Consider the following 57,671-nt stretch of genomic DNA (forward strand, 5'->3'; position numbering starts at 1 on the left):
GGAGGTGTGGTGGCAAAGCTGCCAGCAAATTCAGGATACTGAGAGATCGGTTTCCAACCGGTTTCCCCCTCCGCCTGCGCCAGGGTTTGAGCGTTGACGCGCCCCTCAGTGATCCACTGGCGAAGTTGATCGACTGAGATCGGTCCGTATTCCGTCTGATTTGCTCCAATGATTTTATACATGATAGGTTTCCTTTTGATTTGCCCGTGAATTGAATACTGACAGTTTCTCTACTCAAAAGCAAATCACATCGCCAGTCCGAATTTGCTTAATGCATTGAATCGCGGAGGGCGCCCACCAAACCAAAAATCACGATGATGATGACCGAAATTATCAAGCCAAGGATCGAGAGAACGATCCCGGTGATGGCCATGCCCTTGCCGGTTTGAGTGCCCGAGCTTTTGTTGGTTTGGGAAATTCCAATGATGCCAAAAATAATGCCGAGCAGGGAGAGCAGGGGACCGCAGCAGGCCCAACCAATCAGGAGCGAGAGGATGCCAAAGATCAAACTTGTGATTGCCATGCCGTTGGTTTTGGCTGGCAGGCTGCCCGGAGCGGGAGGAGGGCTCGAGGCGTAACCGGCAGGAGCGGGGTTGAGCGCGGCGGCAAATTCGGGAAAGGTGCCCAGGGGTTTCCAGTTTTCAGTGCCTTCGAATTTCGCCTGAGTGTTGGCATCGGCCCGGCCTTCGAGGATGTATTGACGCAGTTGTTCCGCGGTCAGGGGGCCGTATTCCACATGATTTGCGCCGATGATTCTATACATAGATGCCTAAGTCCTTCCGTTCCACCGAGGGTTGTAGGGGAATGTGACAGGTGATGCAAGCGTGCGGAGTTGGTGCGCAAGTTGCAAGTCGTACGGTCTGTCAGTTATCGAGTGGTTCATACGTGGGCGTGAAACATTTGAAATGACGAACTCACAATGCCGGCCAGCAGGGAAAAAACGAGGCCGATCAAGCCTAGGATGGAGAGGACCAAGCCGGCAATCGCGATGCTTCGGCCACGCTGCAGTGGATCATGGTTTATTTGGTTGAGAGCGATCCATGAGAAAACCAATCCCAGGATTGAGAATAGCGGACCGAAACAGCAGCACAGTAAACCGAGGATTCCACAGACCAGACCTGCGGTGGCCATGCTGTTGGTGCCACCTCCGGAGTAGCTGTAAGGAGTGGTAAAGGTCGGCGGTGGGAAAAAGGAGGTGGAGAATTCCCGGAGCGTGCCAAGTTGTATCCAGCCTGAACTGCCGGCCGGCTGGACCATGGTGCGGGCATTGACGCGGCCCTCCGAGATCCAGCGGCGTAATTCCTCTGCGCTGATCGGTCCATACTCCTTTTGATCTATCCCGATGATTTTATACATGGCTCCCTTGCTTCCCGATAATTACACCATTTTAGCTGGAAAAGCCAGTCAGGGATTCCAGCGGAGGGTGCCGAGTTCAGAGGACTGGACCCACCGGACAGAACCATCGACAGTCGAAACAACTGTGCCGTGATGGCGGTTTGTAACCATTTGGGCTGAACCGCCTGAGAAGTTCCAACCGCCGTCGCTTTCAAAGAGCATGACGGTTTGAGCATCCACTTCGTTCCTGACTTTTCCGCTTAGATTTGAATTATAAGCATAGCCACAGCGAAGCTTCGATTTGGCCGGGCACATGAAGAAGTTGTTGCTTCCGACGTAAGGCTCCATGACATCGCACCAATTCGTGGCTTGAGGAAATCTGCCTTCATGATTGGCGGCATATCCTTCTATCGAACGGCGTAAATAACTCAGATTGTTTACGCAATTAATTTGGTCAGCCAGTTCTTTTGCTTTTATAACCGCAGGCAGAACCAGCAGCATAAATCCTAGAGCCAGGCACGAAGCAATGATGCCACTCGTAGCTAGTCCTGAGCCTTTCATTCTGCCTTCACTCTGACTGATCTTGCGGTGAGCAAGGACTCCAAGTATCAGACCGAAAGGAGCGCTAACGCCGGTGCAAAAGCCAAGAAGACCGAGAGCAAAGGAACTAACTGCCAGCTTGCTTGTCGGGGCAGGAGGCGTTGATGGTGATGAGGGTAAATCCACAAATGAGCAAATATTTCAAGGATCCCAGCGCAGAGTATCGAGCTTAGAGGCGGGCAAGCGTTGGACTGAGCCGTCGGCGAAGCAAACGATTATGCGGGAGTCGTGGCGCGTGAGCGAGAGGTCGTCGGGGCCGCCGGATGAATTCCATCCTGCATCGCTCTCAAAAAATAATACGGTCTCCGGTGCTACCTCGTTTTGCTTTTTTCCGCCAACCTTTGCATTGAAGGCATAACTGGAGCGGTGGGTTGGATGCAGGGGGCATACGAAGGCTTTGGGGTTTCCAACGGATGGGGCAAGCAGGTCGGACCAGTTTTTCGATGTGGGAAATTTGTCGTGGTTGCTTCCTGCATAAAGATGAGCAGCGATGCCAAGTTGATGCATGTTGCCAATGCAACTGATTGCCTGCGCCTTTTGTTTGGCCATGGCGAGTGCGGGCAACAAGAATGCCAGAATAACGATCGCAAAAGTAACACAGGAAAGAATGATGCCTGTGGTGGCCAACCCTGAGCCCTTGATTTGTCCGTCGCTTTTTTTGATCTGATTCCGAGCGCTGATGCCAAGGATTAGGCCGATGGGGGAAGTGATGCAGGTAACTAGACCCAAGGCACCGCAGATCACCGAGGCGATTGCCAAGCCACTGGTTTTGGCGGGTCCCGAGAGCTGAGGTTGTGGGTCAGAAGGAGGCGGTGCAGACACAAATGCGGTTGAAAACTCCGGAATTTCAGAAAGCGATTTCCATTCTGTTGAGCCTTCGGGTTGTAACTTGGTATTGGCGACCGCCCGACCCTGAGCAATCCATTGGCGCAATTGTTCGGCACTGACGGGACCGTATTCCTTGCCATCGTTTCCGAGCACTTTATACATGATGATTTTTTTAGGTTTATGGATCCCAGCGCAGAGTATTGAGCCTGGAGGCGGACATGCGTTGGACCGAGCCGTCGGCGAAGCAAATGACCAGGTAGGAGCCATGTCGGGAGTGGGTCAGATTTTCAGGACCGCCGGAAGCGTTCCAGTCGTCATCGCTCTCGAAGAACAAAACCGTCTGCGGGTTTACCTCCTTCTGGTTTTTCTCGCTTAATTTTGCGTTGAAGGCGTAGCTGGAGCGGTGGTTCTTGTTGACCGGGCAGACGAACGCTTTGGCATCTGCCATAGGGCTGAGGAGATCGCTCCAGTTATTTGAGAGGGGAAATTTGTCGTGGTTATCGCCAGCGTACATCCGGGCCGCGAGGCCAAGCTGTTTCATGTTGTTAACGCAGTTGATCATCTGTGCCTTTTCTTTGGCTTTGGCAAGTGCTGGCAGCAGCAAGCCAGCCATGACAGCAAGTCCAAAAAAGGCGAAAGTAACGCAGGAAAGAACAATGCCAGTGGTCGCCAGTCCGGAGCCTGTGACTCGCCCCTCGCTTTTTTTGATCTGATTCTGCGCCATGATGCCGAGGATCAGTCCTATCGGCGAGGTGATGCAGGTAACCAAACCCAGGGCACCGCAAATCACGGAAGCGACGGCCAAGCCACTTCGTTCGGTTGGACCCGTGGCGATAAATCGTGGCGTGGCAGGTTGTGCCGATGGAGGAGGAGGAGCAGAGAATGCACCCGAAAACTCTGGAAGTTCAGAAAGCAACTTCCATTCGGTTGAGCCTTCCGGTTGTACCTTGGTATTGGCAACTGCCCGACCCTGAGCAATCCATTGGCGCAATTGTTCGGCACTAACCGGGCCGTATTCCTTGCCATCGTTTCCGAGCACTTTATACATGATGATTTGTTCCTTAGTTTAGGTTTATGGATCCCAGCGGAGAGACTTGAGGCCGGACTCGGGCATGGAGGCGAACTCGCCGTTCACAAAGACCACATGGAAGATGCGGTCCCCATGTTGCGCACGACTATCCTCAGAGGGGACATGATCGCGCCCGACAATCTGGTCGGGGCCGCCGGAGCCGTTCCAGCCGGCATCGCTTTCAAATAGCATTACTGTCATGGGATTGACTTCATTTATTTTTTTGCCGGCGAGTTTACGGTTGAAAGCGTAACCACAGGAATTTCCCAGGGCGAGCGGGCAGGCAAAGGTCGAGACAGAAGCGACCTTGCCCTTGATGTTATCCGACCAGGTGGCAGCGGAAGGAAATTGTTCGTTATTCGCATGGGCGTAGACCTGCATGGCGTTGGCCAATTCCTGAATGTTATTTTTGCAGACATTGGTCTGAGCCTGTTTTCTAGCCCGCACAAAATTCGGAATGGCAATCGCAGCCAGCAGCCCGATGAAAAAGAGGCCGCCGACACAAACGAGGGCGATGACGGCAACGATGGGAAGACCTTTACTCTGCTTTTTGGGAGCGGCGGGCGGCAGTCGATGTTGAATGAGAGTTGAAGCAAATTCCGGAAACTGAGACAGTTGTTTCCATTCGTTACTTCCCTCGAGTTTGGCGAGGGTAAGGGCGGAGGGACGGGCGGCAATCCATTCCCGCACCTGGCCCGCTGTGACCGGACCGTACTCCTTACCATCTGTTCCGAGGATTTTATACATGGCTCATTGACCCTTGTTTGGAAGGAGACTAGCGACTTTGACCTGGGACTCCAGCTCAATCTGGCCCGCAGGTGGTCAATTGCCAGTGGCAGCCAGTGCTTGTAATTTGGCAAACGCCTGGCCGCTGGTGATCAAATTATCGGCCAATTCCCAACCTTCGAGGAGAGATTTGGTTCTATTGGCGACGAACAGGGAAGCGCCAGCGTTGAGGAGGATGGCGTCGCGTTTGGGGCCGCGGTCTTCGTTGCGGAGCAGGCGCCGGACAATTTCCGCATTGGCCTGACGATCACTGCCGGCCAGATCGGCGAGCGTGGCGGGTTGCAAGGGGAAATGGTTTGGGGAGATGGAGGAGGTGGTAAAGCCACGGTCCTGGTAAAACTCGGCAATGATGTTTTCTCCCAGGGTGGAGAGTTCATCGAGCCACGCAGTCCCGACCTGGCCACTGACAACCATGCCGCGACGGACGCCGAGAGATTGCAAAACGTGGGCGAGAGTTTCACAGAGCTCCGGCCGTGATACGCCGATGAGCTGAGCCGAAGGACGTGCTGGATTCAGGAGCGGGCCAACGAAGTTGAATATGGTGCGCTGACCGCGTTGGGCGCAAAGTTTGCGCGCGGCACTGATGTGTTTGAAAGCCGGATGATAGTTCGGAGCAAAGAAAAAGGCGAAATTGTGTTCGCGCAAGGATTGGGCGGCTTCGGCAGGAGTCAGTTCGACGCGGATGCCGAGGGCTTCCAGGACATCGGCGCTGCCGGATTGGGAGGTGATGGCGCGGTTACCGTGCTTGGCGACGGCGACTCCGGCGGCGGCACAAATGATGGCAACGGTCGTGGAGATGTTGAAGGTATTGAGTCTGTCCCCGCCAGTGCCGCAAACATCCAGGATTTCGCGGGAGCGGGTTTCGGCATCGATGGGAGGCTGAATGGATTTGGCTCGCAATTCGCGGGCAAAGGCGGCGATTTCCTCGGGAGTTTCGATTTTAGCGGCGAGATGGCAGAGGAAATCGGCTTTCAAATCGGCCGGGATGGATTCATCGAGAAGCTGGCCAACGGCAATACGGACCTGTTCATCGGTAAGATGAACGGCCTGCGCGAGTTGCTGGTTCAAAGATTTCAGCACGGGACCATTGTAACCAAAAAAGGTGCAAAGGCCAGAGAGTAAAGTCGGTCGAGCTTGCAACTGCCAGAGCAAGCCCGCTTTCGATGAAGGTAAAACCTGCCTATAGATGGTCCACTCGTTTGAAGTCCCAATACTGAGGGTAGGCGCGGATGAGATTCTCAACGTCCTTCGGATGGATGGGCTTGCTGAGGAAGGAATCGGCACCCATGCCATAGGCGGCGCGAACTTCCTTCAGTTCATGATAACCACTGAGAACGATTACCAGGGTTTCATTGAACTGCGGGAAAATGTTCAGCCAGCCAAGGAGATGCAAACCATCTCTACCGTTCAATTTTAGATCAACACAAATAACCGTAGGAAGAGGGTGCGCGGTGCGGTCAGCGTACGGGCCATCTCCCAGCAGATAGGAAATGGCTTCCTCGGTGGTGGCGACCGTGATAATGGAATTAACTACACCGGCCTGATTCAAAGCCAGCTTGAAGAGGATCGCATCATCTTCAAAGTCTTCAACGAGCAAGATGGTCTTGGGCATGTTATTAATATAAATAAATAAACGACTTAACTCGGGCTGCCTCTGAGAACCATGCTGTTTGCTCCTAATTGTCCCTCAAACAAGCGGCTTAAGTTATAGATTAGCGGAAGCAATCCATATGGGGTAAAGACCCTATACGCGAATAGCGAAACCGCCTATCAAGATGGAAAAGTTTTTAGAAGTGGTATGTATTGTAAGTAATTTAATAACAGTAGCTTGTATGGTTATGCAGTTGTGGTAAATATTACGTGTGCGTAACCTTTTTAGTTGGCAGAGGTCATTATTGCTTAGTTGAATAGAACATATGTTGAAAAGAGATTCGGTTTTTAGTCTGGTCACCCTATTGGTGGTGATTGTGCTGTTGGCAGTGGCGGCGGGCACAGGTATTTGGATTTGGAAGAATCAGGGAGAGAAAGAGCCGGAATTTCGGACGGCGCAAGTTACCAAAGGCGATTTGATCCAGGCGGTGACCGCGACGGGACAGCTGAATCCAGTGACAAATGTGCAGGTGGGCAGCCAGATTTCAGGTATCATCGATAAATTATATGCGGATTTTAATACCACGGTAACGAACGGGCAATTGATCGCGCAAATTGATCCAGCAACCTACAAAGCTGCCTTGATGCAATCTCAAGGGGATTTGGCGAATGCGAAGGCGACTTTGGAGCTCGCCCAGGTGGAAGCCAAGCGCGCCGAGGAACTTTCCAAGAACAGGCTGATATCCCAGTCGGATTACGACAAGGCGGTTGCCACGTTGCATCAATCCGAAGCCAACGTGCAGATCAAAGATGCGGCGGTGGTAAGATCGAAGGTGGACCTGGATCGCACGACGATTTTTTCACCAATTGATGGGATTGTCATTTCCCGGAATGTGGACATCGGGCAGACCGTCGCCGCGAGCTTGAGTGCGCCAACCCTTTATGTCATCGCCAATGATTTGAGCAAGATGCAGATTGATGCTGTGGTGTCAGAGGCGGATATTGGCGGGATTGAGACCAATCAAACGGTGAACTTTACGGTGGATGCCTTTCCGACGCGAAATTTTCATGGAACAGTCTGGCAGGTGAGAAATTCTCCGATCACCAACCAAAACGTCATCAGTTATGATACCGTGATTGGAGTGGACAACAAGGATCAAAAGCTTAAGCCGGGCATGACGGCCAACGTATCCATTGTGGCCGCCCAACGGAACGAGACGCTGAAAATACCGAATGGCGCCTTGCGCTTCCGACCACAGGAGACTGGCGAGACGAAGAAGCCGGCGGTTTCGCCAGTGCTAAGCAATGCCGTGGCGCAAGCGAGCGGCGGTGTGACGGCGCCCGAAGGTGGCACCCCCGGGCAGGCCCGTCCGGATGGGGCTAATGGTGGTAACGGACGGCCCGGCGGCGGTGGAAGACGAAGTGCCGGCCAGACAGGGCACGCCAAAGGGGAACATGGTTCGCCGATTCGCACGGTTTATGTGCTCGCCCAAAATGAGAATGGCAAAGGACAGGCACCGAAACCAATCCAGATCAAAATTGGCATCAGCGATGGTGTCAATACAGAGGTGCTGGAAGGTTTGAAAGAGGGTGATCAGGTGATTGTCGGCCAGCTTGTAGTGGGGGCGGCGCCAGCAGCGGCGGCCCCATCCAATCCATTCGGCGGCGGTGGCATGCGTCGTTTTTAATGAACAAATGGCTGACATTTCGAACAAGCCCATGAGTTCCATCATCCAGCTTGAGCATATCGACAAGGTTTACCACACCGGTGAGGTGAATGTGCACGCGGTGAAAGATGTGTCGTTGCAAATTGGGAAGGGCGAGTTTGTGGCGATAATGGGCGCGAGTGGATCCGGGAAATCGACCATGATGAACATGCTGGGCTGCCTGGATCGGCCGACGCGGGGACGTTACATGCTCGATGGAGTGGATGCTTCAGTGTTGGATCGGGATCAACTGGCAACGATCCGAAACGAGAAAATTGGATTTGTATTCCAGGGATTTAATTTGTTATCGCGCACCTCGGCCTTGGAAAACGTGGAATTGCCGATGATGTACACGCGCAAGCCAGGCTTCGCGCATGAGCAGCGGCGGCGCGCGTTGGAAGCACTGGAGATTGTGGGTTTGGGAGCGCGAGCGGATCATCATCCGAACCAACTATCCGGCGGGCAACAACAGCGCGTGGCAATAGCGCGGGCCTTGGTGAACCAACCCGCCATGATACTGGCGGATGAACCAACGGGGAATCTGGATACGCAGACGAGCATGGAGATCATGGGGGTGTTCCAGAATCTCAATGACAAGGGCATTACCATCATCATGGTGACGCATGAACTGGATATTGCGAGTTACACCAAACGGAACGTGATTATGCGGGATGGCAGAATTGTGAGTGATGCGCCGGTGGCGAACCGGTTGATCGCCACCGAGGAGTTGCGCAAATTAACGGAAGCCCAACAGGCAGTTCAATTGGCACCATGAAAATTTTAGCCACGTTAAAAATTGCGGCCCGAGCTTTGAAGCGAAACAAGCTGCGCACCATCCTGACCATGTTGGGAATGATCATCGGTGTGGGCGCGGTGATTGCGACGGTGAGCTTGGGGAATGGAGCGAAAGCGCAGGTGGAGGGCCAGATCGCAAGCCTGGGGCAGAATGTGGTGTTGATTTTTTCCGGCAGTTTTACCCGTGGCGGTGTGCACTCGGGATGGGGAGGTGCAGGAACCCTTTCGGTCGAGGATGCCCTGTCAATTGAACGCGAGGTGCCCGGCGTTACGCTGGTCAGTCCGGAACTGCGTTCGGGTTCGCAGGTAGCTGCGGGAAATCAAAATTGGGGCACAAACATTCAGGGAGAGGGGCAGGATTATTTGGACATCCGGCAATGGCCACTGGCGGAAGGTAGCATGTTCTCGGAACAGGATGTGCGGGGGGCGGGCAAGGTGGCTGTCATTGGCCAGACCGTGGCCAAGCAATTGTTTCCGGATGGAAATGTGATCGGCCAAATTATTCGCATCAAGAATGTGCCGTTCATAGTGGTGGGAGCACTGGTGCCCAAAGGGCTTTCCGTAATGGGACAGGACCAGGACGATGTGGTCATTGTTCCTTATACGAGCGCAATGAGGCGATTATTTGGCGCGACCATGCTGCGAGGCATCACAGTTCAGGCATCGAGTCCGAAGATGTTGAGTTCCGTGCAACAGGAAATCACCTTCTTATTGCGGCAGAGACATCGTATTCAAGCCGGGCGAGACGACGATTTCACGGTGAGGACGCAGCAGGAGATCGCGGAAATGGCGGCCAATGCGTCGCAGACCATGAGATGGTTATTGGCAGCGGTGGCATTGGTTTCCCTTTTGGTGGGCGGGATTGGAATCATGAACATCATGCTGGTGAGTGTTACCGAGCGCACACGGGAGATTGGCATCCGGATGGCTGTAGGAGCGCACGGACGGGATATTCTTCTGCAATTTTTGGTCGAGGCGATCACTTTGAGCCTGCTGGGCGGGGTATTGGGAATCTTATGCGGGACGGGCGGTTCCAAGTTGGTGGCGGCCAAGCTGGGCTGGGCGGCGCTGACCCCGATGAATTGGGTGGGAATTGCTTTTTTTATCAGTGCGTTGATTGGGATTTTCTTCGGATTTTATCCCGCCTGGAAAGCATCCAAGCTCGATCCCATTGATGCCCTGAGGTACGAATAAGGCGTTAGTCAACGGATCGCCAGCCGTAAAAAATTCCCGTAACTTATTGCCGTGCGGCGGGTCATTACATATAGATGAAGTGGATGAGCCAATGGCGCACGATCCGATATGCCTGAGACCGGGTTTGACATGCCTGCCTGCCTGGAGCGAGTCCGCCGGCGGGATGAAGAGGCTGCACGCATGCTCTTCCAGGAACTTTATCCGCTGGTCATCAAGCTGGTTCGATCGCATTTGCCGCGACGGACAGGCGAAGAAGACCTGGTGCAAATGGTGTTTATGAAGATTTTTACGCACCTCGATCAGTATGCAGGCAAGGTGCCATTCCAACACTGGGTGTCCCGAATCGCGGTGAACACGTGCATCAAGGTTTTGCGGGCGGAGAAGGTGCGGCCTGAGGTTCGATGGGCCGATTTGGGCGAAGATGAGGGGCATGTGCTGGATTTGCTGGCGTCCACGCAGGAAGAGTTGAATCCGGATCAGAGCCTGGCCTCCCGGGAATTGGCGGAAAAATTGATGGCCTTGTTGAATCCCGAAGACCGGTTGGTCATGAATTTGCTCACGATGGAAGGGCGTTCGATCGAAGAAGTGAAGCAGATTACGGGCTGGAATGAATCGGTGATAAAAGTTCGCGCTTTTCGCGCGCGCAATAAATTGAGAAAACATTTTAAACAACTCATGAGAGAGGAAAGGCGATGAAGCAAAACGACAACCAACTGGACCGATTATTCAGAGCCGCAGCCCGTTCGCCGCGGATGGAGGTCGGAGCGCCATCCTTTAAACTGGAAGCCCAGGTATTGGCGGGTTGGCGCTCGCTGCAGCCAGGTGAGGACATGACCATGCTCATTGTGTGGTTTCGCCGGGCGGTGGCCTGTGCCTGCTTATTGATGCTGCTGAGCCTGGCTTGGAATTACAGCGATCGCAGCGGCAGCAACGATCGAGCCGGGGAAACAGCGGATGCATTTTCCATTGCTGATTCCGCGGTGACCCTCGCATTGAACCAATGACCATACCCTCCAAAGGCAAGCTCATAGTTTATTTGGTAATGCTCTTCGTATTGGGAGCGGTTACCGGATCGGGGATTACGTACAAGCTGGTAAAAGGACATCCGCCGGGCAGAGGGCCTGGACATCCGCCCGGTGATTTTACCGAACGCATGCGGTCAGATCTTAAAACCAGGCTCAACTTAACCGCCGATCAAGTGGATAAGATAAATCCGATGATCGATGTTGCCGGGGCGGAATTGCGGTCGATCCAGACAAATACCATGCAGCGAGTCTCGCAGGTTTTTGACAATTTGCATGCCCAGATGCGTCCGCTGCTCACGGATGAACAAAAGACCAAGCTGGAGGAGATGGAAAAGGAATTTCGCGAGCGACGCCACCGATCCAGAAGTGGACATCCTGAAACTCCGCCAGGGTCGGCCGGTCAGACCAATGCTCCAGTGAAGTAACGGCGACATGATAAAGATGGAATACGGTCAGGCTCTCGCGGTGACTTGCATCCAGTCGGAAACGCCCCCCATAACTGCATCCCTTTTGGAGAGCAAAAGATTGCAGTGCGACCGAAATTCTCGCAATCTCAAGGACGGTTTGAAGAATCCAGAAGCGAGCGCAGAGATTTTGCCCACGCATACCGCTGCTTTGTTCCAGAAGGCAGTGAAGCGGGCGGCGGAGCTTTTGCGGGCCGGCGAGTTGGTGGCGCTGCCTACAGAAACGGTTTACGGACTTGCGGCCAATGCACTCGACGCGGCAGCCGTGGGGCGGATTTTTGAAGCCAAGGGACGGCCAGCGCACAATCCAATTATTGTTCATGTGGCCGATATCGAAATGGCAAGAGCCTGTGTTTCCGAATGGCCGGTGCAGGCTGAGAAACTGGCCCGTGCGTTTTGGCCGGGACCACTCACTCTCGTTCTTCCCCGGGCTGAAAGTATTCCGGATATCGTGACCGCCGGAGGCTCCACGGTTGGTCTGCGCTGGCCCAGTCATCCTTTTATCCAGGCGGTGATTCGCGAGTGTGGTTTTCCTTTGGCAGCCCCCAGCGCCAATCCTTCCAACCAAATTTCGCCCACCAATGCAGAACATGTGAGCAAAGGGCTTGGAACCAGGATCAAGTTGATTGTGGATGGGGGACAATCCCAGGTGGGCATTGAATCCACTGTGTTGGATATATCCGTCAGCCCGGCGAGGGTGTTGCGCCCCGGAATGATTCGTGAGGAAGCATTGCAGGCAGCTTTGCCGGCTGAAACCGTGCTATCACAAACCAGTAAAAAAGGGACAAAGGCTGAAATCATTAAGAGTCCCGGCCAGTTAAAAAAGCATTATTCGCCCAAGGCCAGGCTGGAAATTTTATCCTGGGAGAATGAGCCGGATTTTCTCTCACAAATTGCGCGGCGCAAAATCGCGGCCGAGAAAATTCAGGTGATTGCCCACACAGTAATTCCTTCTGCCGGAAGGTTTGGCGGCGTGAGTGTCATTCCGCACGATGCGGAGGCATTTGCGCGCGCGATTTATGCCGAGTTGCACCGATGCGATGAAGCGGGTGCCGAGTTAATTATTGTGGAAGCTTTGCCGGAATCCAGTGAATGGCAGGCTATTGCGGACCGTCTGAAGAGAGCAGCAACCTAAATAACGAGAAAGATAAGTAACCAGCATGCGAGTATTTGACGAAGTTTCCCAAATCAAGCACTCTTCGCTCTTCATGAAGTCGAGCAAAATTTGTGTGGTGGCGCTGGCGTGTGTGGCAGTGGCAGTGAATGCGCGGCAGGAGCCCCAGCCACCAGTGAAGGTGCCATTAGTGAAAGGTGCGCGGCAGACACGGGTGTTGACATTGGAAGAGTGCATCCGGATGGCACTTCTGCACAATCTGGACATTCAGATTACGCAGTATACCCCGCTGTTTGACCAATATACCATCAGTGTGGCTTACGCGGCGTACGAGCCAACCGCGAGCTTCAGGGCCACACACAGGATGAACTCATCTCCCGGTGGCATTGACACGACGACTGGTCTCGCCCTGCCATCGCGGGTAACTCATTCGGATATCTTTACTCCTGATATTAGTGGATCTCTACCGACGGGAACAACCTACGATTTAACAGGCGGCTCACTAATAGATCAGTCCGGTACGGGAATCAGGCCTGATTTGCAGTGGAGTGCCAACCCTGGCCCTGGAATCACACTGACCCAGCCGTTGTTGAAGGGTTTCTGGATTGATCAGACCCGCTTTACCATTCAGTTGGACAAAAATGCACTTAAGTTTGACGAGCAGGCGTTGCGGCAGCAGATCATGAAAACCGTAACGGATGTGCAAACCGCCTATTACGAACTGATCTTCGCCCGGGAGAACGTCAGAGTGAATCAAGAAGCCCTCAAACTGGCCCAGCAACTCGTGTCTGAAAATCTCAAGCGTGTGGAAGTGGGCGCGCTGGCTCCGCTCGATGAGAAACAGTCGGAGTCGCAAGCTGCGAGCTCGGAAGCTGATTTGTTAACGGCGCTGCAGACTCAGGGGACGGATGAGAACAATCTCAAGAGTTTGATTACTGATAATTATGGAGAATGGGTGAACGTGACGCCGGTGCCAGCGGAGTCATTGACCGCCACGCCCCAACAGTTTGATCTTCAAGAGAGCTGGCGGTCGGCGCTGGAAAACAGGCCCGACATCCTGCAGCAAAGGTTGACTCTTGATAAGAATAACATCACGGTAAAATACGACTTCAATCAGTTGTTTCCTACCTTAAACCTGCAGGGCAGCTATGGGCGGAATGCCCTGGCCGGCAGTTTCACGGGAATATTAGGTGATGTGCGGGAAGAGAAAAATCCTTTCTACACCTACGGTGTGGTGGTGAGCATGCCGCTGGGTAATGGCGCGGCGCGAAATAACTACCGGATTGCCAAAGCCACCGTTCAGCAACAGCTCCTCGCGCTGAAGAGAACCGAGCAGTTGGCGATTGTGACGGTCGAAAATGATGTGGGACAGTTGCGCGCCGACCTGCAAACCATCAAGGCAAGACATGCGGCGACAGTGTATGCGAAGGATGCGCTCGAGGCTGAACAAAAGAAGTTGGAGAACGGGAAAAGCACCAGTTTTCAAGTGCTGCAATTGCAAAAGGATTATACCAATGCCCAAACGCTGGAAATCCGGGCCATTGCCAGTTACAACCAGCATATCGCGCAATTGGCCTTGGATGAGGGAACCACTTTGACGAAGAACCGGATTGATTTGACGAAAAAGTGAGGGGTACCTTGCCTTGCCTCCTCGAAGAATAGTCCCGGGCAATGACCGGGAAGTTGTTTGGGTGTTTATTTTAGAAGATCACTGGCGTCGCCGATGAAGTCATCGAGCATGCCAGCGGCGTCGGTGCCACTGATGGGAAGGTATTTGCCGGAGGCGGTGGCGATGAGTTCACCAGAGTTGGTTTTCAATTCGGCTTTGGCTTCGAAAATTTTATTTCGGCGATTGGAGGTTAGTTCGGCGGTCGCGATCAGTTCGTCTCCTGGTTTTGCGGGGGATTTGTAGCGGACGTTTAATTCGGCGCAATAGGCGAAACGACGGGTTTGGACGGCGCAGGCCCAGACCATAATTTCATCCAGGAGAGTGGCGGTAATGCCGCCATGGACTGTCTGTTTAAAGCCAATGTGTTCAGGACGGGGTGAGAAGCGGGTTTGAACCACTGTGCCATCCGTTTCAAATCGGAGCTTGAGGCCCAAAGGGTTGGATTCGCCACAAACGAAACAGGAATGAGTATGAGGCAGCTTACGCATGGAGGTTATTTGGTGGTAGTTTGAACCGGGTGCGCAAGCGAAAATGTGCATACGTAATGCTTTGTTTTGTCGCGGCTTGCGTCCGATGGTTTGTTTTGCTATTTGATGGCATTGATGATTAAGCCAGACTACGCCGTCCAAAGTTAAATGACTCGTTCATCCTCAGATCGCGTGACTGTGGATGGTAAATTTTTTAGTCTGGGTGACAAAAAGTTTTACCTGAAAGGGGTTTCCTATGGGCCCTTTGCACCGGAAACAGGTGAAGGGCATTTTGCCACCCGGGAACAGACGGCCATGGATTTTGCGCAGATTCGCGAATTGGATGCGAACCTGGTGCGAGTTTATCACGTTCCTCCTCGATGGGTTCTCGATCTGGCCGCGGAATATGGCCTCAAATTGATGGTTGATATACCGTGGAACAAGCATCTGTGTTTTTTGGATTCCGCGGAATTGAAGGAGCAGGCACGTGAAGCGGTGCGTCAGGCGGTGCGATCCTGTGCGGCGCATCCGGCGGTGTTTGCGTATAGCGTGGTGAATGAAATACCACCGGATATTGTGCGCTGGAGCGGGGCAAAAGCAGTGTCGAATTTCATCGATGAACTGGTGGCGGAAGCAAAGAAGATCGATCCGGATTGCCTCTGTACGTTTACGAACTTTCCTTCGACCGAATTTCTGCGGCCGCAAAGTTTGGATTTTCTTTCCTTCAATGTTTATCTGCACCAGCAGCAGCCGTTTAAGAATTACCTATCTCGTTTGCAGATGATCGCTGATGCCAAGCCATTGATTCTTGGTGAATTTGGAATTGATTCGCTGCGGGAAGGCGAACCGCAAAAATGTGAGATTTTATCCTGGCAGATTGAAACAGCTTTCCGTGGTGGGTTGGCCGGCACCATCGTTTTCAGTTATACCGATGATTGGTGGCGCGGCGGTCAACAGATTGAAGATTGGAAGATGGGCCTTACCACGCGCGACAGGCAGCGCAAGGATTCCTACCGGGCGGTTCAAAAGATGTACCGGTTGGCGCCTTATTTTCCGTTGAACCGTTATCCGAAGGTATCCATCGTGGTGGCCAGCTATAATGGCGGGCGAACGACCAAGGCGTGCCTGGATTCCCTGGAGCGTCTGAATTATCCCGACTACGAGGTGGTTTTTGTGGATGACGGGTCCACCGATGATACGGCGAATATCGTTCGATCTTATTCCAAAGTTCATTACTTCAAGCACGAAAAGAACCTTGGGCTTTCGGTGGCTCGCAATTCTGGAATTTCCGCGGCCACGGGAGAAATTGTGGCTTTTACCGATTCCGACTGTCGCGCGGATGAAGACTGGTTGTATTACCTGGTGGGAGATTTATTGGATGGAGATTTTGCCGGCATGGGCGGGCATAATTTTTTGCCGCATGACGATTCCCTGGTTGCGGCGGCGGTGATGGTTTCTCCCGGTGGCCCGGCGCATGTCATGCTGACTGATCGTCAGGCCGAACATATACCGGGTTGCAACATGGCCTTTTACAAGTGGGCTTTGGAGGAAATTGGTGGTTTCGATCCCATTTTCTGGAAGGCCGGGGACGATGTGGATGTTTGCTGGCGGGTGCAGCAGGCCGGAGGCAGGATAGGATTTAGCCCGGCAGGCTTCGTCTGGCATTACCGAAGGTCGACAGTGAACGCCTACTTGAAGCAGCAGCGGGGTTATGGCGAGGCCGAGGCTTTACTGGTGCGGAAACATCCGGAATATTTTAATGCGATGGGCGGAGGCATCTGGCAGGGCAGAATCTATTCGCCAGCAAAGTTTGGAATCGTTATGCGCCCCCCCATTATTTATCACGGGGCATTTGCCAGTGGATTCTTTCAAACGCTTTATACCTCCCAGGCAGTGGGTGTGCTTTCGCTGTTCAGCAGTTTGGAATATCACATATTGGTTACGCTACCGCTGTTGGTGCTTTCATCGACGTTTCTGTATCTGCTGCCCGTGGCCGTGACCAGTCTGGTGCTCTCGCTGGGAGTGTGCGGGGTGGCTGCAGCCCAGGCAAGTTTGCCCAAAAAGAAGATTCGCTGGTGGTCGCGTCCAGTGGTGGCCTTGCTATTTCTGCTGCAACCGATTGTCCGGGGATTGGCCAGATACCAGGGACGTTTAAGCCTGCAATCCGCCACCTCGGCAGCCAGAGAAACCTTGGATTCGATTGCGCTACGCAACAGCCCATATTCCTTGAGTGAGGTTTCATATTGGTCAGAAGGTTATGTGGATCGCATTGAATTTGTGGCGAGTATTCTGGAGCGATTGGATCGCAAAGGCTGGCCAAACAAGTCAGACATCGGTTGGAACGAATATGACGTGGAAATTTTCGGCAATCGTTGGAGTCACCTGCAATTGACCACCGTGGCGGAGGATTATCCTGATGGAAAGAGGCTTCTTCGATGCCGCTTAAAAAGCTATTGGTCATTATGGGCCAAGATGACATTCTGGGCGGCGGTGGCTTTTGAGTTGCCCATAATCGCCATCGTCGGCAGGTGGTTTCCCTGGGTGGGACTCCTGGCATTGACCGTGCCATTGTTTGCGTGGTTTTTACGGCGCGAGAAGCGGGGTTTGCAAAGCCTGACGATTGTATTTCTCGATGAAACAGCAAAAAAATGGAATCTGAAAAAGATTTCGACGGCACAACCCGAAAGGAAGCAAACTGAACCGGTCAAAGTTCAGCATGCAATTTAATCTATGATTCAGTATCACCAGCTCTTAAAGCTCGTTCTGGAGCAGGGAAAATTTAAGCCCGACCGGACTGGGACAGGAACCTACGCAGTTTTTGGCGCCCAGGCGCGGTTTCCATTGGCAGACGGATTTCCGGTGGTGACCACCAAAAAGCTCCATCTGAAATCGATTATTTACGAACTGCTCTGGTTTTTGCGCGGTGATACAAATGTAAAGTATCTGAACGAAAATGGGGTCACGATTTGGGATGAGTGGGCGGACACGGAGGGAAATTTAGGGCGTGTGTATGGGGCGCAGTGGTGTGATTGGCGCACGGCGGATGGCCGCTCGATCAACCAGATTGACGAGGTCATAGCGCAGATTAAGAAAACTCCGGACAGCCGCCGTCACATTGTAAGCGCGTGGAATGTGGGGGAGATAGAGCGCATGGCGCTGCCGCCGTGTCACGCGCTGTTCCAGTTCTTCGTGCAGGATGGCGAATTAAGCTGCCAATTGTATCAACGCAGTGCCGATCTTTTTTTAGGTGTTCCGTTCAACATTGCTTCGTACGCGCTGCTGACGATGATGGTGGCGCAGGTTTGTGATTTGAAGCCGGGGACGTTTGTGCACACGTTCGGGGATCTGCACTTGTATAGCAACCACCTTGAGCAAGCCAAGCTACAGCTTTCCCGGGAGCCGAAACAGCTGCCGCAGATGAAATTGAATCCGGCGATCAAAAATATTCACGAGTTTAAATTCGAGGATTTTCAATTGGCAGGGTATGATCCGCATCCGGGGATCAAGGCACCGATTGCGGTGTGATACGTGTGAGCAGGCATTCCAGTAAATATCCAACTGCGCAAATCCGATGAAGCATTTCAAAGCAATTGCGGCGATGTCCCAGAACCGGGTGATTGGGCAGGGGAACAAAATTCCGTGGCATTTGCCGGAGGATTTCAAATGGTTCAAGAAGATGACGACGGGGCAGGTGGTGGTGATGGGGCGGAAGACGTTCGAGTCGATTGGCCGGCCATTGCCGAACCGGGAGACGATCGTTTTGAGCCGGGGTCCGTTTCAGCATCCGGGCGTGCGGACGATTTTCGATTTGAGCGAGATTAGTTTGGCTGATGAGAGTCGGGAGATTTTTATTTGTGGAGGCGCTCAGATTTATGAGCAGACGTTGCCGATGTGTTCGGATCTTTATTTGACGGTACTGAAGCGGACGGTTGAAGGGGATGCGTTCTTTCCCACATTTGAGAACGCTTTTGTGAAAGCGGAGGAGATTTTGGATTGTCCTGAGTTCACCATTCTCCATTTTCGGAATCGGTTTTTATCATAAAATGCGGTGCCGAATGTTTGGATTGTTACAGCACCGAGGAGTGTTTTCTGGAATCATGCAGGTTCAAAGTGATTTGTCACTTTTTTAACTGCACGAATCGGGGGGGTGGAAACCATGCATTCCACAACCGGATGCAGGCGCTTTTCATGCATATTTCGGACTAAGCAGCGGTTTTCAAATCACTTGAGAAAGGCAGGTGAACGCCCAATTGCGGCTATAGCAAGGGTTTAGGTATGTTATGAAGTGGCGGTATTCAGGCAGGCATTAAAATTGCTATTTTGTTTTTGTGGATGCGTAGTGACGGGACTTTGAGCGAAGTTTCCTATCAATCAGCGAAAGTACATGTCACAACTCTCTGTAAAATGCTTCGGAGTTGGGGACGGTTGGCCATGTGCTGACCGAAACCATTCTTCTTTTTTGTACCGGTTTGGTAAGACTTCCTTTTTAATCGATTGCGGAGAGCCGCTCGACCGCAGCTACAAGGCTTCAGGACTTTCATACGATGCCTTCGACCGTATTTTTTTATCGCATTTGCATGCAGATCACATTGGTGGGTTTTTCATGCTCATGCAGGGTTTGTGGTTGGAGTCCCGAAAAAAAGAATTGCTTGTTCATATGCCGCGGGAAGGCCTCAAACCTTTGCGGCAAATGTTGAATGCAGCTTGCATCTTTGATGAATTGCTTGAGTTTCGGCTTCGATTCGAAGCCTTGCGTGCCGGAACCGCGGTTCTTTCCAAGGATGTTCGCGTGACCCCTTTCCGTTCGACCCACCTGGATCGCCTGCGCAAGACTTTTCAAAAAAAGTATCCCCAAAAATTTGAAGCATTCTGTTTTCTCATTGAGGCTGGCAAAATGAGAATCGGACATAGCGCGGATATCGGCAGTCCTGAAGATCTGGCCCCGCTGCTAAGCAAACCGCTGGATTTGTTGGTTTGTGAGCTGGCTCATTTCAGGCCCGAGGAACTTTTTGATTATTTGCAGCAGCACGAGATCAAACGGATAGCCTTTATCCATTTGGGCCGATCGCACTGGGAACATCTTAAAAAAATACGTCGTCTGTCGATCAAGATGCTTCCAGACGTAGAAATCCACTTTCCCAAGGACCAGGAAGAGATCCGTTTTTAAAAGTTTCCGGTTGAAAGTTTTTTGTTTCAACCTTGATCGTTGAACTTCCCGCCTTAAACTCCGCTCGCGATGTCGCAAATGTTGAAATCTTCCGGGGCCATGGCCGCCGCGACCATGACCAGCCGTCTACTGGGAATGGTGCGCGAGATGGTTTATGCCCGGTTCATGGCGGACGGTTGGGAAGCAGGGGCATTCCAGCTGGCATTCATGGTGCCGAATCTGTTCCGCCGGTTGCTGGGCGAGGGGGCGCTGACGGCGTCGTTTATTCCAATTTTTAAAGAGAAGGAAAAAACCACCAGCGAGGCGGAAATGTGGCGCGCCGCCAACGCGGTTATTTCCGCCCTGATCATCGCCTCCTCTGTCATTATTGGTCTGGGTATTCTGGTTGTATCCCTGATGCTGAAACGGGGACATCTGTCTCCGCAGACCGATCTGATGTTGCACCTGCTCCGGTGGATGTTTCCCTATGTTTTGCTCGTCTGTCTGACGGCAATCTTCATGGGAATACTCAACGCCCGGGGGCATTTCTTCATCCCGGCCATTGGGGCAGCGGTGTTAAATGTGGTCATGATTGCTTCGGTGTTTTTTTTGGCCCCACACATGGGTGAAAAACTGCACCAACAAATTTATGCTCTTGCCATCGGAGTTTTGGCTGCTGGCATCGCCCAGGCTGCGTTTCAGCTCCCGTCATTACACGCCGAGGGATTTCGTTATATCTGGGTCTCGCCATGGCGGGATGAGACAGTTCGGCGAGTCATCCGGCAAATGGTGCCGGCCACCATCGGTGTGGCGGCTTTCCAGATCAATGTGCTTATGACCCAAGGCATGGCTTTCTGGGTGGACCCATCGATTGTTGCGTCGTTTCAATACGCCGTTCGACTGATGGAATTGCCGCAGGGAGTTTTTGGAGTCTCATTGGCCACTTATCTTCTGCCCACGCTGTCCGGCCTGGCGGCGGAGAAGAAATATCCGGAGTTTAAGTCCACTCTCAATCAGGGGCTGGATCATCTGATCTTCATCAATTTGCTGGCGGGGATTTTTCTGTTTTTTCTAGCTGAGCCGATGATTCGTCTGCTGTTTGAGCATGGGAAATTCGGTCCCGAATCGACCGGTCGAGTGAGTCTCGCGCTGGTTTGCCTGGCACCCGGTCTGGTGGCGTTTTCGATGAACAACATCATGGCGCGGGCTTTTTACGCTTTGGGCGATATCAGATCACCGATGAAAATCAGCATATTCTGTCTGGCACTCAATCTCATCTTTGCCGTGGTTTTGATTAAATCGTTCAAACAAGCCGGTTTGGGCCTCGCCAACACCCTCAGTGCGGGATGTAACGTGTTCCTGCTCTTTTACGCTTTGCGTCGCAAGCTGGGGGCATTGGAACTGAATAGCTTACGTCAAATTTTAGGAGCGACTTTGGGGGCGGCTGCGGTGGCAGCTCTGGCGACGTGGGGCCTGAGCCGGATCTGGGAGGAGCACATTGGGCATGTTGGGGTGTTGCGGAGAATCGGGGCCGTTTTCGTTCCCATGACGGTGGCATCGATTCTTTATTGGGGAGTGGCGTTGTGGTTTAAGGTTCCCCCCGCGATGGAAATGGGCGGGATGATTTTTAAAAAGCTGCTGCGGAGGAAATAGATCTTCACACAGCTGGGGCCATTTGCTTCTGAGTGGTAACCATGCGATTCATGGTCAATTCGGCTTGGACACCTACATTCGCAACGTAACCCGATAGCCGCCATTGGCCAGCGCGGGAACACGGTTTTACTGCGTATTTTAAAGGGATAATTGGTGGCCTACATCTGGTTCATAGGACGGCCGACCTGTTTTTGAAAACGGCTTAGCGCACTTCAAATTCCGAGCAAAAGCACGGCTTTCACCATTCCGGATCGCCTAATTTGGACAGCAGTGGAAGCGCGGAGAATGCAGAGTTGAAGCAACGGCTTGAAAAACTCGAACAATTGATGAACGCGAAAACCCGCGAATCAGCAGGAAATCGATGAGCACATTCCCTTGAGTGCCAATGGGCGACCCCTGCTATGGGGTAAGAATGTCAAGCGCGGATAGCAAGACTCTCGTTTCGCAACACCATCCTTCCGTCCATGTCATCCAATCGTATGACTATTTTCTCTGGTGAGTTGTGTTTAGATTCCGGCCAAATCAATCTCCAGCGTAGGAGCTGTGACATTTTAAAGTAACTCATCAAAACCGAACTGCAGACCTTGAGTCGTGCTGTTTTGCGTCCGTGTGGAATATGTAATTCCGGCTTACTTCCCGCGGCATCGCTTAACGAGTCGTCGACATTCCGCGCTCGCGTTGGCGTGAGTAGCTTTCCTTCAAAATCAGTAACCTACCTAAAAACAAGACCCATAAAAACTAAAAAAATGAAACCCTCACCTGTTAAAAGGATGGCCTCGCGCCCTGCCGCGCGGCCCGGCTTCCGTGTTATCGCCCCCGTTGCGCTGATCACCTCCGCGCTGACACTCGCCTTGAGTCCCGTCCACGCACGTCCGCTCGGCGTGGACGTCTCCAGTTATCAAGGCTCAGTCAACTGGTCGAGCGCCAAGAGCGCCGGGATTTCCTACGCCTGGGCCAAGGCCACCGAAGGAAACTATCTCAAGGACACAACTTTTGTCGGCAATGAAAACAACGGGAAATCCGCTGGCGTCTACATGGGCGCTTATCATTTCTCCCGGCCGGACCTGAACAGCCCCGGCACCGAAGCCAGCTATTTCTGGGGCACTGCGGGCGGTTATGTGAAATCCGACGGCAAGACACTCATGCCGATGCTTGACGTGGAAACGTTCAACGGGCACGTCGGCGCCTCCAGTTACTCGGACTGGGTCAACAAATGGTGCGATGCCATCACAAGCGATGCTTCCGGCGCCGGAGTCTCGGTCCAGCCGGTTGTTTACTTCAGCGCCTGTGCCTGCCAGTTGGACAGCAGCGTGTCGCAGTGGCTCTCCTGGATCGCGAATTACAATGGCGAGAACGCGCAGACCGGCACCCCGTGGAATGTTTGCAGCAGTTGCAATCCATGGGGCGGGAGCACCTGGAACCTATGGCAATACACCAGCTCCGGCTCAGTTTCCGGCATCTCGGGCAGCGTGGACCTCGACGTGTTCAACGGTAGTTCGGCCGGGTTGGTTTCAGCGCTCGTCCCCACGCCAACTGTGGCATGGTCTGGCTGGGCTTCTCTGGGAGGCACTTGCACCTCGCATCCCAGCGCCGCTTCATTCCAACCAAACGAGATCGACCTTTATGTCCGTGGATCCAATAACCAAATTTTCTCGAGGAACTGGAATGGCTCCTCATGGACTGCCTGGGTTCAACACGGAGTTTTGCCAAACGGCCTCACCGTTGCGGGCGCGCCTGCGGCATCCGCCAACAACGGCGTTTCCGGGCGCGAGGATCTTTATTGCATCGGAAGCGATGGAAATTGCTACCACGATTGGTGGGGGACGGGTACTGGTTGGGCCGGTTGGCAAAATCTTGGCGCTCCATCCGGCGTGACATTTGTTGGAGCACCGGCCGCCACAAGCTGGGCCGCCGGCAGATACGATGTCATCGCGGTGGGCAACAACAAGGTCACTTACCACAATTATTGGACCAGTTCCACCGGCTGGGCGGGCTGGCAAAGCTTGGGTGGATCCACGCCATACGACCCAACCGCTGTCTCTGCGGCTTCCAACTGGTTGGATGTTTTTGTCGCGGGAACTTCGGCCGGCACTGTTTTCCATCAATATTGGCATGATGGAAGCGGTTGGACCGGCTACCTGCAGGATCTTCCGCAAATCTCGACCAGCTACGGATTGGGCGCCTCTTCCTGGGGCTCGCAACGCATGGACCTCTTCGCCAACTCTGGCGGAACGATCCACCACATCTGGTATAATGGCAGCTCCTGGGCGCCGAATTGGAACGAGTCGCATCCGGGCGTGACCGCGACATCAGCTCCGTGCGCCACTTCCTGGGGCAACAACCGCATTGATGTGTTTGTCATCGGTTCCGACAACGCCTGCTGGCATATGGTCTGGGGCCAACAGTAAGCCGTCACTCAACGGCCTTTAAACAGCGGGCGGGAGTCCAAAGCTCCCGCCCTTTTTGTTTAACATTCCGAGCGGGGATCTACTTTTTGGCCAGGAAAGCCGGAAGCATCAAGGATATGGCTGCAATCCATGAGCCGATAACACGCCGTACCATATATCACTGCTGTCCAAAATAGGCGATCCGGAATGGTGAAAGCTGTGCTTTGGCTGAGGATTTGGTGCGCGATGAGCCGCTTCCAAAAACAGGTTGCCCCTCCTGTGAAAACCAGATGCAGGCCAATCAATATCCCTTTTAAATACGTATTAAAATGGGCTTTGCCCAATAATTTCCAAATTCTATTTTGGACAGTAGGGGGCATGTGGGGACGTTGCGGAGAAGCGGGGCCGTTTTCGTTCCCATGACAGTGGCATCGATTCTTTACTGGGGAGTGGCGTTGTGGTTTAGGGTTCCCCCCGCGATGGAAATGGGCGGGATGATTTTTACAAAGCTGCTGCGGAGGAAATAAATCTCTACACGGCTTCGGCCAATTGCTTCTGAGTCGTAACGCGTACCAACATTACGAATCGAACAATCTCGTCATAGGAGTTACAGCCCTCTCATATCGGCCGTGGATGCGTTGCAAATAATCTTGCTTGGAGGACAAACTCATGGTCTTCGGTTCGGTAACGATAAATGTGAGGCAACGAACGGTTCAGCCTACCAGCTCAACTCCTCCCCCGGTATCTTTTTCTTGAGGCAACTCGAAAATCTCTTTAAGAGCAAATTCTTCTTGCATGGCCAAAATTTCCTGTCATCCTCCTGCCGACAGTTGTAGGAAAGTAACAAAGGAGGCATGAATCCGGGATTTTACCAGGGGCATGACTCCCAAATCAGGAGACATTTATGGCGTTTTTACGAACACTAAAACAGGGCTTCAACAGCTCCCTCGCCTTGGCATCACTGCTCACGGCATTCATTTCGAACAATTCCCCCGCGCAAAATTGCATGCCACCACCCAGTGGTCTGGTTGCCTGGTGGCCTGGTGAAGGCAACGCCGTCGACAACGTTGCCGGGCACAACGGCTCAGTCTCAAATGGCGTGACCTTCGTCCCAGGCATGGTTGGCCAGGCATTTAGTTTTGACGGGGTTCATGCCATTCAAGTGCCGAATGATCCTGCTTTCAATTTTGGTCCCACTTCCCCCATGGCGGTTGAACTCTGGGCTTATCTCACTGGCAGCCAGCCAACCGCGCACTTCATCGGCAAACGTGTAGGTTGCGACGGGGACAATTTTAACTATCAAATGGCTTATGATGCCGAAAATGGTTTGCAGTTCAGCTGCAGTAGTCTAAACGGCGTTTACACTGGCATCCCAATGCCCACAAATGTCTGGACGCACCTGGCAGGCACCTTCGACGGAACCACCTTTCGATTTTATATTAACGGGTCTCTGGTCGCTTCAAATAACGGAGTATTGGGGCCGGTCAACTCAGAACCACTCATTATTGGTGGTTCGGGCACATGTGGAATTTTTGAAGGACTCATCGACGAACCTTCGATTTACAACCGCGCGCTCTCAGACGCGGAAATCAAATCCATTTATGATTCCGGCTCTGCGGGGAAGTGCCCCGTCGTATTTAGCAATCAGCCTCCTGGGATTGTGGCTCAACCCGCCAGTCAAACCATCGGCGTAGGAAGTAACGTCACCTTTTTTCGTCACAGCGATCGGCGCTGCACCGCTTCAATACCAATGGCTTTTCAACAGTACCAATATCCCAGGTGCGCTTGGCAGCAGTTACACGCTCTCCAACGTTCAACTCTCCGATGCTGGAAATTACTCGGTGGTCATCACCAACATCGCGGGCAGCACCATCAGTTCGAATGCTCTTTTGACGGTCATTGGGAATACGAATGTCGCTCCCACCATCATCTCGCAACCAACCAACCAGATTGTTGTTAATGTCGGCTCGAACGCCATATTCCGCGTCACCGCGACAGGAACTGCACCACTCCGCTATCAATGGCGCTTCAACAACACGAACATCGCAGGAGCCACCTCCAGCATTTACACTCGTGTGAATGCGCAACTGACCAATGCTGGTAATTACTCAGTTGTAATAACCAACCTGGCCGGCAGTGTCATCAGTTCGAATGCCCTTTTAACGGTCATCGGGTTCGCTCCGACCATCACCTCGCAACCAGCCAGCCAGACCGTCAATGCCGGAACAAACGTCACCTTCTCCGTCGTTGCCACCGGAACCGCCCCGTTGCGCTACCAATGGCGGTTCAACAATACAAACATTGCGGGAGCCACCGCCAGCATTCTGACTCGCTTGAATGTGCAAACTGCCAATTCAGGCAATTACTCCGTGGTCATCACCAACGTCGTCGGCACTGTCCTCAGTTCGGATGCGCTTTTGACGGTCATCTCCAATACAAACATCGCTCCAACCGTTGTGTTCTTTTCCCCCACGAACAACATGGATTTTGGCAGCACCAGCGATATCGGCGTCTATGCCCAGGTATCAGATGTAGATGGCATTGTAACCAACCTCGACTTCTTCTCCGGAACCAATCTCTTGCAGACCATTTCTGGCAATTTGACCAATAATGGCGGCCTCTACGGTTTTACTTGGACAAATGTGCCCCCGGGTGTTTATTCCATCACGGCCGCTGCAACCGACGACTCCGGTGCAGTTTCAACCACCGCTCCTCTCACATTCACGGTCGGCGGTACTCTCCCGACCATCACCTCGCAACCAGCCAGCCAGACCGTCAATGCCGGAACAAACGTCACCTTCTCCGTCGTTGCCACCGGAACCGCCCCGCTGAGCTACCAATGGCGCTTCAACAACACGAACATCGCAGGAGCCACCTCCAGCATTTTCAGCCTCTCGAATGTCCAAACTGCCAATGCAGGCAATTACTCCGTGGTCATCACCAACATCGCGGGCATCACCACCAGTTCGAGTGCGCTCTTGACGGTCATTGGGAATCCAAACTTCCCTCCAACAGTTGTGTTCTTTTCTCCTACGAACAACATGAATTTTGGCAGCACTAGCGACATCGGCGTCTATGCCCAGATGTCAGACGTTGATGGCATTGTAACCAACCTCGATTTCTTCTCTGGAACCAATCTCTTGCAGAGCTTTTCTGGCAGTTTGACCAACAATGGCGGCCTCTACGGTTTTACTTGGACAAATGTGCCCCCGGGTGTTTATTCCATCACGGCCGCTGCAACCGACGACTCCGGCGCAGTTTCAACCACCGCCCCCCTCACATTCACGGTCGGTAGTACTCCCCCAACCATCACCTCGCAACCAGTCAGCCAGGTCGTCAATGCCGGAACAAACGTCACATTTTCTGTCGTCGCCACCGGAACTGACCCGATGAGCTACCAATGGCTCTTCAACAACACGAACATCGCAGGAGCCACTTCCAGCATTTTCAGTCTCTCGAATGTCCAGACTACCGATTCAGGCAATTACTCGGTGGTCATCACCAACATCGCGGGCAGCACCACCAGTTCGAATGCCCTTTTGACGATCATTGAGAATACGAATGTCGCTCCGACCATCACCTCGCAACCAGCCAGCCAGACTGTCAATGCCGGAACAAACGTCGCATTCTCTGTCGTCGCCACCGGCACCGCTCCGCTGCACTACCAATGGCGCTTCAACAACACGAACATCGCAGGAGCCACCTCCAATATTTTAACCCGCTTGAATGTACAACCTACCAATTCAGGCAATTACTCGGTGGTCATCACCAACGTCGCGGGCGGCATCATCAGTTCGAATGCCCTTTTGACGGTCAATGCGATCGCTCCGACCATCACCTCGCAACCAGCCAGCCAGACCGTCAATGCCGGAACAAGCGTCACCTTCTCTGTCAGCGCCACCGGCACCGCCCCGCTGCGCTACCAATGGCGCTTCAACAACACAAACATCGCAGGAGCCATCTCCAGTGTTTTTACGCGCTTGAATGTCCAAACTACCAATGCAGGCAATTACTCCGTGGTCATCACCAACCTGGCTGGCACGGTGACCAGTTCCAATGCCCTCTTGACCGTCATTGCTAATACGAATGTCGCTCCGGCCATCACCACCCAGCCGCAAAATCAGACCGTTGCAGTCGGACAGAGCGCCACTTTCAGTGTTGTTGCTACTGGCACTGCTCCCCTCCTGTATCAATGGCGATTCAATACTACAAATATTCCTGGCGCCCAGGGAAGCAGCCTTACCCTCAGCAATGTCCAGCCTTCCAATGCGGGCAACTACTCTGTCGTCATCACGAACATCGCCGGAAAGGTGACCAGTTCCAACGCGCTTTTGACTGTCATCGCTCCTGTTCTCATCACGGCACAGCCGCAAAGCCAGGCTGTCACGGAGGGCAATGCCGCCGCCTTTACGGTGAGTGCAACCGCCTCCACACCCTTGCAATATCAATGGCTTTTCAATGGTTCGCCCATCGCCGGCCAAACCAACTCCTCCCTTGCGCTGCCCGGCGTGGCTGCCGCCGATGCAGGCCTTTATTCTGTATCGATCAGCAGCCTCCTGAGTTCCGTCACAAGTTCCAATGCGACTTTGACCGTCACTCCAGCTGTCTGTGTTCCCGCCCCCGCTGGCTTGGTCAGTTGGTGGCCGGGTGAAGCCAATGCGCGAGATCTTACGGATACCAACAATGGGACCCTCGATGGCTCACTGGACTTCGCTCCCGGCAAGGTCGGACAAGCCTTTGTTTTCAATGGCACGGATGCGGATGTCAAAATCCCCGCTTCCGCCGATCTCAACGTCGGTGCCGGAGATGGCTTCTCGATTGATGCCTGGATCAATCCTTCAGATGTCACAACTCAACGTCCGTTGGTCGAATGGAATTCAGGTTCATATGGTGCTCACTTCTGGATTTCCGTACCGGTTTCCAGCACCGGTGCCGGCCCAGGTTGCCTCTATGCCAACCTGTCGGACACCGACGGCTTGGATCATACCATTACCTCACCTGCCGGAACCATCCTGCCCTCCACGTTTCAACATGTAGCTCTTACCTACGATAAAACCAGCGGCATGGCGGTGTTGTATGTAAACGGCAATATTGTTGCCCAACAAAATCTCGGCACCTTCACTCCGTCCACCACAGGCGATCTTTGGCTCGGCCTGCGTCCCGCTGGCGACGCAGCTGGAACCCGCTTCCTTGGCAGAATGGATGAAGTCGATCTCTTCAATCGCGCGCTCTCCGCGACCGAGATTCAATCCATGTATAACGCCAGCTTTGCCGGCAAGTGCCGCACTTCACCGTTGGTCGTTACCCAGCCAGCCAGCCAGACTGTCACTGCGGGTGACAACGCGACCTTCACAGTGGAAGCTGCTGGCACTGGAAGCCTTCACTATCAATGGCAATTCGCAGGCGCCGACCTCTCTGGTGCCACAACCACGTCGCTCGTCATTTCCAACGCACAGCCCGCCAACGCTGGAGACTATTCCGTCCTCATCTCGAGCGCCATCGGCTCCGTCACCAGCTCCAATGCAACTTTGATAGTGAACCACGCCCCGGTCGCCAATCCGCAGTCCCTTGCAGTGAACGAGGATTCTTCGCTATTCATCACTCTCTCCGCAACGGATGAAGATGCCGACCCACTCACTTACACAGTTTCGACTCCTGCTCATGGCACACTGACCGGCACCGCCCCAAATCTGGTGTATCAACCGGCCGCGGGCTATTACGGACCTGATGCATTCACCTTCCACGTGAACGATGGCCTCCTCGATTCGGAAGATGCCACAATCACCATTGATGTAAGGTTCGTAAATCACGCTCCTCTAGCCGAATCACAATCTGTCACCGTCAACGAGGATTCGAGCGTCGCCATCACCCTCACGGCCAGCGATGTGGAAAACGATCCGCTGACTTACTTTGTCCTCACCGCCCCGGCCCACGGAACGCTGACCGGAAACGGCGCCAATCTGGTGTATCATCCGAACGCCAACTATTTCGGCCCTGACACCTTCACCTTCAAGGCAAACGATGGTCAGGTCGACTCTGGTGTAGCCACGGTTACCATCACCGTCAATCCAGTCAATGACGCCCCGGTGGCCGTTGCCCGGATTTACCCCTTGTTTGTTCTCTCAACCAATGACACCGACCTGATTGTCATCGCCCCAGACGGCATACAAGCCACGGTGATCTTTGACGGTTCACTTTCCACCGATATCGAAAATGACCCGCTTCAGTTCACCTGGCTCGATGAAGGGAAAACCAATATTCTCGGCCAAACAATGGTGGCCACGAATACGCTGAGCGTGGGCACGAATATCGTGTCCCTCATCGTGAGTGACGGAACGGACATGAGCACCAACACCATCCAGGTGCAAGTGATCACTCCCGCCGAAGCGGTGTCAAAGCTTTCTGCGGTTCTACAGGAAGTGGACCTCGGCGGAACCAGCAAAGATCCTTTCTTGGATGCTCTAAACGATGCGCAAGACGCACTCGGAATGGGGCAGTTGGACAAAGGAGTTTCCTTCCTGGAGAAGTTTGAATACAAAGTGTCCAAACAAACGTCACCGGTATATACCGAATCCGTTGCGCGGCTGATCTATATCGCCAACGAAATCATCCAAGCCGTCACTCCGCCATCTGGCAACCCACAAGCAATAAAACATTAACGAACCATTCAATCGTAAATGCCAGAAACCAAAAGTTTCTGGCATTTACTTTTTTCGGAAACGGTGCGCGTTCTGCGCCAACATCCCATTGGTGCCCCGCTTGAGGTACTAATGGGCGACCACTTTTCGAAAATTAGGTGTCATTACTTTGGTTTGACGCCTTTTTAGTTAGCGATTTTATTTCGGTTCCCATAGCTCAATGGGATTGCCTTCAGGATCATGCAAGCGCGCAAACCGCCCGTTTGGGTAAGCCTCTGGATCAGGAGATACATCAATCTTCGCGGCCCGAAGCTTTTCTACCAGACGATCAAGGTCTCGGACGCGAAGATTGAGCATCCATTGCTGCTCAGGACGACCGAAATAGTTTGTGTCGTGCGGAAACGGCGCGAAGACCGTTGGGCCTGCTTCTTGCGACCAAGGCTTCTGGGTGTAGTCGCCAGGCACAAGCTCGATTCCAAAATGTTCCTTGTACCACTGGCCCAACACCGCCGGATTTTTGGAGCGGAAGAATAGACCGCCAATTCCAGTGACATGTTGCATAGGGCGTTTTTGTTAACAATCAATATGCGACGCGTGTCGCAATCATTCCAATATACGAACAATTTTTCGAGTACTAATTTCGCCCCTCGACTACCGCTCAGGCAGACCCGTTCATGTTAGCCGTCATGGGTTCGACTCCTTCCTTTGAAACCACTCGGCAGCGGGAGAAAAATAGATGATGGCGAGCACCATCCCAACCAACAGAGTGGAACACTGAGAGAAAGCGCCGGCAACCGCATTCGAGAGAATTGGTCCTGGCGAAAAACACATCCATATCAACATATAAACCCAAGCTGCCACACTGAGCCACCGAGCAGATGGCCAGAAACGGTAAAGCCCGACGAGAGCGACAAGCGCTATAATGAGACCGGGTATGCCCAGAAAGCTGATAACCAGCTCGCCAGCTTTCGGATGGACACCGTGCTGGGCCTGCTGGTAATCGAGAAGTGACGGAGGCAACAACCATGAATCAAAAACTCCGGCGACTGTGCTCGTGACCAAGGCAGCAATAGAAAGCGTCAAGAGAACTCGAAACTGTTTTTTGGTCATCGGTTTCATGGTGAGGTTCAAATGACGGGCACAACTGCTCTCTGGGATACTTGGACAGGTCTGGTCGGATCGAACCGGTCCGCCGTATCCATCCGGATGCCGCGCAGTTTTGCCGATTGGAGATGCGTGGCGTAGAGCGGCTCGGCGAAATAACAGATCAGGATGGAGCGACGGCGTGCGCCGGTCGGGTTCAGGCTGCCCGCATGCACCAGATCCGCATCGAAAATCAGAATGTCGCCGGCGGAGCCTGAGAGTTGCACCGACCTGGATTCATCGGCGAAGTCGAACGGCAGCTCACCCTGCGCCGGGCGGTGGCTGCCGGGGACGATCCGAGTCGCGCCGTTACAGGGGCCATAGTCGTCGAAATAGGCGAGGGCGATCACCGTATCGCCTGGCCGCTGGGCGAAAAGGTCGCGGTGCAGCGTCTGCTGGCCGCCGCCCGCCAGCGGCTCGCGGCCCTCCACCTGCGAGAGGAAGAACCGTTCGCCGATCAGTTCGCCAACCACGGCCAACACCTCGGGCAGGCGGCACACCGCCTGCACGCGGGGATCGAGGTCCAGCAACGAATGGCGCCAGCCAGCCCCGCGCGGCACGGGCCATTGATCCGACGGCTTGACGTCCGCATCAAACGCGGCGCGCAGATCATCCAGCCTTTCGGCCGGGATCGCTCCGCGGAGCAGGGCATAGCCGTCCCGGTGGAGTTGCTCGTGGTCAATCATGGCTCCCATCGTTTTCGGAATCTCTTATCAAAAAATCTGTCGAACGTAAAGGGGGGCGATCCTAATTATTGACACGTTTTTCACTTTTGTTTGGGGCAACCGGGTCCGGTAAGGACAGTTCCTGTGGCAGTCCCATGTTGCGCGCAACACAGGAGAGGCTAGGAGAGACGGCGATTGAGGTCAATCCTGAGGACCCTTTTTGGCATCCTGGCCGGGATTGGACTCCGCGCGCACCTTGACAGGAAACCGGAGCGGACGGTGGCTGCGGCGGCCAGGCCCTGCAAGCCGTCTGCCGCATAGCGAACCAAATGTTTGTAGCCAGTTTTGCGACTGATGCCAAACTGCTCGCACAGTTCAGTCACCGTAAAGCGCGCGCTCTGCGCCAACATTACAAATCTAATAATCTCGTCCATAGGGGTTACAGATTTCCAAGCCATGGTGCTCGAAAGTTTAACCCATCACTCCGGACAGACTGTTACCTATCACTCCGGTTCATACCGTCTTTGTTTAAACCCGGACCCCGGGAAAGCGGGTTGAGAGTTGAGCAGGGGCAGATGCTCGCTTGGGCTCGCGCCTTCGGCAAAATGTGGGGTGTTTTAGGGGATATTACCCCGGGGCAAACGTGCTTTGCACGTTTGCCCCGGGCTATTATCTGTCGTGCCTACGGCACTTTCCATAGCGCTTCTTCGAGGCGGAGGTGTTTTAAAATTGAGCTGAGGTATCGTTGCAGCCTGAGGGCGGAATGTTTGGTGTCAATGGAAACTGGCAGGGGTGTAATTACTTTGATTTCGACCTTTTTTTTGACCACTTTTACGCTTGAGGTTGAGTGCTGGCGGCGATAGCGTTTTTCGCGAGCGGAGTGAGAAACTTTTCCAGTTTAAGTTCGCTGGGCAAGTGAGGCGGCAGTGTTTGAAGAAGATTGCAGTATCGCTTGGGCCAGCCGCAGTAAATCTATTCGGTGTTCAATGCAAGATGCTTTCGCCGAATGACAGCTGACAATGTTTTCAGCGCGGTAGTCATGGGGCGATACGAGCACTCGAAATATTGTTCGTATATTGCAATGATTACGACACGCGTCGCATATTGATGGTTAGGCGCATCTCGCACCATGAAGACATTCGTCCGCAACCATAAGAACCTCGCCGCAGTCGTCGGTGTTGTGGCGTTCATGGTGGCATGGTGGCTTTCGGCGTCTGCTCGCGGTTATCTCGTCGCCCGTTTCGATGTCGCTCGCGGACATTATGAGGTGCAAGGTTTTGGCCTGCCCGCCAAGTGGAGACCAGATTACGCCCGCTTGTTGCGAGAGCGCTACGGCATCGAGCATCACACAGTTGCAGGCTGCGTTGTTAGCGATTCGCTTGTTTCTTACGTCGGCGCCTACAATTCGGTCACGAAAACAGCAGCACAGCGCAAGTTCGGCCGTGATGTGTTCGCAGAGTGTGCGGTTGATGCTCGCAAGGCTTGGGAGGAGCGGAAAGTGGCAGGCACAAAGGCAGAGTGAGTGATTCTGACAGATACTCCTGCATAATGTTTGCACCTGCAGCATGGGCATTTGGACTCTAAGGAAACATGGAAGATTACAAATACTTTGGTCTTCATCGACACTGAGTCGGGTTGATTCCTACCAAAGACCAGTTCCGGAAATGGGCTGGTCTTTTTTCATCGGCTCAGTAGCTTAACCGCATGACCGCTAAGGAAGAGAACTATATCCACTACACAGAATGCTGTCTAGGTCTCAATAGTGCTTGGAGAATTTTGAAGGAGTTGCAAGGGATTGAGAAGAGAACCGGCATTCACTATGCCGCATATTGCTTTGCTTTAATTGAATACGCACAGCCATATACCCGGTCGGATGGCACGCATAAGAAATACTCAATCCCAAGTCCTCCCCCGCAACTAAGTCCAGAAGAACTAAAATTGCATGAGCAGATTATTCGGCTTCGCCATAAAGTTTTGGCGCACTCCGATTTGACGCTGAAGGACGCCAAAATGTCTATATTCTCCTATGGTGGCAGCCCTCATGCCATGATTGCTCAGAACCACCTTCCGCAATTCCCCGAAATCAATGCGGTTGTGTCGCTGATTGAGCACACACTGGATGCTATGTATGTGACACAATCGCGTATGCTCGATGATTTGGTTGCCAATGTAGCGAATTGAAATCAGGATGGCATTAAACGCTTGATTCTGGGTGCTGGCGGCGACATGGTTTTGAGCAAGCGCCGTGAGGAATCTTTCCAGTTTAAGTTCGCTGGGCAAGTGAGGCGGCAGTGTTTGAAGATAATTGCAGTATCGCTTGAGCCGCAGTAAATCTGTTCGGTGTTCAATGCAAGATGCTTTCGCCGAATGACCGCTGACAATGTTTTCAGCGCGGTAGTCATAGGGCGATATTTGCACTCGAAATATTGTTCGTATATTGGAATGATTGCGAACACATGTCACACAGAGCCATGAAGTTCACTCGGTTCATCCTCTACAGTTTGTTGATGACTCTTGTCTTTGTGGTTGGATGCGAGACGCCGCCGCCCGCTCAGACGCCACCGCCCGCTCAAGACCCGCTGGCAGGTTGGAAATGGGTCGGCACTTTCGACCCACTCATGGCTGATTCCATCAAACGAATGACAGGGACGAAAGATGCTCTAGGCAAGATTATCACGACGACTCCAGCCGAATATGAGAGGTATGCGAAGGAGTGCCCGTTCGGTTCGAAGGTCGTGGATGATTACCAAAATTTCATAAAGAAGAAAAAATTGGGTTGGATAGAAAGTTATGAGTTTTTTGAAGATGGGACAGGCCAGCATGCGGTCAGGATTGCCGCTGGCACAGACGGAACTTACAGCACACATATTTTGATATACGACAGCTCCAACCAGAGAGTGAGAGTCATCAGTTATGTCACGGGACACTATCGTTGTTGAGTGGCCTAACACATCACGAGCCTGTGTGAAAAGTATTTTACTTTTTGTAAATGGCGTGGGGTTGGCGAGGTGTTGACCGGATTTTGAGGTTTTCCAGGATGCCAAATTATTGATCTGGGAATGGGAGCGTTCCAGGTGGTTATTGGCGTCGCCGGTGGCAAAAAGGGGCTTTCGCCCTCTTTTTATCCCTTCACTGCCACGGCCTTGATCAAATCCTCGAAGCTGACGATGTTCAAAACGCGTTTCAGGTTGTAGGCCAGCACGGTTAAACTCATTTCCGCCCTCACTCCGGCCAGTCTTTTGCATAAAAAATATCCGGCATTCATCGCTCGCTTGATCGTCCCGAAAGGATGTTCGGCGATGGCCTTTCTTGATTTCATAATTTGCCGGTTGTTCTTCACCCGTTGCGCCATGGCTTCCATCAACGCTTCGTTTTCTTCGCGCGTAATCGTGCGATTAGCCTTGTTCCGGGTGCATTGCTTTTTGAGCGCACAGGTTTTACAGCCCGTGGCCCGGTAGTATCGCAATGCGCGTTTTTTCTCGAAGGGGAGCGGTAGGTCAGTTCTTTTTTTCCCGGACAAAGGTAAAAGAAGATTGTGAGAATATTTTTTGCGTGTTGCGTGAGGGATGAATGGGACGGAGTATGAATTAATATATTTAAAAGTCACTATTTGTTTAAAAACGTATTGACATTGTTTTGTTAATGTTATAAATAAATTACATTGCTGCTGAATAAATGGGTTTTATGCTGAAATTTATAAGGAGATTATCGGGGCGCGATTGGGTGGGCCTTGGCGGGGTTGAGCCGGTGGTTTTCTCTATGCGATGGGAAGCTGTTGAAACAGCTCCAGGTTTTGCATCGCTGTGGAATACAGGGCTGGAAGCCGTGGTGTTAATGAAAAGGAGAAGGGCGTTATTGGTGCGCCGGGGGCAGGGTGCCGGACCGTGAGTTAACGGCAGTTATCGGGACATCTTTTATTCTATTTGAATTTTGAATGAACTCTGAAGTTATAGATTGGCAGGATGGGGCTGGGGTGCGACCAAGGAAATGTCGAATGGCAAATTTCGAGCGACGAATTGGAAGCGGGGTGCGTGGGGGGCGGAAGGTATCGGAAGGTATCGGAAGGTATCGGAAGGTTGAAAAATATTGGACAGGAGGCATGGTTGGGAAATCGAGGCCAAAGTGGTAAAGTCTGAGGGCAGAAGCTGGTCTATGAAATCACTATTTAAGAGAGCGGGAGGGAAGTTGGGGTGGAAACCGAATTGTGGTCCCGGTGATTCGCTCGCTTGACACTCAGATTTTCACTGTTATCCTCTCGCGTTCCGTGAAAAGCGGGTGGCTGTGTGCTGAAACTGTGAAGTGGCCGGGCCATAAGATTTAAGAATTATGAAACGTCAATATCAACCGTCGAAGATGCGCCGTAAACGGCAACATGGCTTTTTGAATCGCAATTCCAGCAAGAGTGGAAAGGCCACCTTGGCCAATCGCCGTCGCGTTGGGCGCAAACGTCTGACCCCGGTATAAGAGGGAATGGGCCATGGCGGCTGAACCGCAGCAACGCCGCCTGCTGGGGCGCAATATGCGCTTAAAGCAGTCGCGGGATTTTTCGCGGGTGCGGCAGCAGGGGCGGCGGATGCCGTATGGTTGTTTGATTGCCAATTGGATGGTTTTACCTCCCGGATCGCCCATGCGACTGGGAGTGATCACTGCGAAGAAGCTTGGTAATGCGGTGGTTCGGGCTCGTGCCCGGCGCTTACTGAGGGAGGCATTTCGGTTGCATCAGCACGATTTGTCACAGCCGGTCGATCTTGTTTTGGTGGCACAAAGAACTATTGTTGGGAAGGGCTTTGCAGCAGTCGAAGCTGATTTTCTGGCTATGTTAAGGAAAGCCAGGCTGGTGAAGACGTCGTGAACTGGGCTCAACATATTTTGGTTTTGTTGGTGCGAATATACCAGTGGGTGATATCGCCCACTAAAGACGTTTTGCTTGGACCGGCGGGACAATGCCGTTTCACTCCCAGTTGTTCGCAATATGCAGTGGAAGCGCTTCAGAAGCATGGGGCTGTCAAGGGGAGCCTGATGGCTGGCTGGCGCATTTGCCGCTGCAATCCCTGGGGTGGCTGTGGCGAGGACCCGGTGCCGGATAAGAAATCCCGGGAGAAGCATATAAATTTGAAAGGTGTTACTTCGTGGCGTTCGCAGGCTTCGGTGAAGCCTTCAGCATTCGGGACAGCCTCCGGGGAGCATAGTTAATTTCATGGATCGTAAATCAATTTCCATTCTGATCGTTTGTGGAGCGCTGTTGTTTTTGTGGCCAGTGTTGGTGAACAAAATCCTGCCACCCAAGCCTGCACCCCCGCATACGAACCTCGTTTCTTCCGCCAGTTCCACCAACCAAACCGCCCTGGGGACCAACCAGGCAGCAATTGCTCCGGCCCAGCCCGCTTTCGAAGCAGGCACGAATGTGGCAAGCCAGTTCGCGGTGAATACAAACCAACCGGAAGAAACTCTGGTGGTCACAAATGACAATGCCGTTTACACATTCACCTCACGCGGCGGTGGTTTGAAAGAAGTCGAACTTCTCCATTACCCGGAAACAGTGAGTGCCTTGCGAAGGAGGGCGCAGAGAACAAACCAGTTCGCCACTTTGAACACTCCGGCAGCTCCTCCAGTTTTGTCGATTCTGGGCAATGACTCCTTGACGGGGGATGGTGTGTTCAAGCTATCGCAGGTTCCGGGAGGAGTTCATGCGGAAAAGGTGCTTACCAATGGATTGAAGGTGGTCAAAGAATTTCGGCTGGGCACCAATTATTTGATGTCCGCTTCGGTTCGAATGGAGAACCAATCGCGGCAACCACTTCAACTCTCCCCGCAGGAAGTTGTCCTTGGAACCGCCACTCCTCTTGGAATTCAGGACAACGGGCAGGTGGTGGGAATGCTCTGGTATAATAGCAACAAAGTGGCATCCGTGGGCCCATCATTTTTTAATACGAACACCACCAAACTCTTTTTCTTTCCCCGAACGCCGGAGACCGAATATCGCGCAGGGAGCAATGATGTTGTCTGGGTGGCGTTAAAGAATCAATTTTTTACCCTCGCCACGATGCCACAGATTCCGGCGCCCAGCGTGGTGGCGCACCTAACTTACCTGCCCCCGCCGTCCCGCGAGGAAGTCAGTTCCACGCCAAAAGCCGTGGCCCAGCCAACGGGTGTTACAGCGGCTCTTGAGTACCCCGGACAAACCCTGGCTCCAGGGGGATTCGTGGAGCGCAATTACGATATTTTTACTGGACCCAAGGAATATAAAACGCTGGCCAGAATTGCTGCGCGTTTTAATAACGATATCGATAAGGTGATGGAATTTGGCCTCTTCTCCCCGATTTCCAAAATGCTGCTGTTGGGGATGAATTGGCTGCATCACAGGCTATCGGTTTCCTATGGACTGACCATCATCCTGATCACGGTTCTGATCAAAATTGTATTTTGGCCGCTGACTGCTTTCAGCACGAAATCCATGAAGCGAATGCAGGCGCTGCAGCCGCAAATCAAGGCCATTCAGGAAAAGTACAAGGACGAGCCGCAAAAGGTCAGCCAGAAGACGATGGAGTTTTACCGAAAGAACAAGGTAAACCCCCTGGGAGGATGTTTGCCGGCACTATTGCAAATTCCAGTATTTTTCGGCTTCTTTGCAATGATGAGAGGCGCGATTGAATTGCGCGGCGCGCATTTTCTTTGGATGGGCGATTTATCGCAACCCGATACGATTTTTATAATTCCCGGCTTCAATTTTCCGATAAACCCGATGCCGCTCCTGATGGGGGTAACGATGTTGTGGCAGATCAGCCTTGCACCGCCATCGCCTGGCATGGATCCGGCACAGCAGAAGATGATGAAGTTCATGCCTTTGATGATCCTCCTCTTTGTATACTCTCAACCTTCAGGTTTGGCGCTTTACTATACGGTTCAGAATCTGCTAACAATTCTCCAGACAAAACTTACAAAGTCCGATCCAGTATTGGCACCGGCGGCGAAGACCCAGGTTCCAGTTGCGCCGCAAAAGAAAAACAAGTGAACAGCCGGATTTAGCAACAGTCGATTATGCCTGCTCAACCTAAAGCTACACTCGAAAAAATTCTGGAACTCCTTGGCTTCAGCGCCACAGTGGAGGAACATCCCTTGGAAGACGGTTTCCTGCTGGATGTAAAAACCGACGATTCCGGCCGGCTCATCGGCCGCCAGGGACAAACGCTTTCCGACCTCCAGTACATCACCAATCGCATGCTGTTTCAGCTGGATCCTACCTGTCCCAAGGTAATGGTGGATGTGAGCGGTTATCGTGCGCAAGCCCGTGAGGCTTTGGTCAAGAAGGCCAAGGACGCGGCTGAGAAGGTGCGTCGTTGGGGAGATGTGGTGGAGTTGGAACCGCTGAGCGCGTTTGATCGCCGCATTGTTCACAATGCCGTGAAGGATGACCCGGATATTGAAACCCACAGTGTCGAAGTCGAAGGTTCGGACAAGAAGGTAATTTTGTTCCGGCCCAAGCAGTAGCTATTTCGTTTTCCATTTGGGACCATTTATTGACCGGCAGAGGAGACTCCTGCCGGTCTTTTGTTTTACCGGGCAGCTTAGAACGGAGGAGTTCGAGCGGGTTCGCTTTTGCTTGTAACTGAGCAAAAGATAAGACAGTCTCAACAAAGCTCGAATTGTAATCACGACAATCCCTGGTTGGGAAAGTTGCAGAAGAATGACAATGTCGCGCCTTGGATGGGGGAAAACTCCGACATTCAAGAAGAGCCAAAGCAAGTTACCGTCGCGAACCAGCAGAGATGTGGTAGCACTGGCAACCTGTTAAATCAAAAGTAACAACCCGGATCGTTCCTGCAACACATTCTCTTTTGTGATCACCCTGCGTAAGTCTTCCGCGAATTGTCTGTCTTCTGCCGTGGTCTGCCTGGCCGCATTGTTTATCGCCATTCTTCCAGCCAAGGCCATCATTGGCGTGGCGTATCAAATGCAGTTGGGAAACCCCAGTGGGGCCACGGTCGATCCAAATAACCATAATCACTACCTGATTCAACGCCCGGTCGAGGCCATGGATTACAGCGATGCACTGGGCGAGCCGGTCTGGGCGAGCTGGGACCTGACCACCGCCGATGTCGGGAGCATTAGCCGTTCGAGTTCCTATTTTCCAGACACAAATCTACCGCCCACCTTCTATCGCGTGACGGACGCTGATTATAATGGCGTGGGCAACATTAACTTTAACCGCGGTCATATGTGTCCCTCAGAGGACCGCACCGACACCCGGGCAGACAACGACATGTTGTTTTTCATGTCCAACATCATTCCGCAGTCGGCGGCGAATAACCAGGGAGTCTGGGGCAATTTCGAAGGTGATTGTCGCACGCTGGCGAACGCAGGAAACGAAATTTTGATCATTTGCGGTCCCAGCGGTTTTGGCACTAATCGCATTCCGAGCGGAAAGGCGGTTATTGCCGACTATACCTGGAAGGTCGCCGTGGTGGTTCCGCTGGGGGCGGGTACCGCGCTGAGCCGGATTACGACGGCAACCCGGGTTATTTCTTTGAAAATCCCCAATAATAATAGCGTGAGCAGCACCTGGCAGACTTACGTAACCAAGGCCGAACAAATCGAGAGCGACACCGGCTTCACGTTCTTCACCGCCCTGCCGCCAAACCTCGCCTGGGTGTTGCGAAGCAAGGTGGATGGTCAGACACCGCCCACTCCGTTGATCAGCAGCTTTTCGCCAACGAGCGGCGCAACAAATATTAACGTGGTCATCACCGGAACAAACCTGGATGCGACCACCAATGTGGCATTCAATGGAGTAAAGGCTTCCTTCACCATCGATTCTCCCACGCAAGTCACGGCCACGGTTCCGTTCGGCGCGACTTCCGGCCATATCAGCATTGCCACACTCGGCGGCACGGTAATTTCTTCGGGAAGTTTCGCGGTTGACGGTTCCAGCGGGATCGTTGATCTCGCCATCGTGGCCACTCATACCAGCAGTTTCACGCAGGGAGATACAGGAGACACCTATACAATTACCATTACGAATATGGGAACGGCAGCCACGGTCGGCATAGTTACGGTTGCGGACTCGCTGCCCGTCGGCCTCACCGCAACCGCGATCAGTGGTGTCGGTTGGACGGCGGATTTGGGCACTCTGACCTGCACACGTTCCGACATCCTGGCGGCTGGGGCCAGTTATCCACCGCTCACAATCACTGTGAATGTTTCTGCCAGTGCTCCCGCCAGTGTTACCAATAGTGCCACGGTCTCGGGCGGAGGAGATGCCAACCTGGCAAACAATACTGCCAGTGATCCTACCACTATTAATAACGCTGGCGGCACGGCGCCGGCCATTGCCAGCCAGCCGCAGCCACAGACAGTGAATGTCGGCCAAAGCGCTAATTTCAGCGTTATCGCGAGCGGTACAGCACCGTTAGGTTATCAATGGCAATTTAATGGAGGTGCGATCGCGGGTGCAACTCAAAGCAGTTACACGAAGAATGGCGTGCAACTCGCTGATGGTGGTAATTACTCTGTGGTGATTAGCAACGGTGTCGGGATAACCAACAGTTCCAATGCGTTGCTGACGGTTATCAGTGGCGGCGGGGGCAATTCGACGAATATTTTGGCACAGTGGAATTTTAACATAACAACCAACACAACCAGCCCGCTGCCTAGTGTGGGCTCAGGAACAAGTGCTTTGGTGGGGGGGGCTACAGCCACTTTTGCCGGTGGTTCTACCACTGATACGAATGCTTCCAACAATGCCTGGAATACTACAAGTTATCCGGCTCAGGGGGCAGGGAATAAAACGAGAGGCGCTCAGTTCAACGTCAGCACGGTTGGATACCAGAATATTTCACTGCGTTGGGATCAGAAGCTTAGCAACGCCGCAAGCAAGTATACCCGGCTGCAATATAGCACCAATGGAATAGATTTCGTGGACTTCAATCTCATCACGATTTCCAATACCACTACTGCCTTTGAGTCAAAAACCAATGATTTATCGGGGTTGGCCGGAGTGGGTAACAACGCTAATTTTGCATTTCGTATTGTATCGGAATTTGAAAGTACGGCCATCAATACGGCAAACGCGAATTATATAACCAGCACAGGGAGCAGTTACGCAACCGGTGGCACCATTCGTTTTGACATGATGACCATTTCTGGAACTCCTATTCCTTCAGCAACTTTGCCCAGCATCACTTCACAACCACAGAGTCAGGCATCAGTTGTTGGCAATAATGTCACCTTCAGCGTGAGCGCAACGGGGACTCCTCTTCTGGCATATCAATGGAAGTATAATAGCGGCGCAATTGCCGGGGCAACTGATTCCAGTCTGACACTCAGTACCATTACCACAAACCAGGCCGGGAACTATTCCGTCGTGGTGAGCAACAGTGCCGGTTTGGTAACCAGTAGCAACGCGTTGCTTTCAGTTTACTCCACGGCAGCGGCTACTGTGAGTTCCATCACTTATTCGGGCTCGCAGGCGCAGTTTAACATTGCCGGTGTGCCAGGTTACAATTATGCGGTGCAGATTTCGACCAACTTGATTGATTGGTCTTCCATTAAAACCAATGCTTCGCCCTTTAGTATAACAGATACTAATCTGGTGGGTGTTCCCTGTCGATTCTATCGCACAGTTTACCTGCCGTAAGCGGTTTGAAAACAGAAGGGGCTCTCTTTCCGGAGAGCCCGAGGCGGGTGCATTGATGATTTTTGCGTCTTACGTGCGGGCCTCCGAATGGGAGGCCGATTACGCGTTACGCGGATCGTTCCTCCGATACAAACACCGACTCTTCAGTGAGGTTGCAAAAAATGCGTTGGAATTTTTGGGTTCGCTTCACGCGCGCTTTCCGCTACTTCATTTAGCGCGGAATGGCGGCAATAAATTACAATGGATCTTTTAGCTAAATGATCGCCATTCACGATCGTCATGTCCAGTGAGGGCGTGATCAAACTCGGGTTCGTGCTGGATTTCCGAAAGCGTGAGGTGAACGAAAACCTTCGACTCTGCCCAACTGACCTTGTCGATGGCCTGCGGGGGAATCAGGACGTTCTTCCCAGACCACGAATGACCGGTGGTCACTATCAGGTGACGAATGGCCCAATTTACTTCGTCAATGAGGAAGTCTTCAACGTGGCCAATTTCACCATCCAACGCTTGCAGTTGGTAGCCGGTGACTTCCTGAGTGCTCCTGAGGTGGGAATTTGCTTCGCTCACTTGTTCCTCCTCGTCCGGGTGTTGAGCCTGCCACATCGGGGGAATGATTGGGGCCGGATTCAGTCCCCACAGCCCCGGCCCGCCCCAATAGATTGGCCAGTTGTAATAACGAAAGTAATCACGTTCATGCTGACGCGCGACAGGCAACTCTGTATCGATGGAAGGGCTGTTTTCAATCCTTTCCCGTGTCAGGTTAACCTCCAACAGTTTGCCGGCAGGATAGATGTTGCCGATCGCATAAGGTGAGATCAGCACTTTGTGGCCGGACATCCATGATCCCGTATCGGCCACCAGATATCGAACAACCCAATCCTTATCGTCAAAATAAAATCCGGTGACGTGACCGATTTCCCCATCCAAAGCTTCTAATTTATAGCCATGAAGGTTTTTAACACTGTGTAACATACCAAATTGTCCCTTTCAGGCGCTTACTAGCAATGTGCCATGATTGAATAAACTCTACATCTATGAGGCGGGGGAAGTCGCCTGCTGGGAAGTGCTGCGTGATTTCAGCATTTATGACGCATTAGCTGTGTCCACCTGAAAAAAGTTACTGGGTGCCAAGTGACTGTGCGATGGGTAATACCACGGGTTTTTTGCGGCATAACCTCCCCATTACCCGTTCAACCCTGATTTTCAAGAAGATGCGTGGGGAGTCCGTCTATGGAACGAATGTTCTTTTCCTGCCAGTATTTTTGGATTCCCTCAGGGCCTTTATTTTCCGCCCACTTTTTTAAAGCTGGTCGTTCTTCCTTGAACTCCATAACTGGAACAGCATAGCCGCAGGAGGTCTGAACCGATTCAATTCTCAATACAAAGATCTGGCGCTGGCCTGGAATTTCAGTGAAATAGCGTACGTAGTCCTGCCATCTTGAATCGCGCGGACGGATGACTTCACCTCGACCATAAAGTCTAAGAATCAAAGGCTGTGTCGAAAAACTGCAAAACATGATGGTCATCCGATCGCGCTCGTTCAAATGAGCTGAAGTCTCGTTGCCACTCCCCGTCAAATCCAGATAACAAACGGTCCTGGAATCGAGGCAGCGGAACGTATCCATGCCTTTGGGAGAAAGGTTGATCCGACCCTCTGCAGGAGCGGAGGCTGTGAAAAATACCTTCTGTTCCGAAATAAAACGGATGAGATCAGCATCCAGTTCTGAAAAAAATTTTGCCATATGTTTGGGGCAGTAGCTTGAGCCCGGAATAGTGAGCCATATCTCAAAGCGTGCTCGCAACCCGAATTCAAAACTTGGAACTCGCACGCGGAGTTTAAATCGATTGGTGGATGCCGGAAAAGCTGAAACCAGCGCGCTGCTGATTTAAAACTGAGCAGCTCGTTTGACCTCTTGAAGTCATTAAGGCTACATTGGCGCACATGAACTGGATTTTCTGGGCACTCCTGTCTGCTTTCTTTGCCGGCATCACGGCGATTTTGGCTAAAATCGGCGTGTCGGGAATCGACTCCAACCTTGCTACAGCCGTGAGGACGACCGTGGTCCTGATATTCACCTGGGGAATTGCACTCTCCACCAGCCCGATTGCTTCCCTGGGCGGGCTCTCACGTCGAACCTGGTTGTTCCTGGGCCTGTCAGGCCTGGCTACCGGGCTTTCCTGGCTTTGCTACTTCCGGGCACTTCAATTGGGGCAGGCTTCTCGTGTCGCACCAGTGGATAAGTTGAGTGTCGTGTTCGCAATTATACTGGCAGTCCTGATCTTGCACGAGCGGTTGACCTGGCACCAGTGTGTGGGCGGGGTATTCATTGTGATTGGCGCTGTCATTGTGGCAATGGGCTAAGCCGAGTGTGGGTGCTCAGCCTGGTCTGTGGCAAAGAGGAATTACGATTCTGATTTCTGATTCACTCTGAAATTATCCCGGTAGTGAGCGAGGAAAGTCTAGAATGGAAAACCGAATGAGAAATGAACCGTTCCCGTTGGGTCTCCTCTGCGAGGATTGAGATTGTAGCCGTATTCCAGGCGGACCGGACCGATGAGTGTCCTTAGTCGAAGTCCTCCCCCCACAGAAAAGAGACCCGCATCAAAGGGATAATTCTGAATCTTCTGAGCAAAACCGAGTGAGTCTGAGAAGATGACCACCGAGAACTTTGGAGTCAGGGCTTGTTCCAGTTCCACCGATGCGAGCGAAAACGTTTCCGAGCCGATAATCTGGCCCAAGGCATTCCGTGGTGACGCTTGATCCTCCTGGTAACCGCGAATGGAATTGGCGCCGCCAGTGAAGAATCTCCGATCGAAAGGGCAAATTCTGCTGGGGGTCGCCCTGGGTGACGACTGCTCCATGGGTCAAACCGAGGCTGACCCATCGTCCCTCCCCAAAGTGGATGATGATAGAACCCGGAGAGTTGGAAGCGCTCGTACGCGACATCACCGCCCAGATATTGGTTGGCAATTTCCATGTTGTAATAAATTCTGTAACCGTTACGAGGATATAAGGGGTCATCTCTGCGGTCGTGCCTGATGTCGGTGATTATGGTGCCCACATTCGGATTCTGGGCACCCTCCAAAAAGAATGTTGGGCTTGTATCCGCCGCTTTCAAGATCATGTAATTGTAACGGGTGCTGACGTCCGTCGCTATGGGATGGAAGTATCTATGCAGCCCAAAACCACCGCCGTATTCTTCGCGTAAAAAGGATATTTCCTCACGCCGCAACGCTGAAGCGTTGAGAAAGAAGTCCACATCCCTGCCCAGTATGTCGGGGATGGTGTAGGTGTATTCGCCGCTGGATGATTTGAAGGATTGTACCACCTTAAGACGTTCGGAATGGCCGAGCCCCCAGATGTTTCGATGTTCCGCTTCGAACCCGGCACGCAACAGTTCATAACTGCCATAGCCGAACAGCAGGCTGATATCCACGGTCTTTCCCTCCCTGACATTATAAGTAACGCCGCGGTTGTGCTCGTCCACCTGGTCGTATTTGAGTTGAACGGATTCGAAGGTGCCAAGTTGAGCCAGCCGTGACCGGCCTTCCTCCACTTTTATTCGGTTCAGCAATTCGCCTTCCTGCAATCGCACACGTTTTTTCATAATGGATTCCTTGGTCTTTTCCTGTCCGGCAAAGGCAACTTTTCCCAGGGTAACCTGAGGGCCCTGGTGCACAGTGGCGAGCAGATCGTGCTCGATCAGTTTTCCCACTGTTTCGCGATGGAGGGTTTTTATTTCCACCTGGGTATCCGGATATCCATCATGGAAGCTGTTCGTCTTCAAGTATTGGGTGAAATCCTGCAGCCAATATCTGGAGTAAGTTTGTTGAAAAATAGTGGGAGTGGTTCTGTATGGCGTGGTTTCCTTTTCCTTGAAAAATTCCTCCTGCACCGAGCGGACGACTGACTTCAAACCTTGCTCGACCTTGATGCTGGCATCCACCGCCCCGGTTGTATCATCGCGGTGCAGGGAGGTGACGTAAGCATTGGCACTTTCATAGCCTTTTTGCTCCAGCGCCCCCGAGAGGCTGGAAAGACCGCGCTCAAGCCTTGTCGGGGTATAGACGCGTTTGGATCTAAGATGAATCAGGAAGCCTGTCTCAACAAAATAACCCTGGGCCTGCCCTTCGGAGATGCTTTCCAAGCCTTGGAATTCCAGATTTCGATAATAATACTGGATTCCTTTATGGACTCTAAAACGCACTTCACTAATGGCAAGTGGCCGCGGCAAGGTGTGTTCCAGTCCATCCCGCCATTCAAAGCTTAACTTGCGGCCGTCCTGAAGCGTCAATTCTGAGACAATGAGGGGTTCGAGAAAGCCATCCTCCTTGATTTTGGAGAGCAGAATGGTGATGGCATCTTCAACGAAGTTGGCATCGAGATATTCCAGTTTCTTCTCCGGGGGTTGGAGCAGGACAAGCGAGCGCCTTAAATTGAAGTTTCCGAGGACACCGTATCCGGAGACTTTAATCTTTGCCGGCCTGGTCTTCACTTCGCTCGCGGCAACGGGCAGGCAGAGCAGGCAAAGAAAAATCAATATCCAACCACGGAATCTCGCGGTTCCGAAGCATGATGAATAGTGCGAACGACTTATCTGGTGTAGATGAGCCATTTGAAGCTGCCATGAAATCCCCGAACCGGTCGTACTCACCTATGATCGACCATCTTTCGGTCAATTTGTATTCGACAGCATATGTCGGTTTGCCTTGTTGAGAAATTTCTGTTCCCGAGCGAACTGTAAGACGCTGAGAGCTGCCGGCAAAGCCGTACTTGGAGAGCAGGCTTTTTCCAAGATAAATAGCCAGGCCCTGCGCTCTTTGCTCCGGAGATAATGAATAGTCGCTGCGGGGAAGCTGGCCGGCGCTCAGCATCAGGATAATCTGCTGCGAGCTGAGTGGAGGAAAGGAGGTGAACTGGATAACCGGCCGATCAGCCGGACCGGTGACATCCATTCTAATGTCATATCCGAATTGGCGGGAAGCAGCCAAAATTTGGAGTTGCGGACTATATGGATTTTCACTGGTGAGAGAGATAAATCCAGAGGTGACCTGCAGGTTGCCAAATGGAAATTGTACGAGGCCGGAATCGATTTTGATGTCTCCGAGCGCGGCAGGTTCTTTCAAGGTGCCATGCAGTTTGAGGTTGGAGGAGATTTCCCCGTTGAACAGGGGACTCTGTGCTCGCAGGAAGCGGGTGCCCACCACGTTTAGGTTGAGACGCCAGTCTGCCAGGAATGGAATATCAATGCTGAAATAAGGCGGTCGCTCCGCGGGTGTTGCAATTCTACCGGGAACCAAACCACGGAGGTCCCGAAGAAAGAAGCTGTTACGCAAATGAAGTGTTCCCGAGATCAGCGGCTGGCTGTTGTTGGTCCGGTTGATTGCGAGATCCAAATCACTTCTCAAAATCAGATCCGGTTGTCGGGCGAGCGGAACATTCGAGCCATGCACTTTGACATTGAAAGGTGGCAGGTCGCCGTGCATCCATTCCTCACCGCGCAAATCGGCGTTGCCATCGATGTAGACCAGGGATCCGCCCACGGTCGTGGCAATTTTCAAAGTAACGGCTCGCTCAAGAAATTGCATTTGGGCCTGAATGTTTCGTAACGGCCCCAATGCGCCCAAAGGACGGGTCTGGACACCATCCAGAGTGAGTTTTCCGTCCAGTTTGAGGCCGGGCAAAATGGCCAGGTTGAGGTTTATGACACCTGCGGGGTGAGCAGGGTCGGGAGCAGGGGAGCGAAAGCCGCCACTTGTGCGTTCTCAACAAGGATGTGAGCCCTCGCGTGCAGCAAATCGGGCAGCGTACGTTTTTGAATCAACTTCTTCCAGACCTCCTCGCTCAAGGGAAGTTCACCGGAAGCACGCACTGGTTGTCCTTGGACAGCAAAGAAGAGGTTGTCAATGCGGGCTACAGATTTATCCAGACTCATTTCGAGTTGAAGGTTGTCCATCACCGGGAGTTTGGATTTGGTTTCAGGAAGTTTGATTTGGCGTGCTCGCAAGGTAATTTTTCCCTGCGGTAAATCCCAGGTGCCGGAAACATTCAGATTCAGATGTGGGTCTTGCAGGACGACTCCAGTAAGCGAGGCAATCTCTTCCCAAAAGGCGGAATTGGTCTGGGTGATCGCTTGAAGATCCAGCGGCTTGTCATGGAGAAGATCAACGAGGTTGGTTGGATGATCCGGCCTGATAATAACGGGCAGGAAGCCGGTTGCGGAAAAGATGGGCGCCCCTTTGGTGGAAACAAGAAGGTTGCTGATTGAAATGCCTCCGCCATCTCCAGAAATGCTTCCCGAAATGGCAACTGGAATTCCCCGGGGAGTTGTGCCCTCAGAGGAAAGGCGCGCCTCAAAACGAGCTGGTCCATTGCTCCAGTTGGCTGAGAGAAGCAGGTCGTTGATTTTAAGGTTCGGCAATGGTTTAAGCAGAAAACCATTGAAGAGCCCCGAATCAACTTCGTGAATTGTGTTGGTGAGATTGCCGTGCTCAGGCCAGTGGATATCGCCTTGCAGGCTCACTTGTTTGTCGCCGCCAATCCAGTTCAAGCCATCCAGCTTTACGGAGTAGGTGTGGTTGGAACCTGAACCCTGAGAATCGTTCGGGTGCAAAAATGCGTGAAACGGATGCTCCAGCTGCAAAACCGGTTGTCCATTTGTTTGCAAAGTCAGAATGTCGACAATGAGGGTTGCCTGATTCGTGGAAGCCTGCACCGTGCCATTAAAGGCGAGAGACGAGGCGTCAGCGGAGAGAAGTATTTCAGAATGCAATGAGTTGGTCGCTCGTCCATTCCAATTCAGTTGGAGGTCCAGAGGTTTCAAATCAGGACTGGTGAAATGGATGAGGTTGATTTTTCCGGAATGGGAAAGATCTTTCAAGGGACCTGAAAAGTGTGCAGATAAAACGCTGTTGCTGAAGGAATAACCGGTTGGCAGCCATTCACGGCCAAAAGTTCCATTTAACTGTGCCTCACCTTCGCGGATGGATTTGGCTTTGAGATCCGCTTCGCCTTTGAGAGAAGCTTTGGATCCGTCTGCTAACTCAACATTTGCTTCCTTGAGTGCCAAAACTGGCCAGAGCAGTTGGCCGTGGAATGCCAGGGTCCTGAGATTCACTTTTGGTGCGATGACATTTGAACCGGTCAGGTCAAAAGCGATTTCCGGGAAGTGATTCGTGGTGGGAGAAAAGATTACCTGACCATGTATCATGCCTTGCAACTGCGCCAAAGGTTGGCGGCTTAAATCTGAGACAAGGCTGAAAGTCACCTGGTTGGTGAGCAAGGGACCCTGAAAGTGGATGGTGGCTCTTTGAGTCAGCTCAGCAATTAGCCAGGGCGCGCTCATACGCGCGGTTTCAATGGTAGCGCTTTCGGTGTCGCCTTTAGCATGAAGAGTGAGGTCAAGCGGAGGCAGTTGTGATGGTTCGGATTTCTCCGGCTGAGCATTGGCGCTGAGGTCGAGCACGAAATGGTTGCTTTCCCAATGCGCGAAGAGTGAGCCGGTGAGCGCCTGATAATTCACCGGTTTGAGCATTGTTGCAGGGAGATCGAAGTGTTCGGCTTGGAGAGTTGCTTGTTCGGGCAGTTTTGCATCAGGACGAAAGCTGCCGGTGAGAATCACTGGATTGCCCCGCCACAGATTGGTTGCCTGCAGACTCAGTGCCGTCGGGATTTGTGAGACATGGATGGTTGAACTCAATTCCAAATCGGGCGAATCAATTAGGATGTCGGAACTGCCCGCCTTGTCGCTTTTGAGCTGAAGCGCAAGGCTCTTGCCGTATTTGGGCAGGTTCATCTCAGCGGTCAGGCTGCCGTTTTGCCAGCGAGCATTGGGAATTCGCACCGTGAGGGCATTTGCTTGCATGGCGCCGTTGGTGAGAAGCGCCTGGGGTATCCAACGGTGCAGAGTTGAGAGTGTTTCGTTGATTGTTTGGACCGTATTGTAAGGAGAGACGGGTTTGTTTGGCGGTGCGTTTGAGCCGGGAGATTGCTGGGTAAGCAGCCAATCATCCATGCGAAGGAAGTTTGGTGGATTTTGCCCAGTCGTGAATTTTTTAAAGAGCCAGACCGTGGGGACGAATGCCTCGAGTCGTTTGGCTGTTACGGTGGTGGTGCTGTTGGTATAGGCAACATCGATCAAGGCAAAGCGTGCATACCCGACTCTTTCATAAGTTGAGTAATGGAGGCCGTGGCGATTTGAAAGCGGTTTTAAAAGCCAGGGCTGCCAGAGGGGCAAGGAAGCCGCCAGCAAAAGAATAAAGAATGCAAACAGGGCAAGCCCCAGAAGGAACTTTCTAACACGTCTGCGTGGGGCCATGTAATTTCTCCGAATGATGATGGGCCAAGTTGGCTCGGGGACGAGATTAGACCAAAAGGACCGCGTACGTCCATTGGGGTGATTCCCCTTATAATAAAGTGGAAAGGGATCGCGTTGGCAGTCACGCAGATTCCTCCCGGTATTCGGTGTTTGATTGAATAGTTCTCTTCAATTTTTGGCGGGTTCGGAAAGGCAATGAGCCCTTTTCTCCGACGCATGGTAAATCAGTATTCCGTGAAGACCTGACTTATCAACAAACTTACCTGATTTTCCCTTGAGAATGGCACTTTTCATGCTGCCAAATTCGCGCCTCAATGGGTGCTGTTCTTGGGTCGGAAAACGGAATTCCTAGTGAATTAATTGTTCTAATCAAAGCTCGATTGGCCAAAATGTTATGAAATGCAAGTCTCTTCTCCTGCTTGGCGCTGTACTGGCCAGTCTATTCACTGCTGTTACCCCGGTCGTCGCCCAGGGTACGCTGTTTACTTACCAGGGTCGGCTGAACACGAGTGGCAGCCCGGCTAATGGACTTTATGATTTTCGCTTCAAGGTATACCTGGATTCGCTTGGCACGGCGCAGGTCGGCAGCGCCTTTGTGACCAATGCCATTCCGACGACCAACGGTTTGTTCACCACGGGGATAGACTTTGGCGCAGGCGTTTTCACCGGCAGCAATTATTGGCTGGAAGTGGATGTCAGAACCAATGGAGTGGGCAGCTACACCGTGCTGACTCCGTTGCAACCGGTGACGCCGACGCCGTATGCCATTTTTGCGAACACAGCGAGCAACCTGACCGGCACGCTGCCGGCCACACAATTGAGTGGTGCGGTGCCCAGCGCAAACTTGAGCGGCTCCTACGGTAGCGCGGTAACCTTCAATAATGCCAACGGTAATTTCAGCGGCAATGGCAGTGGCTTGACGGGGGTGAACGCGGCGACGTTGAATGGATTGAATTCGTCCAGTTTCTGGCGTACCGGTGGCAATACCAATACAGTTCCGGGTTCGAACTATCTCGGCACGGCTGATAACCAGCCACTGGAAGTCCGGGTCAATAACACCCGGGTAATGCGGTTCGAGCCGGACACGCGCGGTTTGAACGCTGGCAATGTGATTGGCGGTTATATCTCCAACTCGGTGGCACAACCCAGTTCGGGCAGTGATGTGATCGTGGGTGGCGGTTATAGCGGTGGCCCGAATCTGATTTATTCCAATTCCAGCGGCGTGTTTATCGGCGCGGGCTCCGGCAATGTAGTCGGCCCTAACGTGAACGATGCGGCGATCCTGGGAGGATTTGGCAACAACATCCAGGGCTGGGATTCGACCATTAGCGGCGGCCAATTTAACTCGATTCAACTCAATGCCTCCCTTGCGAGCATCGGCGGTGGCAATTTAAACACCATCGGATATGGGGCGGGTGGAGCAATCATCGGTGGTGGTTATACCAATACCATCCAGGCTTATGCTGATCATTCGATCATCGCCGGCGGCTGGCAGAACATGATTGAAACCAATGCGTATGAATCCGTGATCAGTGGCGGCGAATTCAATGACCTTCAGCAAGGCTCGCTATGGTCGGTCATCGCCGGCGGGGAGTCCAATACCAACGGTGCGAGTTACTCCTTCATTGCCGGAGGGATCAACAATACGATCCAGTCAGGGGCCTACTACTCAACCATAGGCGGCGGCTCAGGCAATCTCATTCAGACCAACGCCAATTTCGCAATCATCAGCGGCGGGCAGGGTAATGTGATTCAGCCAAGTTCCTCCTATTCCTACTCGGTCATCGACGGAGGCTTCGACAACACGATCCAGACCAATGTAAATTTTGCTGTCATCGGTGGCGGTTGGTTTAACCAGGTTCTGACCAACGGATCGTTTTCAACGATTGGCGGAGGCATCGGCAACGTCGCTTCCGGACTGGGCGCGGTCATTGGCGGTGGAAGTCTGATTGCGTATTCGAATTATAATGCGAGCTATAGGGCCAACCTGGCTTCCGGCCTCAGTTCGGTGGTGCCTGGTGGCGCGGGAAATTCCGCGGCGGGAAAATTCAGCATGGCGGCTGGATTCCGCGCCTTTGCGCTACAGGACGGCACGTTTGCCTGGGGAGATTCCCAGAATGCGGATCTTATTTCAACGAGCCCCAACCAGTTTTTGGTTCGCGCCAGCGGAGGCGTAGGCATTAACACGAACAACCCCGGCGCGAATGCACTCTCCGTGTCGGGTTCGGCGCTGGTGACTGGCTCCATGCAAGTGGCGGGTCCGGCCCAGGTCACGGGCACTTTTCGGTCCGGCTCGGAAATCGGCACCTCAGAACTGCCATCGCCGGCGGGTTTGGTGGTTCGTCGTGTCAACAGCACGAATGTCACCTCCGGTCTGGTGATTGCTCGAACCGATACAGTGCTGCTGGAGCGGGATGGCACGCATGGTGGTTTTTACATTGGTGTTCTGCCTTCGTCGGGGAACGTAACCGTGGCGTGCATGGGCATAAACAGTTCCGGCACGCCGATAAACTTTTATACAACCTTTGGCAATTCGGCCAGCGGCCAATCACAACAAATTTACACGGATGCGCAAAATGTCGTTCATTTTGAATGCACGTTTGGCCGGACGTATGATGCCGGTCAACATCTGACCACTGTCACCCTCTCCCGATATGGCGCGGACTATTACTGGTCCGGCACGCTGACATCGACTTACAACCAATGAAAACATTATTTCTCCTGCTCCTGTTGTTCTGCGCCCATGCCGTTTTTGCGCAACCATTCAGCATCGATTGGTATAAAATTGCTGGCGGCGGTGGTCGTAGCAGCGGCGGGTTGTTTGAAGTCAACGGCACCATCGGCCAGCACGATGCCAGCACCCCAATGTCCGGCGGCAATTTTTCGTTGACCGGCGGATTCTGGGCGCTTTCGGCCGTGCAAACGGTGGGGGCACCCACGCTCTTCCTCACGCAATCTGGAAATAACGTCGTTCTTTCGTGGGCCGCTCCGGCCCCGGGTTTCGTGCTGGAGAGCAACAGCAGTGTGACAGCATCGAATAGCTGGCTTATCGTTTCACCCACGCCGGTGAGCACGAATGGATTTAATTACGTCACCAATCTCATCACGCCTGGAAACAAGTTCTACCGTCTGCAGCATCCATGATCGGTGACAGCGTCTGGCTTGCCTATTCTTCTTCCGACCGCCGGAAAGTGAAAGAGCCCGCCTCGCGCTGGGAGGCGGAGGCGGTCGTGGTTAAAGCTCGTTGACGTTACGGGCTGTTTTGCTGATTCTCCGGCTATGAGAATTTTCCGGTGGTTGCCTGTGCTGGTCTGTTTCGTCCTGACGGCAGTGGTTTTGCCTGCGATTGCTGAAGCTCCATTTTCGTTCGAGTCGACGCCGGGCAAGTTGCCGAAGAGCGTGGTGCCGCGGCACTATGCGATTCGTATTGAACCGGATTTGGAAAAGTTTACCACGCGCGGCACAGTGGTGGTGGACATCGAGGTGCGTAAGCCGGTGAGGGAGATTGTGCTGAATGCATTGAATTTGGAGATCACGTCAGCAACGCTTTTCACCGGCAAGGAGATGGCGCTTAAACCCACGTTGAACAAGGAGCAACAGATATTGACTTTGGGGCTTCCGAACGAAATTTCTGCGGGCAAGTACAAATTAAAGTTGGAGTTTGCGGGTGAGATTGGAGAAAAGGCGGAGGGATTGTTCTACGTGAAGTATGCCACGGAGACTGGCAAAAAAGTGATGTTGGGAACCCAGATGGAGCCGACCGATGCACGTCGAATGTTTCCCTGTTGGGATGAGCCGGTTTTTCGCGCGAGCTTCGAAATGACGGTGGTGGTGCCGGAAAAGCATCTGGCGATTTCCAACATGCCAGTGGAAAAGGAGAGAAAACTCTCCAACGGAATGAAAGAGGTAAAGTTTGGGCGCACACCGCCGATGGCAAGTTATTTAGTGGTGCTGGTGTCGGGTGAGTTGGAAGCGCTGAAAGGAACAACCGAAGGAGTGGATATTCGTATCATCACCACTGAAGGGAAAAAGGAACAAGGACACTATGCACTCGAATCGGTGCAGAACATTTTGGCTTATTACAATCAATACTTTGGGATCAAGTATCCATTGCCGAAGCTTGATTTGATTGCGGTTCCGGGCGGTTTTCAAGGGGCCATGGAAAATTGGGGCGGCATTACTTACAACGAAAGACTGCTGCTGTTTGATCCGAAGGCCAGTTCGGCAGAAACGAAGCAACGAGTGTTCAGTGTCGTTGCCCATGAAATGGCGCACCAATGGTTTGGCAATCTCGTGACCACAGCGTGGTGGGATAATCTTTGGCTCAATGAAGGGTTCGCTTCCTGGATGGCGTCCAAGGCGACGGACCATTTCAATCCTGAGTGGCAGGTTTCGCTCGCCGCAAGTTTGGATAAGGCAGGCGTAATGAGCGATGATGCGCGGAGTGCCACGCACCCGATTCAGAAGGCGGTTAAAAATGAGAGTGAGGCGAACGATGCCTTCGACCAGATTACCTACCGAAAGGGACAGGCATTTCTGCGCATGCTCGAGAATTATCTCGGCGAGGAAACGTTCCGTGCCGGCATCCACAGTTATTTATCCAAGCATCGGTTTTCAAATACCACAACTGCTGATCTTTGGGAGGCGCTGGGAAAAGCTTCCCATAAGCCAGTGCAGGCAATTGCCGCGGGATGGACTGAGCAGCCGGGATTGCCGTTGGTAAAGGTGAAAACTGAGTGTATCGATGGAAAACAATTGGTGGTCCTCGAACAGGAGCGTTTCACGGTGCGGGATCCCAATGCCAAACCACTGGAATGGAGGATTCCCATTGCTTTGATCGGTTCGGTAGCGAACGCAGGCTTGTCTCGTGGAGAACATTCGAATGTTGCTGCCAAATCGGTTTACACATTGCTTGGAGAATCCCGGGGCACAGTTTACTTCACTAATTGCAACCAGATCGTGAAGGCCAATGCTGGGAATGCGGGGTATTATCGGGTTGTATATCAACCCGAGTTGTTTCAAAGGCTGGTGCAACATATCCACGAACTGCCGGAGATTGATCGGCTCGATTTGCTTCAAGACAGCTGGGGAATGGTGGAAGCAAACCGGGGTTCGGTCGAAAGCTATTTAACCCTGGTTGAGTCGTTGCGAAATGAGAAGTCGTGGGCCATCTGGAGCCAGGTTTTGTCAGTGCTGGAATTGTTCGACAACTTGGAGCAAGGGCGCACGGAACAGCGGGCGGCTTTCGAGCAGTATGCGTGCACTTTGATTCAGCCACAGTTGGCCCGATTAGGCTGGGAAGCCAAAGCGGGTGAGACGATCACGGATACGCTATTGCGCAGTCGGGTCATTTCCTTGTTAGGTCAATTTGGAGATAAGGGTGTGATGAGCGAGGCAAGGTTGCGTTATGGAAAATTTTTGACCAACCCGGAATCCCTTTCGGCAGACCTGCGTCCACCTGTTTTAAGAATTGTGGGGCGCTACAGCGACAAAAAGACCTATGATGAAATCCATGAACTGGCGCGCAAAGCAAAAGGAACGGAAGAACGGCAGCTTTATTATCGCGCGCTGGCGGGTGCATTGGATGTTGAGTTGGCCAGGGAGAATCTGGCAATTTCGTTGACCAACGAGACCGTTCCACAGGAAGCGACGCGTATGGTTGGCGAAGTGGCAACTTTTGGTGAGCATGGAGAATTGGCATGGCAATTCACGCAGGAGCATCTTCAAGATTTGTTAAAACGCGTGGAGGCTTTTCGGCGCAATGGATATGTGCCGTCGATTATGGGAGCATTTTCTGACAATGGCCGGGCTGATGAACTGGTCCAGTACGTAACCGCTCATCTCTCCATGGATGGATTGACCAAGGCAAAAGAAGTAGCTGAGACAATTCGGTTGAAGGCTGATCTGAAAGACCGGGAGTTACCAAGGGTGGATCAATGGGTGAACAGGCGCGCCGAGCCGACAAAAATTCCTTAACTCCGTCCTTATTAGTGAACCCTTGAAGCAAAACGATAGCCCTGCCAGCCATGGCAAAGCCTCTGCAAGGCTGATCAAAGAACTTCCCGGCAAGCTTTGCTTTCCGCCTGCTTTTTAAGCTTCAGCTGCTTGCGGCGCTGGTATGCCTGAAAATAGGGCATGCCAATAAGTACCCATAAGCAGGCAGCAATGCAGAATCCTATCAAAGTTTTGAAAACCATAAAACGCATCCGATTCAAAAATGGAACGCATCAAAAAAAGAACGGTTAAAGACTGAGTATCGAGCGGCTTTCTATTATGAGAGTGCGACTATCATATCAGCGGAGTGCTAAATGTCAAGAAAAGGAAGGATTTGCGCCGGCTTTTATTTGAAATCAACATATAATCCAGCGGGCTGCAAATATATATGTATATTGAGAACAAAAATGCTTTGCCTGCTGGTGTTGGTGGCTTTGCTGAGTGGTCTGAAT

General features: G+C 52.7%; 51 protein-coding genes (1 of these 51 running past the window's edge). 30 read left to right on the plus strand and 21 right to left on the minus strand.

All coding sequences use genetic code 11. The features are described from left to right. The 9 genes from CFLAV_RS16895 to CFLAV_RS16935 form a co-directional block, all read right to left on the minus strand. Positions 1–182, minus strand: a 182-nt coding sequence (locus CFLAV_RS16895; protein WP_007415997.1) for a DUF4339 domain-containing protein, incomplete at its 3' end; no start/stop codon positions are given. 86 nt (positions 183–268) lie between these two features. Beyond that, on the minus strand, positions 269–763 hold the full coding sequence (locus CFLAV_RS34185) for a DUF4339 domain-containing protein (protein ID WP_007415998.1): 495 nt from the start codon (positions 761–763) through the stop codon (positions 269–271). A 116-nt stretch (positions 764–879) separates the two neighbouring features. Continuing rightward, a complete protein-coding gene (locus CFLAV_RS32525; protein ID WP_007415999.1) occupies positions 880–1,356 on the minus strand; it encodes a DUF4190 domain-containing protein in 477 nt (158 codons plus the stop codon). A 48-nt stretch (positions 1,357–1,404) separates the two neighbouring features. After that, positions 1,405–2,061: a DUF4190 domain-containing protein gene (locus CFLAV_RS34190; RefSeq protein WP_160164601.1), complete on the minus strand. Its 657-nt coding sequence runs from the start codon at positions 2,059–2,061 to the stop codon at positions 1,405–1,407. Positions 2,062–2,076: 15 nt separating this feature from the next. Further along, positions 2,077–2,925 carry a DUF4190 domain-containing protein gene (locus tag CFLAV_RS32530; protein WP_007416001.1) on the minus strand — a complete coding sequence of 283 codons (849 nt, stop codon included), beginning with the start codon at positions 2,923–2,925 and terminating at the stop codon, positions 2,077–2,079. 16 nt (positions 2,926–2,941) lie between these two features. Continuing rightward, positions 2,942–3,811 (minus strand): DUF4190 domain-containing protein, encoded by an 870-nt coding sequence (locus CFLAV_RS37870; RefSeq protein WP_007416002.1) that lies wholly within the window; start codon positions 3,809–3,811, stop codon positions 2,942–2,944. Between the two features lie 24 nt (positions 3,812–3,835). Next, entirely contained in the window at positions 3,836–4,579 is a 744-nt protein-coding gene (locus CFLAV_RS16925; protein ID WP_007416003.1) for a hypothetical protein, read from the minus strand. 75 nt (positions 4,580–4,654) lie between these two features. Next, positions 4,655–5,698: an anthranilate phosphoribosyltransferase gene (gene trpD, locus CFLAV_RS16930; protein WP_007416004.1), complete on the minus strand. Its 1,044-nt coding sequence runs from the start codon at positions 5,696–5,698 to the stop codon at positions 4,655–4,657. A 100-nt stretch (positions 5,699–5,798) separates the two neighbouring features. Continuing rightward, positions 5,799–6,230 carry a response regulator gene (locus tag CFLAV_RS16935; protein WP_007416005.1) on the minus strand — a complete coding sequence of 144 codons (432 nt, stop codon included), beginning with the start codon at positions 6,228–6,230 and terminating at the stop codon, positions 5,799–5,801. 304 nt (positions 6,231–6,534) lie between these two features. Here CFLAV_RS16935 and CFLAV_RS16940 point away from each other — a divergent pair, with 304 nt between their 5' ends. From CFLAV_RS16940 to CFLAV_RS16975, 8 genes are all read left to right on the plus strand, one after another. After that, complete coding sequence (locus CFLAV_RS16940) at positions 6,535–7,896, plus strand: efflux RND transporter periplasmic adaptor subunit (RefSeq protein ID WP_007416006.1); 1,362 nt, start codon at positions 6,535–6,537, stop codon at positions 7,894–7,896. A gap of 7 nt (positions 7,897–7,903) precedes the next feature. After that, entirely contained in the window at positions 7,904–8,689 is a 786-nt protein-coding gene (locus tag CFLAV_RS16945; protein ID WP_007416007.1) for an ABC transporter ATP-binding protein, read from the plus strand. After that, positions 8,686–9,903 carry an ABC transporter permease gene (locus tag CFLAV_RS16950; protein WP_007416008.1) on the plus strand — a complete coding sequence of 406 codons (1,218 nt, stop codon included), beginning with the start codon at positions 8,686–8,688 and terminating at the stop codon, positions 9,901–9,903. Before CFLAV_RS16945 ends, CFLAV_RS16950 begins: the two co-directional genes overlap by 4 nt. A gap of 108 nt (positions 9,904–10,011) precedes the next feature. Further along, positions 10,012–10,599: an RNA polymerase sigma factor gene (locus CFLAV_RS16955; protein WP_007416009.1), complete on the plus strand. Its 588-nt coding sequence runs from the start codon at positions 10,012–10,014 to the stop codon at positions 10,597–10,599. Then, on the plus strand, positions 10,596–10,907 hold the full coding sequence (locus CFLAV_RS16960; protein WP_007416010.1) for a hypothetical protein: 312 nt from the start codon (positions 10,596–10,598) through the stop codon (positions 10,905–10,907). Before CFLAV_RS16955 ends, CFLAV_RS16960 begins: the two co-directional genes overlap by 4 nt. After that, a complete protein-coding gene (locus CFLAV_RS16965; RefSeq protein WP_007416011.1) occupies positions 10,904–11,353 on the plus strand; it encodes a hypothetical protein in 450 nt (149 codons plus the stop codon). Before CFLAV_RS16960 ends, CFLAV_RS16965 begins: the two co-directional genes overlap by 4 nt. A gap of 7 nt (positions 11,354–11,360) precedes the next feature. After that, the gene (locus tag CFLAV_RS16970; protein ID WP_007416012.1) at positions 11,361–12,527 is read left to right on the plus strand and encodes an L-threonylcarbamoyladenylate synthase; all 1,167 of its coding nucleotides are present in this window, start codon (positions 11,361–11,363) and stop codon (positions 12,525–12,527) included. 25 nt (positions 12,528–12,552) lie between these two features. After that, positions 12,553–14,136, plus strand: a complete 1,584-nt coding sequence (locus CFLAV_RS16975) for a TolC family protein (RefSeq protein ID WP_007416013.1) — start codon at positions 12,553–12,555, stop codon at positions 14,134–14,136. 65 nt (positions 14,137–14,201) lie between these two features. Here the strand turns inward: CFLAV_RS16975 and CFLAV_RS16980 are convergent, their stop codons facing one another. Next, positions 14,202–14,663: a PaaI family thioesterase gene (locus tag CFLAV_RS16980; RefSeq protein ID WP_050785819.1), complete on the minus strand. Its 462-nt coding sequence runs from the start codon at positions 14,661–14,663 to the stop codon at positions 14,202–14,204. Positions 14,664–14,810: 147 nt separating this feature from the next. Here CFLAV_RS16980 and CFLAV_RS16985 point away from each other — a divergent pair, with 147 nt between their 5' ends. From CFLAV_RS16985 to CFLAV_RS17025, 8 genes are all read left to right on the plus strand, one after another. Continuing rightward, positions 14,811–17,369, plus strand: coding sequence for a glycosyltransferase (locus tag CFLAV_RS16985; RefSeq protein ID WP_007416015.1), 2,559 nt, complete (start codon positions 14,811–14,813; stop codon positions 17,367–17,369). Between the two features lie 3 nt (positions 17,370–17,372). Then, entirely contained in the window at positions 17,373–18,167 is a 795-nt protein-coding gene (locus tag CFLAV_RS16990) for a thymidylate synthase (RefSeq protein ID WP_007416016.1), read from the plus strand. Positions 18,168–18,213: 46 nt separating this feature from the next. Next, positions 18,214–18,684 (plus strand): dihydrofolate reductase, encoded by a 471-nt coding sequence (locus CFLAV_RS16995; protein WP_007416017.1) that lies wholly within the window; start codon positions 18,214–18,216, stop codon positions 18,682–18,684. Positions 18,685–19,026: 342 nt separating this feature from the next. Next, on the plus strand, positions 19,027–19,809 hold the full coding sequence (locus CFLAV_RS17000; RefSeq protein WP_007416018.1) for an MBL fold metallo-hydrolase: 783 nt from the start codon (positions 19,027–19,029) through the stop codon (positions 19,807–19,809). Positions 19,810–19,887: 78 nt separating this feature from the next. Further along, entirely contained in the window at positions 19,888–21,441 is a 1,554-nt protein-coding gene (gene murJ / locus CFLAV_RS17005) for a murein biosynthesis integral membrane protein MurJ (protein WP_160164602.1), read from the plus strand. A gap of 746 nt (positions 21,442–22,187) precedes the next feature. Continuing rightward, positions 22,188–23,849: a GH25 family lysozyme gene (locus CFLAV_RS32535; protein WP_083808984.1), complete on the plus strand. Its 1,662-nt coding sequence runs from the start codon at positions 22,188–22,190 to the stop codon at positions 23,847–23,849. An 883-nt stretch (positions 23,850–24,732) separates the two neighbouring features. Continuing rightward, entirely contained in the window at positions 24,733–25,788 is a 1,056-nt protein-coding gene (locus CFLAV_RS17020) for a LamG domain-containing protein (protein WP_040549200.1), read from the plus strand. Beyond that, positions 25,670–30,487 (plus strand): beta strand repeat-containing protein, encoded by a 4,818-nt coding sequence (locus CFLAV_RS17025; RefSeq protein WP_007416023.1) that lies wholly within the window; start codon positions 25,670–25,672, stop codon positions 30,485–30,487. The genes CFLAV_RS17020 and CFLAV_RS17025 overlap by 119 nt, the downstream gene beginning before the upstream one ends. A gap of 177 nt (positions 30,488–30,664) precedes the next feature. On the opposite strand, the gene CFLAV_RS17030 is transcribed toward CFLAV_RS17025, so the two are convergent. The 4 genes from CFLAV_RS17030 to CFLAV_RS17045 form a co-directional block, all read right to left on the minus strand. Continuing rightward, positions 30,665–31,027 (minus strand): VOC family protein, encoded by a 363-nt coding sequence (locus tag CFLAV_RS17030; RefSeq protein ID WP_007416024.1) that lies wholly within the window; start codon positions 31,025–31,027, stop codon positions 30,665–30,667. A 123-nt stretch (positions 31,028–31,150) separates the two neighbouring features. Continuing rightward, the gene (locus CFLAV_RS17035; RefSeq protein ID WP_007416025.1) at positions 31,151–31,585 is read right to left on the minus strand and encodes a hypothetical protein; all 435 of its coding nucleotides are present in this window, start codon (positions 31,583–31,585) and stop codon (positions 31,151–31,153) included. 8 nt (positions 31,586–31,593) lie between these two features. Next, complete coding sequence (locus CFLAV_RS17040) at positions 31,594–32,295, minus strand: phytanoyl-CoA dioxygenase family protein (protein ID WP_050785825.1); 702 nt, start codon at positions 32,293–32,295, stop codon at positions 31,594–31,596. Between the two features lie 158 nt (positions 32,296–32,453). Further along, the gene (locus CFLAV_RS17045; protein WP_007416027.1) at positions 32,454–32,708 is read right to left on the minus strand and encodes a helix-turn-helix domain-containing protein; all 255 of its coding nucleotides are present in this window, start codon (positions 32,706–32,708) and stop codon (positions 32,454–32,456) included. Between the two features lie 695 nt (positions 32,709–33,403). On the opposite strand from CFLAV_RS17045, the gene CFLAV_RS17050 reads away from it, so the two are divergent. From CFLAV_RS17050 to CFLAV_RS17060, 3 genes are all read left to right on the plus strand, one after another. Beyond that, a complete protein-coding gene (locus CFLAV_RS17050; RefSeq protein ID WP_007416028.1) occupies positions 33,404–33,796 on the plus strand; it encodes a hypothetical protein in 393 nt (130 codons plus the stop codon). A 182-nt stretch (positions 33,797–33,978) separates the two neighbouring features. Next, complete coding sequence (locus CFLAV_RS34985) at positions 33,979–34,455, plus strand: hypothetical protein (protein ID WP_007416029.1); 477 nt, start codon at positions 33,979–33,981, stop codon at positions 34,453–34,455. Between the two features lie 290 nt (positions 34,456–34,745). Beyond that, positions 34,746–35,213 carry a hypothetical protein gene (locus CFLAV_RS17060; RefSeq protein ID WP_007416030.1) on the plus strand — a complete coding sequence of 156 codons (468 nt, stop codon included), beginning with the start codon at positions 34,746–34,748 and terminating at the stop codon, positions 35,211–35,213. 182 nt (positions 35,214–35,395) lie between these two features. Here the strand turns inward: CFLAV_RS17060 and CFLAV_RS35550 are convergent, their stop codons facing one another. After that, entirely contained in the window at positions 35,396–35,881 is a 486-nt protein-coding gene (locus CFLAV_RS35550; protein WP_007416031.1) for a transposase, read from the minus strand. 719 nt (positions 35,882–36,600) lie between these two features. Here CFLAV_RS35550 and rpmH point away from each other — a divergent pair. From rpmH to CFLAV_RS32540, 6 genes are all read left to right on the plus strand, one after another. Continuing rightward, entirely contained in the window at positions 36,601–36,738 is a 138-nt protein-coding gene (gene rpmH, locus CFLAV_RS17075; RefSeq protein ID WP_040549210.1) for a 50S ribosomal protein L34, read from the plus strand. Between the two features lie 13 nt (positions 36,739–36,751). Then, positions 36,752–37,126: a ribonuclease P protein component gene (gene rnpA, locus CFLAV_RS17080; RefSeq protein WP_007416032.1), complete on the plus strand. Its 375-nt coding sequence runs from the start codon at positions 36,752–36,754 to the stop codon at positions 37,124–37,126. After that, a complete protein-coding gene (yidD, locus tag CFLAV_RS17085) occupies positions 37,123–37,467 on the plus strand; it encodes a membrane protein insertion efficiency factor YidD (RefSeq protein WP_063816440.1) in 345 nt (114 codons plus the stop codon). Before rnpA ends, yidD begins: the two co-directional genes overlap by 4 nt. 4 nt (positions 37,468–37,471) lie before the next feature. Further along, on the plus strand, positions 37,472–39,286 hold the full coding sequence (gene yidC, locus CFLAV_RS17090) for a membrane protein insertase YidC (protein ID WP_007416033.1): 1,815 nt from the start codon (positions 37,472–37,474) through the stop codon (positions 39,284–39,286). Between the two features lie 26 nt (positions 39,287–39,312). Further along, positions 39,313–39,762 (plus strand): Jag family protein, encoded by a 450-nt coding sequence (locus CFLAV_RS17095; protein ID WP_007416034.1) that lies wholly within the window; start codon positions 39,313–39,315, stop codon positions 39,760–39,762. 349 nt (positions 39,763–40,111) lie between these two features. Next, positions 40,112–42,907 carry a DNA/RNA non-specific endonuclease gene (locus tag CFLAV_RS32540; RefSeq protein ID WP_007416035.1) on the plus strand — a complete coding sequence of 932 codons (2,796 nt, stop codon included), beginning with the start codon at positions 40,112–40,114 and terminating at the stop codon, positions 42,905–42,907. Between the two features lie 249 nt (positions 42,908–43,156). Here CFLAV_RS32540 and CFLAV_RS17110 read toward each other — a convergent pair whose 3' ends face one another. Further along, positions 43,157–43,879, minus strand: coding sequence for a PRC-barrel domain-containing protein (locus tag CFLAV_RS17110; protein WP_007416037.1), 723 nt, complete (start codon positions 43,877–43,879; stop codon positions 43,157–43,159). Positions 43,880–44,097: 218 nt separating this feature from the next. Further along, positions 44,098–44,649 carry a pyridoxamine 5'-phosphate oxidase family protein gene (locus CFLAV_RS17115; RefSeq protein ID WP_007416038.1) on the minus strand — a complete coding sequence of 184 codons (552 nt, stop codon included), beginning with the start codon at positions 44,647–44,649 and terminating at the stop codon, positions 44,098–44,100. Between the two features lie 200 nt (positions 44,650–44,849). Here CFLAV_RS17115 and CFLAV_RS17120 point away from each other — a divergent pair, with 200 nt between their 5' ends. Beyond that, on the plus strand, positions 44,850–45,269 hold the full coding sequence (locus tag CFLAV_RS17120) for an EamA family transporter (protein WP_007416039.1): 420 nt from the start codon (positions 44,850–44,852) through the stop codon (positions 45,267–45,269). Positions 45,270–45,367: 98 nt separating this feature from the next. Here CFLAV_RS17120 and CFLAV_RS37875 read toward each other — a convergent pair whose 3' ends face one another. The 4 genes from CFLAV_RS37875 to CFLAV_RS17140 are packed head-to-tail and all read right to left on the minus strand — an operon-like array spanning position 45,368 to position 51,225. Next, on the minus strand, positions 45,368–45,688 hold the full coding sequence (locus CFLAV_RS37875; RefSeq protein WP_425500533.1) for a BamA/TamA family outer membrane protein: 321 nt from the start codon (positions 45,686–45,688) through the stop codon (positions 45,368–45,370). Beyond that, entirely contained in the window at positions 45,583–47,403 is a 1,821-nt protein-coding gene (locus tag CFLAV_RS17130) for a POTRA domain-containing protein (RefSeq protein ID WP_007416040.1), read from the minus strand. The genes CFLAV_RS37875 and CFLAV_RS17130 overlap by 106 nt, the downstream gene beginning before the upstream one ends. Further along, entirely contained in the window at positions 47,378–48,592 is a 1,215-nt protein-coding gene (locus tag CFLAV_RS17135) for a translocation/assembly module TamB domain-containing protein (RefSeq protein ID WP_040549212.1), read from the minus strand. The genes CFLAV_RS17130 and CFLAV_RS17135 overlap by 26 nt, the downstream gene beginning before the upstream one ends. 17 nt (positions 48,593–48,609) lie before the next feature. Further along, positions 48,610–51,225: a translocation/assembly module TamB domain-containing protein gene (locus CFLAV_RS17140; RefSeq protein ID WP_007416042.1), complete on the minus strand. Its 2,616-nt coding sequence runs from the start codon at positions 51,223–51,225 to the stop codon at positions 48,610–48,612. A gap of 394 nt (positions 51,226–51,619) precedes the next feature. On the opposite strand from CFLAV_RS17140, the gene CFLAV_RS17145 reads away from it, so the two are divergent. The 4 genes from CFLAV_RS17145 to CFLAV_RS17160 form a co-directional block, all read left to right on the plus strand. Continuing rightward, positions 51,620–53,932, plus strand: a complete 2,313-nt coding sequence (locus CFLAV_RS17145; protein WP_007416043.1) for a beta strand repeat-containing protein — start codon at positions 51,620–51,622, stop codon at positions 53,930–53,932. Next, a complete protein-coding gene (locus tag CFLAV_RS32545; RefSeq protein WP_007416044.1) occupies positions 53,929–54,369 on the plus strand; it encodes a hypothetical protein in 441 nt (146 codons plus the stop codon). Before CFLAV_RS17145 ends, CFLAV_RS32545 begins: the two co-directional genes overlap by 4 nt. A gap of 135 nt (positions 54,370–54,504) precedes the next feature. Further along, on the plus strand, positions 54,505–57,201 hold the full coding sequence (locus tag CFLAV_RS17155; protein WP_007416046.1) for a M1 family metallopeptidase: 2,697 nt from the start codon (positions 54,505–54,507) through the stop codon (positions 57,199–57,201). Positions 57,202–57,607: 406 nt separating this feature from the next. Continuing rightward, positions 57,608–57,671: the beginning of a hypothetical protein gene (locus CFLAV_RS17160; RefSeq protein ID WP_007416048.1), read on the plus strand. 197 nt of this gene lie beyond the right edge of the window; the window shows 64 of its 261 coding nt (coding positions 1–64); the start codon lies at positions 57,608–57,610; its stop codon lies off the right edge, out of view.

This window comes from Pedosphaera parvula Ellin514 (genome assembly GCF_000172555.1).
Lineage (GTDB): Bacteria > Verrucomicrobiota > Verrucomicrobiia > Limisphaerales > Pedosphaeraceae > Pedosphaera.

Excerpts from the sequence above, each read along its gene's own strand:
- CFLAV_RS34185 (WP_007415998.1), bottom strand. The coding sequence starts at position 763 with ATGTATAGAATCATCGGCGCAAATCATGTGGAATACGGCCCCCTGACC.
- CFLAV_RS32525 (WP_007415999.1), bottom strand. The coding sequence starts at position 1,356 with ATGTATAAAATCATCGGGATAGATCAAAAGGAGTATGGACCGATCAGC.
- CFLAV_RS32530 (WP_007416001.1), bottom strand. The coding sequence starts at position 2,925 with ATGTATAAAGTGCTCGGAAACGATGGCAAGGAATACGGTCCCGTCAGT.
- CFLAV_RS37870 (WP_007416002.1), bottom strand. The coding sequence starts at position 3,811 with ATGTATAAAGTGCTCGGAAACGATGGCAAGGAATACGGCCCGGTTAGT.
- CFLAV_RS16925 (WP_007416003.1), bottom strand. The coding sequence starts at position 4,579 with ATGTATAAAATCCTCGGAACAGATGGTAAGGAGTACGGTCCGGTCACA.
- CFLAV_RS16935 (WP_007416005.1), bottom strand. The coding sequence starts at position 6,230 with ATGCCCAAGACCATCTTGCTCGTTGAAGACTTTGAAGATGATGCGATC.
- CFLAV_RS16940 (WP_007416006.1), top strand. The coding sequence starts at position 6,535 with ATGTTGAAAAGAGATTCGGTTTTTAGTCTGGTCACCCTATTGGTGGTG.
- CFLAV_RS16945 (WP_007416007.1), top strand. The coding sequence starts at position 7,904 with ATGGCTGACATTTCGAACAAGCCCATGAGTTCCATCATCCAGCTTGAG.
- CFLAV_RS16950 (WP_007416008.1), top strand. The coding sequence starts at position 8,686 with ATGAAAATTTTAGCCACGTTAAAAATTGCGGCCCGAGCTTTGAAGCGA.
- CFLAV_RS16955 (WP_007416009.1), top strand. The coding sequence starts at position 10,012 with ATGCCTGAGACCGGGTTTGACATGCCTGCCTGCCTGGAGCGAGTCCGC.
- CFLAV_RS16960 (WP_007416010.1), top strand. The coding sequence starts at position 10,596 with ATGAAGCAAAACGACAACCAACTGGACCGATTATTCAGAGCCGCAGCC.
- CFLAV_RS16965 (WP_007416011.1), top strand. The coding sequence starts at position 10,904 with ATGACCATACCCTCCAAAGGCAAGCTCATAGTTTATTTGGTAATGCTC.
- CFLAV_RS16970 (WP_007416012.1), top strand. The coding sequence starts at position 11,361 with ATGATAAAGATGGAATACGGTCAGGCTCTCGCGGTGACTTGCATCCAG.
- CFLAV_RS16975 (WP_007416013.1), top strand. The coding sequence starts at position 12,553 with ATGCGAGTATTTGACGAAGTTTCCCAAATCAAGCACTCTTCGCTCTTC.
- CFLAV_RS16980 (WP_050785819.1), bottom strand. The coding sequence starts at position 14,663 with ATGCGTAAGCTGCCTCATACTCATTCCTGTTTCGTTTGTGGCGAATCC.
- CFLAV_RS16985 (WP_007416015.1), top strand. The coding sequence starts at position 14,811 with ATGACTCGTTCATCCTCAGATCGCGTGACTGTGGATGGTAAATTTTTT.
- CFLAV_RS16990 (WP_007416016.1), top strand. The coding sequence starts at position 17,373 with ATGATTCAGTATCACCAGCTCTTAAAGCTCGTTCTGGAGCAGGGAAAA.
- CFLAV_RS16995 (WP_007416017.1), top strand. The coding sequence starts at position 18,214 with ATGAAGCATTTCAAAGCAATTGCGGCGATGTCCCAGAACCGGGTGATT.
- CFLAV_RS17000 (WP_007416018.1), top strand. The coding sequence starts at position 19,027 with ATGTCACAACTCTCTGTAAAATGCTTCGGAGTTGGGGACGGTTGGCCA.
- murJ (WP_160164602.1), top strand. The coding sequence starts at position 19,888 with ATGTTGAAATCTTCCGGGGCCATGGCCGCCGCGACCATGACCAGCCGT.
- CFLAV_RS32535 (WP_083808984.1), top strand. The coding sequence starts at position 22,188 with ATGAAACCCTCACCTGTTAAAAGGATGGCCTCGCGCCCTGCCGCGCGG.
- CFLAV_RS17020 (WP_040549200.1), top strand. The coding sequence starts at position 24,733 with ATGGCGTTTTTACGAACACTAAAACAGGGCTTCAACAGCTCCCTCGCC.
- CFLAV_RS17030 (WP_007416024.1), bottom strand. The coding sequence starts at position 31,027 with ATGCAACATGTCACTGGAATTGGCGGTCTATTCTTCCGCTCCAAAAAT.
- CFLAV_RS17035 (WP_007416025.1), bottom strand. The coding sequence starts at position 31,585 with ATGAAACCGATGACCAAAAAACAGTTTCGAGTTCTCTTGACGCTTTCT.
- CFLAV_RS17040 (WP_050785825.1), bottom strand. The coding sequence starts at position 32,295 with ATGATTGACCACGAGCAACTCCACCGGGACGGCTATGCCCTGCTCCGC.
- CFLAV_RS17045 (WP_007416027.1), bottom strand. The coding sequence starts at position 32,708 with ATGGACGAGATTATTAGATTTGTAATGTTGGCGCAGAGCGCGCGCTTT.
- CFLAV_RS17050 (WP_007416028.1), top strand. The coding sequence starts at position 33,404 with ATGAAGACATTCGTCCGCAACCATAAGAACCTCGCCGCAGTCGTCGGT.
- CFLAV_RS34985 (WP_007416029.1), top strand. The coding sequence starts at position 33,979 with ATGACCGCTAAGGAAGAGAACTATATCCACTACACAGAATGCTGTCTA.
- CFLAV_RS17060 (WP_007416030.1), top strand. The coding sequence starts at position 34,746 with ATGAAGTTCACTCGGTTCATCCTCTACAGTTTGTTGATGACTCTTGTC.
- rpmH (WP_040549210.1), top strand. The coding sequence starts at position 36,601 with ATGAAACGTCAATATCAACCGTCGAAGATGCGCCGTAAACGGCAACAT.
- rnpA (WP_007416032.1), top strand. The coding sequence starts at position 36,752 with ATGGCGGCTGAACCGCAGCAACGCCGCCTGCTGGGGCGCAATATGCGC.
- yidC (WP_007416033.1), top strand. The coding sequence starts at position 37,472 with ATGGATCGTAAATCAATTTCCATTCTGATCGTTTGTGGAGCGCTGTTG.
- CFLAV_RS17095 (WP_007416034.1), top strand. The coding sequence starts at position 39,313 with ATGCCTGCTCAACCTAAAGCTACACTCGAAAAAATTCTGGAACTCCTT.
- CFLAV_RS17110 (WP_007416037.1), bottom strand. The coding sequence starts at position 43,879 with ATGTTACACAGTGTTAAAAACCTTCATGGCTATAAATTAGAAGCTTTG.
- CFLAV_RS17115 (WP_007416038.1), bottom strand. The coding sequence starts at position 44,649 with ATGGCAAAATTTTTTTCAGAACTGGATGCTGATCTCATCCGTTTTATT.
- CFLAV_RS17120 (WP_007416039.1), top strand. The coding sequence starts at position 44,850 with ATGAACTGGATTTTCTGGGCACTCCTGTCTGCTTTCTTTGCCGGCATC.
- CFLAV_RS17140 (WP_007416042.1), bottom strand. The coding sequence starts at position 51,225 with ATGGCCCCACGCAGACGTGTTAGAAAGTTCCTTCTGGGGCTTGCCCTG.
- CFLAV_RS17145 (WP_007416043.1), top strand. The coding sequence starts at position 51,620 with ATGAAATGCAAGTCTCTTCTCCTGCTTGGCGCTGTACTGGCCAGTCTA.
- CFLAV_RS32545 (WP_007416044.1), top strand. The coding sequence starts at position 53,929 with ATGAAAACATTATTTCTCCTGCTCCTGTTGTTCTGCGCCCATGCCGTT.
- CFLAV_RS17155 (WP_007416046.1), top strand. The coding sequence starts at position 54,505 with ATGAGAATTTTCCGGTGGTTGCCTGTGCTGGTCTGTTTCGTCCTGACG.